The sequence below is a fragment of the Streptomyces sp. NPDC051172 genome, assembly GCF_040682555.1.
Lineage (GTDB): Bacteria > Actinomycetota > Actinomycetes > Streptomycetales > Streptomycetaceae > Streptomyces.
Genome location: NZ_JBFBBE010000041.1, coordinates 1 through 56,480, shown reverse-complemented (window position 1 = coordinate 56,480; position 56,480 = coordinate 1). Strand labels below are relative to the sequence as shown.

Sequence of the window (56,480 nt, the reverse complement as noted above, 5' to 3'; positions counted from 1 at the left end):
AGGCGTGCCGCATGCCGAGCGTGTAGGCGGTGACGCCGATGCCGACGCCGAAGGACTGCTTGCCGACGCTGTAGTGCTCGGGGGCGACGATCCCGGCCAGCGTGAACCAGCCGACGAGGTGCAGGGCGAGGACGAAGGCGGCCATCCCGCCGGTCCTGGTCCACTCCTCCCGTGTCATCGAGGTGCGGACACGGTGCCAGGCGGAGGCCTTGGCGGGGAGCGGCGGAGCGGTGTCGGGGGCGGCCGTCATACGGGGATGTCTTCCTTCGGGTGCACAGCGGCTGCGGTCTGCAGCCTTGTGCCATCCTCCTGTACTTGCAAATGATGTGCAGCAAAGGTCGTGACAGCTCTTCCCCATGGAAGAGGAAAGACGAACGTGCGGGGCCTGTGCTCAGGGAGTGGCGGTCGGCCCGTCCGGCCGGCTGCGGCGCTGCTCGACCATCTCGCGGCTCAGCGCCTCGGTTTCGGGTTCCGACAGCCGCTCGAAGCCTTCCTCGGTGATCACCGAAACGATGGGGAAGATACGGCGGTTGATGTCCGGGCCGCCGGTCGCGGAGTCGTCGTCGGCCGCGTCGTAGAGGGCCTGCAGGGCGGCCAGGGCCGCCTCCCGCCGGTCCATGCCCTTGCGGAACAGCTTCTTGAGCGCGCCCCGGGCGTACGGCGATCCGGAGCCCTCGGCGTGGAAGTCCGTCTTCTCGTACAGGCCGCCGACGACGTCGAAGCTGAAGATGCGCCCCTTCTCGCCGTCCGGGGCCGTCTCGTCGTAGCCGGTCAGCAGCGGTACGACGGCGAGGCCCTGCATCGCCTGGCCGAGGTTCTGCCGGATCATCCCGGCCAGGCGCCTCGCCTTGGCGTTGAGGGTCATCGGGATGCCCTCGATCTTCTCGAAGTGCGTCAGCTCGACCTGGTACAGCTTCACCATGTCCAGGGCGAGTCCGACGGAGCCGGCGAAGGCCACGGCGGTGTGGTCGTCCGCGGGGTGCACCTTCTCCAGGTCGCGCTGGGCGATGAGGTTGCCCATCGTGGCGCGGCGGTCGCCGGCGATCAGCACGCCGTCGCGGTAGGCGAGGGCCAGCACGGTGGTGCCGTGCGGGAACCGGCCGGGCTCGGCGCGGACGCCGTCGGGGAAGGGCGGCCGGGTGGGCAGCAGTTCGGGGCGGTGGGCGGCAAGGAACTCGGTGAAGGACGCGGTTCCCGGAGTGAAGAACTCCTCTCCCAGCTGGCCGCCGGTGTCGCTCGCTGTCATGCCACTCCCCCTTCTCGTCGGCCGGACATCCGACTCCTACCTGAACCGTGGGCCCCGGAAACACCCGCCCCGCTCCCGCTCGGCCGGCCGGCGTTGACAACGCTCGTGATCAATACACCTGGCGCGGGCTGCGGTGCGGTGGCTGCTGTGGGGCCGGACGGGCCGGGAGTTGCGGGATCTCGCGGACGACGGGGCCGTCGTCGCGGAGGGTCACGGGGCTTTCGTGGTGGCGGATGGTCAGGGGCGGGCCGGACAGCAGGGTGTACGTGGCCTTGTCGGGGCCGACCTCCACGCGCAGGCGGCGGCCGAGGAGCTGGAGGGAGAAGGCCAGGCGGCTGAACTTCTCGGGCAGGCGCGGGGCGAAGCGCAGCGTGTCGCCGTCGCGGCGCAGTCCCCCGAAACCGGCCACCAGGGCCGTCCAGGTGCCGGCGAGAGACGCGATGTGCAACCCGTCGCGCGTGTTGTGCTGCAGGTCCGCCAGATCCATCAGCGCCGACTCGGCCGTGTAGGCGTAGGCGAGGTCCAGATGGCCGGCCTGGGCGGCGATCACGGCCTGGACGCTCGCCGACAGCGAGGAGTCCCGGACGGTGAGGGGCTCGTAGTAGGCGAAGTTGCGGGCTATCTGCTCGTCGTCGAAGTGGCTGCCGCAGGTGTACATCGCGAGCACCAGGTCGGCCTGTTTGACGACCTGTTTGCGGTAGAGGTCGAAATAGGGGAAGTGAAGCATCAGCGGGTACTGGTCCGGGCGGGTGCGGGTGAAGTCCCAGCGCTGGTAGCGGGTGAAGCCGGCGTGCTGCTCGTGCACGCCGAGTTCGTGGTTGTACGGGATGTGCATGGCCTCGGCGGCGTCCCGCCAGGCCGCGCTCTCCTCGTCGTCGACACCCAGCCGCGCGGCCCGCTCCGGGTGCCGCTTGCAGGCGTCCGCGGCCGCCAGCAGGTTCGCGCGCGCCATGAGGTTGGTGTACGTGTTGTCGTCGGCGACCGCGCTGTACTCGTCGGGGCCGGTGACGCCGTCGATGTGGAAGGCGCCCTCGTGGTCGTGATGGCCCAGCGAGCGCCACAGCCGGGCCGTCTCCACCAGCAGCTCTGTGCCGGCGTCCCGCTCGAACTGCTCGTCCCCGCTCGCCTCCGTGTACCGCACGACGGCGTCGGCGACGGCGGCGTTCACGTGGAAGGCGGCGGTGCCGGCCGGCCAGTACGCCGAGCCTTCCGACCCCTCGATGGTGCGCCACGGGAACGCGGCACCGTTCAGACCGAGCTGGGCCGCGCGCTCCCGGGCGGCGGGCAGGGTGCTGTGCCGCCAGCGCAGCGCCTCGGCCACGGCCTCGGGCGCGGTGTAGGTGAGCAGGGGCAGCACGAAGGCCTCGGTGTCCCAGAAAGCGTGGCCGTCGTAGCCGGAGCCGGTCAGGCCCTTGGCGGGGATCGCGCGCTGTTCGGCGCGGGCGCCGGCCTGCAGGACGTGGAAGAGGGCGAAGCGGACGGCCTGCTGGATCTCCTCGTCGCCGTCGACCTCGACGTCGGCGCGCGCCCAGAAGTCGTCGAGATACGCGCGCTGTTCGTCCGCGAGGGCCGCCCAGCCGCCGACCGCGGCAGCCGCGAGGGCCGCGTCGACCTGGTCGCCCATCGCCGGTTTGGAGCGGGTGGCCGACCAGCCGTGGGCGACGAGCTTCTCCACGCGCAGCCGCTCGCCCGGTTCGAGGACGGAGGTGACGGTGAGGCGGGCGACGTCCTCGTTGCTCTCGCTGCCGGTCGTGGTCGCGTCCGGGCCGCAGACGACGTGGTCGGCGCCCACGGCGACGCGCTGACCGGTACGCCGGGTGCGGTGCACGAGGCGGAGCCGGGTTCCCTCGGCGAAGGCCTCCTCCGCCTCCAGGGGCGACTGCAGGGCCATGGCCGCCCGTGGGTCGCCCTTGCGCTCGGGCAGTTGCTCATTGGCGACGAGCTCCGACTGGACGACCACACGCGTGCGCGTGCCCACGGCCTCCACCTCGTAGGCCACGGCGGCGATCGCCCGCTGGGTGAGGGAGACGAGCCGGGTCGAGCGCACCCGGATCGTGGTACCGGCCGGCGAGACCCATTCGCAGACCCGCTCCAGCACTCCCTTGCGCAGGTCGAGGGTGCGCTCGTGGGAGACGAGGCGGCCGTAGCGCAGGTCGAAGGGCTCGTCGTCGACCAGCAGACGCAGGACCTTGCCGTTGGTGACGTTGATGACGGTCTGCCCGGACTCCGGGTAGCCGTAGCCGGCCTCCGCGTAGGGCAGCGGGTGCAGTTCGTGGACACCGCCGAGGTAGGAGCCGGGCAGGCCGTGCGGTTCGCCCTCGTCGAGGTTGCCGCGCCAGCCGACGTGGCCGTTGGACAGCGCGAAGACGGACTCGCTCTGCGCCAGGACGTCGAGATTGAGCTCCGTCTCGCGCACGGCCCAGGGTTCGACGGTGTACGACCGGTGGGTGATCACGCCCGGCCTCCCAGTTCGGCGAGGTCCTTGACGACCACGTCCGCGCCGTGTGCGTACAGCGCGTCGGCCTGTCCCACCCGGTCGACGCCGACGACGTATCCGAAGTGGCCGGACCGGCCGGCGTCCATGCCGGCGAGGGCGTCCTCGAAGACGGCCGCTCGTGACGGCTCGATCCCGAGGTCATGGGCGGCCTCGAGGAAGGTGTCGGGACGCGGTTTGCCGGGCAGTTTGCGCTCGGCCGCCACGACACCGTCGATGCGGACCTCGAAGAGGTCCTCGGCGTGGATCGAGCGCAGCACGTCACGGGTGTTGGCGCTGGAGGAGACGATCGCGGTGCGCAGACCATGGGCTCGCACGGCCTCGATGTAGCGCAGGGTGCCGTCGTAGGCCTCGACGCCCTGGGTGCGGATCCTCTCCAGGAGCAGGACGTTCTTGCGGTTGCCGAGCCCGTGGACGGTCGCCTTGTCGGGCGGGTCGTCGGGGGATCCCTCGGGCAGTTCGATGCCCCGCGAGGAGAGAAAGGTGCGGACGCCGTCGGCGCGGGGGCGCCCGTCGACGTACTCGTCGTAGTCGGCTACGGCGTCGAAGGGTCGGAAGCCCTCGCCGTCACGGCCGCGCAGGAAGGCGTCGAAGGTCTCCTTCCAGGCGGCGGCGTGCACGACGGCCGTCCGGGTCACGACCCCGTCGAGGTCGAAGAGGCAGGCCTGGATGTCTTCGGGGAGACCGAGGGGAGGACCGAGCTGCGTCATACGGGTCCGGTTCCCCGTCCGGGGACATCCAGCTTGTGGCGCACGCCACATCGGTCAGTCGTGCGGGAACGAGTGGTGCTCTTGTGCGACCAGCCGGCGCCCACGCTCCTTGCGCAGGCCGAGCGTCAACCGCAGCCGGAGGGTGGGGTGTTCGGCCGGCTCCCCGGGTGTGCCGCAGCGCAGCAGCGCGTGCGCGCAGGCGGCGTCCTTGCCGGCCGTGACGTCCAGGAACTCGATGTCGAAGCAGGCGCCCTGGGCCTGCCGGGCGAAGAACGGCGGCCGGGTCGCGCGGTAGGCGGCGAGGCCGTGCAGGCCCTCGTGCGGCGGCGGGACGTCGTACATCACGATGTCCTCGGTGTGGTCCGCGAGGACGCCGTCGAGGTCGCCCCGGTGAACGGACTCGGCCCACTTCGTGATCAGTGCGCGGATCTGCGCCGCGTCGTCGGGCACGACACGCTCCCTGCCCGTACGGGCTGTGGCGGCCTGTAGGGACACGACTCCCCGTCCGGCCGGAAATCGTCGCCGCCGGCCGGGTGACACACTCTGCTGTGTGCCGCTGACTTTCGACGACCTCCTCACCCGTGCCCGAACCCTCGCCCGCCCCGGCCGGCGTGCGCTCCTGGGCATTTGTGGCAGCCCCGGCGCCGGCAAGACGACACTCGCCGAGAACCTCGTACGGGAGCTGAACGGCACCGGGGAGCCCTGGGTCGCGCACGTCCCCATGGACGGCTTCCACCTCGCCGACGTCGAGCTGGAGCGGCTGGGCCGCCGGGACCGCAAGGGAGCGCCGGACACCTTCGACGCGGCCGGGTATGCGGCGCTGCTGGGGCGCCTGCGCGAGAGCGAAGAAGGCGACGTGGTGTATGCGCCGGGGTTCGAGCGGGTGCTGGAGCAGCCCGTTGCGGGCGCCGTGCCGGTGCCGCCGACGGCCCGGCTGGTGGTGACCGAGGGCAACTACCTGCTGCTGGACACCGGGGCGTGGACGCGCGTGCGCAGCCGGCTCGACGAGGTGTGGTTCTGCGAACTGGACGAAGAAGAACGCCTCCGCCGGCTGATCGCCAGGCACCAGGAGTTCGGCAAGGGGCACGAGGAGGCGGTGGAGTGGGTGTTGCGCAGCGACCAGCGCAACGCGGAGCTGGTCGCCGCGACCCGCGACCGGGCGGACCTGGTGGTGCCGGTGGGCGAACTCGCCCTCAAGAGCTGACCGCGCGAAGGGTCAGCTGCGGCTCCCCCCGTTCGTCGTCGGCGCCGATCACCGCGGTGAAGGCGGAGGTTCCGATGCGCAGTGCCTCCCCGTCCCGTTCGACGGACACCGTGAGCGGCGCCGCGGAGCCGTACCGAACGGCGAACACATGCAGGTCGTCCGGTGCGCCCGGGACCGGACCCGCCTCCAGGGCGGTGGAGCTCACCAGGTGGCGCCAGCCCTCGTCGGGGTTGCCGTAGCCGCGCGGGTCGGCGGCGAGCGCGAACGCCGCCTGTTCCTGGGTGAGTTCCGCACGGGCGTCGAAGTGCTCCGCACCCTGCGCCTGCGGATGGGTGAGACGGAGCGTGCCCGCCGAGGCCACCGCGCCCTCGGCCGTCCGGCGCACCCGGTCCCCGTCGTCGGCCGCGTAGGGCAGGCCGGCGAGCAGATACGGCTCTCCGCGCAGGCGTTCCAAGGCGACCGTCGTCCACAGGCTCGTGCCGTCGGTGACGTACAGGGACCGCACGTGCCGCAGGACGTGGTCGCGGCCGACCACCGGCTTGGTGACCAATTTCGCCGCCAGGCCGTCGGTGCGCACGTCCCTGACCCGGACCTCGCCCATGGGACGGCAGAACACGAATCCGTCCAGCACCGGGCCGAAGCCGTGCTGGCGGTTCACGGCCGCCGGCAGGTAGTAGGTGCCGTCCGCCTCGACGACCGACGGGGTCATACGGTCGTCGAAGGCCACCGAGACGGTGCCCGCCCGGAGCTGGTGGCGGGCGGGCTCGGTCGAGGGTGTGCGGTGCCAGCGGGTGGGGTCCTGGATCTGCCAGACCAGCATCCAGGCGAAGTGCCCGTCGACGCCGCCGTCGGGCCCCGCCGCATGCCGCCCCCAGCGGGTGTCGCCCCGGTAGCGGCCCAGGTCGGAACCGATGCGACGGCTGAAGTAGCGCAGGCCGAGGACCGATTCGAAGCCGGAGTGCTGCTCGCTGTAGCGGGGGCCGCCGCTGTCGAAGCCGCCGCCGGTGAGGCGGGCGTCGATGTAGCGGGCGAGGCCGTCGCCGTCCTCGGCGAAGATCTCCTCGCCGCTGACCCGGTGGGCCTGGGCGAGGAAGGAGAGGGAGATCGGGCCGTAGTTGTTGTCGTAGGCGCCGCCGTGCTCGGGAGGCAGCAGGGCGCCCCGGTCGCGCACTCGGTGCGCGCGGATCTTCTCGGTGTAGAGGCCGATCGCCCGGCCGCGGACCGACTCGCCTTCCTGCGGTGGGAGATGGCGTGCCAGCATCAGGCCGCCGACCACGCAGCCGATGGCCTGGTTTCCGGCCTCCTGCGGGTTGAAGAAGGTCGCCTCGGTCAGCCAGCGCCAGTATCCCCGTGCCACGTCGAGCAGTTGAGTGCGCTGGTCGGCTTCGACCAGGCCGTCCGGTGCGTCGAGGATGTTGACCGCCTGGAGCAGCGCCCACACGGTGCTCGGCCAGTCGCCGATGGGGTGGGCACCCGCTTCCAGGACGTAACGGGCGTACGGGAAGCCGGAGTTGCGGATCCGCAGGTTCGGGTAGCCGGGGTTGTCCTCGGCGTAGACGCGCTCGTTCAGGTGGAAGGCGAGGCTGCGGTGCACGGCCTCCGGCAGCCTCGGGTCCTTGGTGCGATGCAGGGCGAGCACCAGCAGGGACGTCAGGCCGAGCGAGGTGTCGCCGATGTCGTCGACGCAGTCGGGGCGTTCGAGGTTGCCCTCGGGGGTGAGGCGCGCGAGGGCCTGCTCGGTGACGTCGGCGAGGACGGCGTCGTATGCCTCCGGGGTGTCCGGCAGGTCGTGCAGCGGGCCGAGCTGGCGTGGGAGGTGCAAGGAGATCAGCCCTTCATGCCTGAGATGTGGCGCGCAGTGTGAGGGTCAGTGTCTGCGGTCCGTGTCCGCCGAGGTAGACGCGGTTCCCGGTCGTCGCGTCGGTGCCGCCGACCACGGTGTAGTCCTGCCCCGGGTCGTAGCGCAGTACGTCGCTCCGGTCCGGTCCGGCGAGCGGTTCGCCCGTCTCGACGGCGGCCTCGACCCGGATCTCGTCGTCGCCGACGCGGTAGGTCAGCGGCCCGGTCGTCAGGCACCAGCGTCCGTCGCCGAGCGGTACGGCGCCCTGCGCCTCGCCGCCCGGCCGGAAGGTCAGTTCGAGGGCCCAGGGCACCGATGGGCCGCTGATGTCGATCCGCAGGTCGGCCCCGTCCTCCCGCAGCTCGACCTCGACTCGGGTCGTGTGGGAGACCTCGTCCTGAGGGCGGTCGGGGAAGGCCATCGCCGCGGAGAAGCGGCCGTCGTCCACCAGACGGTAGGCGCCGTCGTCGCGCCTGAGGTCCTTCGGGAGCGGCTGGTAGTAGGCGGTGGTGAGGGTCTGGGTGAGCCGGTACCGGTTGTCGGCGAGCTGTTCCATGTCGGCGGCGCGGAACGGACCCAGGTCGAAGAACACCCGCGACAGGCGGACCGCGTCGAGGACGACGGCACCGGCGAACAGGCGCAGGAAGGTGGGATTGCACGCGAGGCCCGAGCGGATGCGCCGGTGTTCGGGCACGTCGGAGCCGCCGTACACCACGGTGTGCGCGGTGGCCGAGGCATGTACGGCGAGGCGTGCGGTGGGGAGGTAGCGGTCGCGCGGGAGCTTCTCGGCGTCCGGAGCCGGCAGGGTGCGGCACAGATCCGGGGTGAGGAGGGTCTGGGCGAGCAGGTCGGGGTCGTTGATGCCGTCGGCGGCCGCCAGGCGGGCCGCGCGGGCGAAGTCGCCCCGGCCGGTGCGGATCGCGAGCAGCCTGTACTGCGGCAGGTAGGGCCACAGCGCGAACGACTGCCCCTGGTCCTGGCGGCGCGAGTGGACGGTTTCCACCGTGCCGTCCGGCCTGATCAGGTCCAGGGTCGCGGCGAGGTTGCGTTCGACGGCGTCCAGCAGGTCGGTACGCCCGAGCACCTCGGCCAGCAACAGCAGCGACGGGTTGGTGACGATGGACGCGTAGACGGCGCTGCGTTCCGAGTACAGGCCCTCGGCGTCGATGTCGACGCCCTCGGCGAGCCACTCCTCGACACGCGCGAGCAGCCGGTCGTCCGGGAACGACCGGTGCAGCCGGGCCAGCGCCGCGGTCAGCTCCCAGCGGTGGTTCGGGGTGTGCACCCCGCCGGTCAGGAGAGGGCCGGTGGCTGCGCCCGCGATCTCGGCAAGCGCCGTAGTGACATCAGCCAGTTCCGGCCCCGCGCCCGCGGCGAGGACGTACGCGTCACAGACGTCGTTGACGGTGAACGCGGAGTCCGGCGGTGACTGCACGTTGTCGCCGCCCGCAAAGAGGCCGGAGGCCGTCTGCAGGGACCGCAGGGCACGGAGGTGGATCAGCGCGGCGGCGACGGCCCGCTCGCTGCCGTGCAGGGCCGACTCCGGCGAGCGGTACGCCGCGACCAGGGTCTTCACCCGCCGGGCCAGGGCGCGGTGCGGCCCGATGAATTCCGCCGACGGGTCGGCTGCGAGCAGGGCGGCCGATCCGTCGGCGGCGACCGCCGCCGCGCGGACGAACTCGTGGTCGGGCGGGGTGGGCAAGGTCAGTCCTTCAGTCCGGCATTGATGTCGGCGCTCATGACGTAGCGCTGGAAGACCAGGAAGATCACGATCAGCGGGATCATGGAGATGACCGAGGCGCCGAGCAGGACCGACCAGTTGATGTTCTGCGCGCCGACGATGCTCTGGATGCCGATCTGCACGGTGAACTTGTTGGGATCGTTGAGCATCAGCAGGGGCCAGATGTAGTCGTTCCAGCGCCACTGGAAGGACAGGATGGCGAGGGTCAGCATGATGGGCCGGGAGAGCGGCACCATGATCCGCAGGAAGATCGACAGTTCGCGGGCGCCGTCGATGCGTGCCGCTTCCACGAGTTCGTCGGGAACCGTCAGGAAGAACTGGCGGAACATGAAGCATCCGGTCGCGGTGAGCACCGCCGGGAAGATGATGCCGGCGAACGAGTTGTAGAGGCCTAGGTTGCGGACCACCAGGAACTCCGGGGCGAGCATGACCTCGCCCGGCAGCATCGTGGTGGCCAGGATGCAGATGAAGAACGCCTTCAGCCACCTGTTGTCGTACTTGGCCAGCGCGTACCCGGTGCAGCAGCTCACCCCCACCGTGAGGATCGTCGTGATCACACACACGATGGTCGTGTTGATGAAGAACTGGGAGAAGTTGGCACTGCGCCACGCCGTCAGGTACCCGGACAGGGTGGGGTGGTGCGGAACCAGCGTCAGCGGATAGGAGAACAGGTCGCTGGCCGGCTTGAGGGAGCTGAGGATGAACCACAGCACCGGCAGCCCGTAGAGGCACGCGAGGATCCACAGCAGGGTCGTCGCGGACACCGCCTGCCGGATCCCACCGCTCGCCGCGCCGCGGGTCCGCTTCCTGGAAACCGTCCGTCCGGGACCGGCGTCGACCTTGCGAGGCATGTCTGTGGTTGTCATCGGTTCTCCACCCGCCGGTTGACGATCAGCTGGATGATCGCGACGGCCATCAGGATGAGCATGAGCACGAACGACGCGGCGCTCGCATAGCCGATCTGGCCCCGTTGGAAGCCGGTCTGGTAGATGTACTGGACAAGCAGGTTGTTCGAGGTTCCGGGTCCGCCGTTGTTCAGGGAGACGAACACCGGGTATTCCTTCATCGCGTTGATCGTGTTGAGCAGGATGACGATGAAGGAGGTCGGCGCGATGCTCGGCAGCGTGATGCTCAGGAACTGGCGCCATGGTCCGGCGCCGTCGAGCGATGCCGCCTCGTAGTACGACACCGGTACGTTCTTGATCGCCGCGATGAACAGCAGCATCGTGAAACCCGTCCACATCCAGGACGCCGCCATCACCACCACGAACAGCGACAGGTCCGCGTCCGACTGCCATGGAACGGCGCTGCCGCCGAGCTTCTCGATGACGTAGTTGACCAGCCCGAAGTTCTCACCGAACAGCCACCGCCACAGCACACCCACGACGATGGGTGACAGCAGCCACGGGATGAAGAAGATGACGCGGGCGACCGACGAACCCTTGGCGTGCTTGTTCACCACCAGGTTGGCCGCGAGCAGCGAGAGCGCGAAGTTCAGCGGCACGAAGAGCACGGTGTACAGAAGCGTCCGGGTCAGCGCGTCGTAGAACGTGGAGTCCCCGAACAGGTTGTGGTAGTTGTCCAGTCCGATGAACTGGAACGCGCCCACACCGGTGTAGTTCGTGAAGGAGTAGACGAGCCCGATCACCGCCGGCCAGACGAAGAACAGCGCGAAGAGCACGACATTGGCCGCGATGAGGGTGAGCGGCGCAAGGGTGTACTTACTGCGTCTCCTGGGAGGGCTCGCGGACACGACCGAGGCGCGTTTTGTCATCTTCCTGACTCCGTGCTGGTGAATGGGTTGCGGTGGGTTCACGCGATGAGCCCGGCATCGTGTGGGCGTGCAGGGCCGGGAGGCGCTGTCGAGACACCGCCTCCCGGCCCTGTGGCCTACGATCCGCCGCCGACCTGCTGGTTGTAGCCGGCCACGATGTTCTCCAGGGCCTTGTCGGACGACTGCTGGCCGTTGACCGCCTTGCCGAGTTCCGTCTTGGTCGGGTCGGTGGTGATGCTCTTGCCCTTCAGCGCCCACTCCGTCTGCGCACCGTTGAAGTAGCCGGAGATCGGGGCGTAGAGCGGGATCTCCTCGTTGTACAGCTTGAACGCCGACTGCGCCGCGTCGGACTTGAAGGGGTAGTTCGGGGTCAGCCCGCTCTCGACGGGGAGGAACCCGGAGCTCTCGACCAGTTCGGTGTACTGCTTCGGGTCGTACACCCAGGTCATGAACTTCTTCGCGGCGGTGGCCGCGGCGCCGTTGTTGTTGAAGCCCACCATCAGGCCGCCGGCATTGACGTCGCTGGCCTGCACCGGCTGGGCGGGGGTCGGGACGCTCGCCCAGTCGAACTTCTTGATGCTGTCCGCGAACGCGGCGACCTGCCACACGCCGGACCAGTAGGCGACCACGTCACCGCTCTGGAACATCGCGGACGGGTCGGCGCCGCTGGTCCACACCGACTTCGGCATGGTCTTGTCGTCGTTCCATCCGACGAAGGTGTTCACGGCCTTCTTGGTCGCTGCGTCCACCGAGAACTTGCCGGAGGAATCCGCGTGGACGTACTTGCCGCCCATCTCGTACACCATGGCGCGCAGCCGCGACGGCGACTGGTCGAAGGTCAGGGAGTACTTGGCGCCGGTCTTCTCCCGGACCTTGTTCGCGGCCGCGATGAAGTCGGTCCAGGTCCAGGTCTTCGAGGGCGAGGCCGGGTAGGAGACGCCGGCCTTCTTGAAGAGCGTCTTGTTGATGTACAGGCCGGACGCGGTGACGTCCGAGGGGATGGCCAGCACCTTGCCGGAGGAGTCCTTCGCCAGGAAGTTGGCGTTGATGTTGTAGCTCTTGTTGCCGGCGATGGAGCTCAGGTCGATCAGCTTGTTCGACCAGATGGGGTCCAGCGCCGGTACGGCCGCCACGTCGGGCAGAGCATTCGCCTGCGCGGAGTTGTGCAGCTTCGTCGTGTAGCCGTCGTAGGGGATGTTGACGAGCTTGACGTCGACGCCGGCTTCCTCCTTGTACTGCGCCACCAGCTTCTTCCAGCCCGCGTCCTGCCCCGGAACCGTGGAGATCCAGAACGTCAGCGACTTGGAGTTCCCGCCCGAGCCGGACCCCGACCCGCCGCAGGCGGTGAGCAGAAGGGCACCTGCCGTGGCCACGGCAGCGAGGGGAACCACACGACGTATGCCGCCGCGGCCGAGTCGGCGGGAGCGCCGCACACCCACACTGGTCATTTTCTTCCCTTTTCGTCGTACTGGACGGAGCACGGCGCCAGCCGAGGCGGCACGGGTGCATTTTGCAGGAAATTTCGCTTTCCGGGGGCACGGCCTCGCCCGGCCGCGTCGCCTGGAGCGGGTGGAGTCCCCGGCCATGAGGGCCGTCGTCGCACAAGCACGCCCTCGTGCGACTGCCGTACTTCGCGTACGGGCGGGAGGCTCACCCGGAGTCGGCATCCCGGCCGACTTAGAAAGCGCTTGTCCGGACATTGGCACGTCGAGTCGGAGGCCGTCAATCCTTAGCCCCCGCGGCCTCGGTCACGGTTTGGACTCCTCGCGAAACCGCGAGCCGGGCGGCGCCCACGACGGTGCCGAGATCACCGACCGTGCTGCTGACGACTTCGGTGGGCCAGCTGAGCCGGGCGAGTTCCGCCCGCACACCGGGCAGTACCTGCGGGTCTGCGCCGGTGCTGCCGCCCAGGACGATCAGCCCCGGGTCCAGTACGGCGGTCACGGCGGCGGCGAGACGGCCCACGTCGGTGGCGTGGCGGCCGATCACGGCGCGGGCCGCCACCCTGCCCTCCCCCGCCAGGGCGAAGAGCTGCTCGGCGGTGCGCGGGCAGGGCCCGTCCTCGTCCTGCCAGGCCTCGGCCGCCCGGCGCAGCAGCGAGCGCGCGCCGATGTACTCCTCCAGGGCCTCGTGGCGCGGCTCGCGGCCGTCGTCCCAGGGGTAGGGCAGCCGGGCCAGCTCACCGGCGGCGCCGTTGGCTCCGCGCAGCACCTGGCCGCCGACCACGATGCCGAGGCCGATTCCGACGCCGATCCGCAGATAGCCGAAGGTGTGCCGGCCGCGCGCGGCGCCCTCGTGCAGTTCGGCGAGCGCGGCGCAGTTGACGTTGTTCTCGAGGTGGACGGGAACGCCGGGCGGCAGGGCGACGGCCATGGCGTCGAAGACGGGGCCCGCCTTGGCCGTGGCGGGGCGCATGCGGGCGCCCTCCTTCTCGCGTGCGGTGACGTCGCCGACGGCGACGACGACGGTGCGCAGCGGGGCGCCGGCAGGCAGCGCGACGAGTGCCTCGCGCACCACGTCGGCGGCCTCGTCGCGGGTGCCTGTGGCCTGGGCGAGCAGGGTGCCGTCCAGGGCGCAGCCACGCACCCGGGTCAGGGCGGGGCCGAGGTCGACGGCGAGCACGGCGCCGGCGGCGGGTCCGAGACCGTAGACGGCGGCGGAACGGCCCGTGCCGCCGGACGCGGTGCCGGAGTGGGCGGCCAGCTGCGCGCTCTCCAGCTCCGCGACGGCGGAGGACACGGTGGGTTTGGACAGGCCCGCCAGGCTGGCGAGCTGCGGCCGGGTCGCGCTGCCCGCCTCGGCGAGCACGGCGAATACCGCGCTCGCGCTCTCGGTCAGACGGGGGGCTTCCGCCACGTCGTGTATCACAGTTCTCCCACGGGTCACGGGCCGCTCAGTGGTCGAGTGCGCGATGCCTCTTGACGCACTGTACTTCGTTAGTTAACTTCCTAACGAACTTCACGGTACTCGCCTGCCGTGTCCGTCTGAAGCCCGTCCCGGGGCTTCCCTAGTTCACCAACTCCCGTAATCTCAGGCACGGTTCGCCCACCGAGCTCTCCGCTGGGTGTGCCGCAAAAGACCGGTCGGTCGTCTGCGGCACCGTCGTGGCCGGTCGCGCAGTTCCCCGCGCCCCTTCCGGGCGCTCCCGGACCGCGTCGTCCAGCGCAATGACGAAAGAGGTTCCGTGCAGGACTCCACGCCCCTCGTGGTCGGCATCGACGTGGGCGGCACCAAGACACATCTGCGTGCCTACGCCGATACGGAGCTCGTCGCCGACCATGTCCGGACGAGCAGCGGCTGGCGGCCGCACGACCCTGTGGCCGCCGCCGGCTGGCTGGCGGCGCTGGCCGCCGACGCGCTGCCGCCGGGCGCCCGCCCGGCGGCCGTCGCCGTGGGCGGCCATGCCTGTGAGACTCCGCGCCAGTGCGCCGGGATACGTACCGCCCTGCAACAACACTTCGACGCGCCCGCGCTGGTCGTGGGCGACGCCGAACTGCTCGTGCCCGCCGCGGGACTGCACAAGGGCGTCGGCCTGGTCGCCGGCACCGGTTCCGTCGCGGTGGGCCGGCTCGCCGACGGGACCTCGGTCCAGGTCGGCGGCTGGGGTGCGGTGCTCGGCGACGAGGGCGGCGCGGCCGGTCTCGTCCGCGAGGCCGCACGGGCCACATGGGCGGCGCACGACCGCGGGGAAAAACCCGACGAACTCGCCCGGGGTCTCCTCGCATCCTTCGACGTCTCCGAAGTACCGGCGCTCGGCGCGGCGTTGGAGAGCGCCTCGGACGTCTCCGCCCAGTGGGGCCGACATGCGCCGGTCGTGTTCACGGCCGCCGAGGCAGGTTCGCCGATCGCCCGCGCGGTGATCACCGAGGCCGGCCGTTCGCTGGCCGCGCTCGTGGAACGGCTCGCCGCGCGCGGGGTCGTGGTGGACGACGTGGTGGTCGCGGGCAGCACCGTCCTCGCCCAGGCCTCCCTGTACGGCGCGTTCGCGACAGCGCTCGCGAGGTCCGTGCCGGGAGCACGTCCGCAGCCGCTGCGCGCACCGCCGGTGGAGGGTGCGGTGGCCATGGCCCGTTCGATCCTGTGAACCGGTCGGCCCGCGTTCACGCACACGACACGTCACGGCCGCCGGGCTCTCGCCGACGGGACAGGACCCGGCCGTAGATCTTCGCTCAAAGCTTCACGGGACGCCCCGGATTCGCACATCTCATGCGCCCCGCGGGACATCTCTGATCGCACGATCTCCTCCTGGCCGCAGGGCCGCAGAACTGAAGAGAGGCACACGCATGCCGTCACCTGCCGGGCACCGCTCCTCGTCGAACGCCGGTCGACCGACCGTCAACAGGCGGGGGTTCCTCAAGACCTCCCTGGGCGCCTCGGCCGGTGTGCTGGCCGCGCCCACCTTCGTGACGTGGCTGGGCGCCGCCGACGCCAAGGCCGCCACGACGCCCGCGGCCTTCGTCGACGACTACAGGACCAATCTCCCGACGAACCTCACGCCCGAGACCAACGCGGTCGTCCGTGTGCTCGGCGGGTTCGCACAGATATGGAAGACCGGCGGCGCCTGGAACACCGGCACGCCCCTGCGGCCCGAGATACTGCGCGCCAACATGAGCTACTGCGCCCGCATCACCGCCGCGCGCACGGACGCGCAGGCGAAGGAGGCGTTCCTCTACGACCGCCAGCACCAGAGCTACGCGATGATCGCGGGCCTCGGTCCGCTGTCCGACCTGTACAAGGCGGGCGCCAAGGCCGTCACGTCGATCACCAGCGCGCCGGACGGCACACCGCCCGCCAAGATCGACGACGCGGTGCCCGCGGACGCCCCGGCCGGCTCCGCGCTCGGCGCCGGCTCGCACGACTCCGCGCTCGGCAAGGTGGCCGAACTGGTCGACACCCTGCGGGGCAACTGGGCCTCGGGCAACCCGTCCAAGTACGCCTACCTGTACCCGCGGCCGTGGCGCATGAACGAGGACAGCGAGGTCGTCGACACAGGGAAGACGGACGCCCTCGGCTTCCCCGTCTACGACTCGAAGGTGGTCGTCGCCCCGCAGCTGCTGCGCCAGCGCAACACCTCCCCGGCGGACGACGGCGGCTTCCCCAGCGGCCACACCAACGCCTTCCACCTGGCGGGCCTCGCCTACGCGTACGCCGTACCGGAGCGTTTCCAGGAGCTGGTGACGCGGGCGTTCGAGCTCGGCCACACCCGGATCATGGCGGGCATGCACTCCCCCGTCGACGTCATGGGCGGCCGCATCATGGCCACCGCGCTGGCCGCCGCCACCCTCGCCGACCCGGCGAACACCGCCCTCAAGGCCGCGGCCCGCGCCCAGGCCCTCGCCTACTTCGAGGCGCAGACCGGCACCACGGCCGACACCCTGTACGCGTACGCACACTCGGACGACACCGACCCGTACGCGGACCGGGACGCCAACGCCCGTGCGGTCCGGCGCCGGCTGACGTACGTGCTGACCCGTCACGGCCGCAGCGAACCGCTGACCGTTCCGAAGGGCGCGGAGGTGCTGCTGGAGACGCGGCTGCCGTATCTGGACGCCGACCAGCGGCGCGAGGTGCTGCGCACGACCGCGCTGCCCTCCGGGTATGTGCTGCTGGACGGCTTCGAGCAGTGGGGGCGGCTGAACCTGTTCGCCGCGGCCGACGGTTACGGCGCCTTCGACTCCGACGTGACCGTCACGCTCGACGCGGCGGCGGGCGGCTTCGGCGCGGCCGACAGCTGGCGCAACGACATCTGCGGCGACGGCGGCCTGACCAAGCGGGGCAGCGGCACACTCACCCTGACCGGCCACAACAAGTACACGGGCGGCACCGTGGTGAAGGACGGCGTACTGGCCACCGCCTCGTCCCACGCGCTGGGCCACGGCGAGGTCCGGGTGTCGGGCGGCACGCTGCGGCTGCAGCGGCCCGTGCAGGTGCACGGTGGGTACGCGCAGGAGTCGGGTGCGCTGGAGCTGACGCTGCGCTCGGGTCACGAGCCCGCTCTCAAGGTCACGCGCCGCGCCGTCCTGGGCACGGGGAGCGTTCTGACACTGCACCTCGACGCCGACAAGCCGCCGGCCGCGGGTGGCACGGTGCGGGTCCTGTCCGCTGCAAGGCTGCGTGGCCAGTTCGACCGCATCGAGCTGAACTCCGACCGGCTGCGGGCCGTACCCGTCTACACGACGGAAGGTCTGTCGGTACGACTCCTGAAGCGGTAACGCCCGGGAGGCGGGAGCTGATGCGACAGTAGGGCCCATGGGATGGGCCCGGATCGCTCCCGCCCCCTCGCGGTCCGTGTCACCGCGGGGCGGATGATGGCGCACGAACAGCACTCGGTCCTCGAACCGGGCACACACGACGACGAGGAACAGCCGCCGCCGGCGACGGCGCCCGAGCGGTCGCCCCGCCCGCGCAGGCGGTGGCTGCTGCCGCTCCTCGTCGTCGTGCTGCTGGCCCAGATGGCCGCGGCGATGGTCACCACCGCCGTCCAGCAGACCCCGACGATCGACGAGCCCGTCTACGTCGCCACGGCGGCCGACTACCTGCACGAGCACCGGGTGCGTCTCAACCCCGAACACCCGCCGCTCGGCAAGCTGGTCATCGCGGTCGGGGTGGCGATCGCCGGTCCGCACCTCGACACCTCGTACAAGGGAGATCAGGGGCAGTTCGGGCGGCATCTGCTGTACGAGTCCGGCAACGATCCATGGCGGCTGATGTTCTGGGCGCGCCTGCCGATGATCGTGCTGACGCTGCTGTTCGGGTTCGTCGTGTTCGCCTTCGCCCGTGAACTCGCGGGCGCCGCGGCCGGGTTGGCGGCGCTCGCCCTGTACGTCTTCTCCCCCGATGTGATCGCACACGGCTCGCTGGCAACGCTCGACGTGCCCGCGGCCGGGTGCGTGCTGACGTCGGCGTGGCTGCTGTGGCGGGCGCGCAGGCGGCCCCGGCTGTACGTCCCACTGGCCGGAGTGGCGCTCGGGGCGGGGCTGGCGACCAAGATGAGCGTGCTCCCGGCGGTTCCGGTGCTGTTGGCGCTGGCCGCTTGGTCGGTGTGGCGGGCGGGGCTCGAGAACCGCCGCAAGAGGGCGGCTCTCGGTGCCGGCGTGGCGGCGGTGGCCGCCGTGGCCGTCGTATGGGTGTCGTATCTGGTGGTCGACCCAAGGCTGCGGTGGACGCCGGAGCGGCCCGTGCCCGCAGTGCACGGGTTGAAGGGGCTGCTCGTGCGGCTGCTGCCGTTGCCGGCGTCGTACCGGGACGGGATGCGGATTCAGTTCGGTCTGGAGGACTACCCGTGGCAGGGCTTCCTGTTCGGGCATCTGTACACCGGGTCCCGCTGGTACTACCTGCCGGCCGCGCTGCTGGTGAAGACGCCGCTCGGCATGCTCGTCCTGTGGGTGGCCGGGGCGGCGGTGCTGCTGGCGGTGCGGCGGCTGCGGCCCGCGGCGCCGTACGTGCTGGTGCCCGCCGGGGTGCTGCTGGCCGCGGCCATGACCGGGTCGCGGGACTTCGGGACCCGGTACGCGATTTTCGTGCCGATGTTCCTGGCGGTGGCCGCCGGCTGTGTGCTCGCCGTGCGGTGGCGGTGGGCGCCCCTCGTGACGGCAGCGCTGGTGCTGTTCGTCGCGGTCAGCTCGCTGCTGACGTATCCGTACTATCTGCCGTACTCCAACGAGGCGTTCGGCGGTCCCGCCAAGACCCGTCTGCGGCTGCACGACTCCAACGTGGACTGGGGCCAGGACCTGGGCCGGCTCGCCGACCGGCTGCACGAGCGGTACCGGGGCGAGCGGATCTGGCTGGTGTACAAGGGCAGCGGAGTGCCTTCGTACTACGGCATCGACGCGTCCGATCCGCGCCAGGTGCCCCCGCGTCAGGTGCACGGGCTGCTGGTCGTGTCGGACTCCGCGGTGGCCAAGGCGCGGGGCCGGTTGGCCGCTTTGATCCGCAGCAGTCGGCCGGTCGACGACGTCGGGCATTCGATCACGGTCTATCGGCGGTGACGGCGGCGCCGGATGCCCTCGTACAAGCCCTGGTCACGACGGTGTGTGGGCTATGTTGAAGCACTGTGGGAGACAAAGGAGGCGCACCGGTGTCATCGCCGCAGCAGGCACGCGCACAGGCGTCCGCGATCACCTCGGGCAAGACGGCTCCGGAAGCCGAGGCGGCCCCGGCCTCCCAGCTCAGAACACTCTTCGACCGGCCCCGGCTCTCCCCCGGCCAGCGGCGCATCGCCCAGTACCTCATCGAGCACATCACCGAGGCGGCCTTCCTGTCGATCACCGACCTCGCCGAGCGCGTCGGCGTGAGTCAGCCCTCGGTGACGCGGTTCGCCGCGGCGGTCGGCTTCAGCGGCTACCCCGCGCTGCGCGAGAAGCTCCAGTCGATCGCCCTCGGCACCCTGGCCGGCGGCCCCGCCGCGACCGAGGAGAACGGCAGCAACGAGCTGCAGGCCGCGGTCGACGCCGAGATCGAGAACCTGGAGAACCTGCGGCGCGACTTCGCCGACCCCGACCAGCTGATCGACCTCGGCCGCAAGCTGTCGGCGTCCACGCCCCTGACCGTCCTGGGACTGCGCATCTCGGTCTCGCTGGCCGAGTACTTCGCCTACGCCGCGCGCCGTATCCACCCGGACGTGCGGCTGGTGACGTGGGGCGGCAGCGTCGCCTACGACGCGCTGTTGCAGTCGCGTGAGGCGGGCGGCACCTGGGTGCTGGCCTTCTCGATGCCCCGGCACGCCCAGGAGACGCTCACGGCCGTCCGGGTCGCGCGCAGCGCCGGGCTGAAGGTCGCCCTGGTCACGGACCTGGCACTGGGGCTCGTGGCCGACGAGGCGGACGTCGTCTTCGCCACCGGCACCGGCTCCCGCCTGGTCTTCGACTCCTACGCGGCGCCCGGCGTGATCGCCGCCGCGCTGCTGCAGGCCATGACCGACGCCGATCCCGAGCGCACCCAGGCGCGGCTCGAGGAGTACGAGCAGATCTCCGAGCAGCACCAGTTCTTCCTGCGCGACTGATCCGGCGCCCGCGACCGATCCGGTGTTACAGCCGAATTACAAAGGGACCTTTCACAACATACTGCGCATGAATGTTTTCATGCTTCTTGCAAACCGGACGGCATATATAAATACTTCTCACGGATCGCGCACCGGCCCACTCCGGACACGTTCCGCACCCCTGTCCCACCCGCATCAGCCCGGAGAAAGCCGACGGTCCGCCCATGCGCCTGCACCATCCGCCGCGCCGGCGCCGTCTGCTCTCCCGGGCTCCTGCACGGACACCCGAAGCCGCCGTCTCCTACCCGCGTCGGCGCCCAGGGTGTTCGGTCGGGCCTCGCCTCCGCGAGCGCCCTTGGCGGCCCCGGTCATCCCCTAGACCGGGGCCGCCCGCCCACGTCGGACCACCCCCACACGACGCCGCACACCCGGAAGCGATGATCATGCAACTGACGACCACGCGCATCAGCCCGGACTGGCCGTGCCAGGTCAAGACGCCCGGCTCCTACGACTGGGAGCGCTCGGCAGCCAAGTGGCTGCGCGAACTGGTGCCGGCCCGCTACGGCAGCTACCCGGCCCTGATGCGCCACCCCGTGCTGCTGGCCCGCCATGCGCAGATCCAGGTCCAGCACGAGATCCGCGTCGCGCGCACCGCACTGCAGACCGCACGCGCCGATCTGCCCGCGCTGGGCCTGCCCGAGTCTGTCATCGAGCACACGATCAAGCTGTATGCGGCGGAGGTACTGCAGCTGCAGCACATCGCGCGCAGCGTCCGGGCGGTCACCCAGGCCCTGATCGACTCCGGACGCTGACGGCGGCGGCCGGGCCTGAACGGCATGATTCGCGCCACGCGTGGCACCCGTGGTGAGCATGAGCACCACGCAGTTGCGCAGGCGCGAACCGGTCACCACGGTGCTGACCTGGCAGGTGCGTCCCGGCCGGGAAACGGAGTTCGAGAAGTGGACCCGCGGGATCACCCGTTGCGCCAGTCGGTTCCCCGGCAACGAAGGCGTCTCCTGGCTGCGTCCCGAGGGTGGCCCCCGGTATCACGCGGTGCTGCGCTGGTCCGATCCGCAGCGGCTGGCGCAGTGGCTGGAGTCCGCTGAACGGGCCGAGTGGCATGCGCGGCTCGAGGGGATCGCCACGGAGGTGGGCGAGGAGCGGCAGTCGACCACCGGGATGGAGACCTGGTTCAGCCTGCCGGGCACCACGGCACAGTCCCCGCCCCGCTGGAAGATGGTGCTGACCACGTTCCTCGGCGCCTATCCGTTCACCCTGCTCATCCAGTGGCTGGTGACGCCCCGCACCACGGCCTGGCCCCTGCCGCTCAGGGCGGCTGTGTTCCCCTGCGTGCTACTGCCGCTGCTGACCTATCTGATCATGCCGCTGCTCAGCCGGTTGTTCCGGTTGTGGCTGTACCCGCCGCCGGACGACTGACGGGCCGGGCGGACCCGGCGTCCACTTCGACACGTCGGCTCTTCTCCTTTCGAGTGAAGCCAGGGCCGGATGGACCACGATCGAACCCGCCCTGTTGTGCGATGCTCGACGCGTGACGAGTAAGCCCGCCACTCCGGCGGAGTCCAGCACCGCGGCCGACACCGTCGCGCTGGCCCAGGTCGTCGCCAGGCAGCGCGCCGAGATGGACCGACTGCGCCATCTGGCGGCCATGTCGGCTGTCCTGGAGCAGGCCAAGGGTGTGGTCATGGCACTGACCGGCTACTCCCCCGGCGCCGCGGAGAAGGAGCTGCAGCGACGGGCCGCAGCCGCCGGCCGTACCGTGCTGGAGGAGTGCTGGATCACCCTCGGCAGCCTGCCGCCGCCGGGCGGTGCCGCCCCCGTCCCGGAGCCCGCCGTCCTGACCGAGTCCGCCGTGCCGCCCTCGCGGGACGCGTCCGCGAACTGGGGTTCCGCGGCGCTCGGCGCTCTCGGCAGGGAGCTCGTCCGTGTCACCACACCGCAGGACCTCGCCTCCTGCCTGCTGGAGCGGCTCGCCCCCGAGGTGGGCGCCGACGCGGTCATGATCTATGCGCGACGGGCCGCCGGAGGTCTCGAACTGGTAGGCCACGCCGGCATCGACGCCACCCTCGCCGCCCAGTGACAGCAGATCCCACCGCTGAACCGGGTCCCCGCCCTCGATGCCCTGCGGGCGGGCGAGCCGCGCTGGCTGGAGGACGCCGCCGCGGACCGCAGACGTTACGTGCTGATCGGGGACCCGTCCGACCGCTGGCGTTCCCGCGCCTGGCTGCCCGTGCCCACCGGTGCCTCACCGAGTGTCTGCATCGGGATCCTGCGCACCCGCAGCAGGCCGTTCAGTGCGAGCGAGCGGGCTCATCTGCAGGCCGCCGCCCGGCTGTGCGCCGGGCGTCTGCGGGACTTCTCCACCGGTCCGCAGGCCGCCGTCGACGCCACCGAAACCGTGCAGGCCATGCAGGCCGTCTTCGAAGCGCTGCCCGGCCCTGCCATGCTGCTCACCCCGCTGCCCGGCGTCTCGGGCGTGATCGACGACTACCGCATCGACGCCGCCACCGCGCAGGCCGGCGACGTGGTCGGCGGCGCCGGGCCCGAGCTGGTCGGCCGGCGGTTCCGGGAGGCCTGTCCGGCCCTGGCGGGCGAGCCGCTGTGGCAGGGGCTGCGCAGCGCGCTGGCCACCGGAAAGCCGTACGAGAGCGCGCCGTTCGCACACCAGGAGGTCGTGGACGGTGTCGCGGAGCTGTCCACCTACACGGTGCGGGCGGCCCGGCTGGGCGACGGCCTCATCGTGACGTGGGTGCGGCACGGCTCCTCGGACCGCCAGGAACAGCGCCTCGCGGACGTGCAGCGGCTGGGGAGCCTCGGCTGGGCGAGCTGGAGCCTGGTCACGCAGGAGGCCATCTGGTCCTCGCGGGTCTTCGAGCTCCTCGGCCGCGCCCCCTGCGAAGGTCCCGTCGGCCTCACCGACCTGCCCGGCCTGGCCCTGCCCGAGGACGCGCCCGCGCTGGCCCGTGCCATCGGCGAACTCCTGGGCACCGGCCGCCCCTTCGACGTCCCGTTCCGCATCAGGACGGCGGACGGGCTACGGCATCTGCGGGCCGTCGCCGAGGCCGTGCCGGACGCCGCCGGCAGGCCCGTCGAGGTGCACGGCGTCGTGCAGGACCTCACCGCGCAGCGCAGCGCGGAGCTCGCCCTCGTCGAGAGCGAGCGGGCCGTCCTCACCCAGCACGACGTGCTGCGCGCCGAGCGGACACTGGCCGGCCGGCTGCAGCACGCCCTGCTCCCTCTGCCCACCCGGCCCGTGCGCCTGGCGGGGCTGCGCGTCGAAGTCGCCTATCTGCCCGCCCAGTCGGGCACCCACGTCGGCGGCGACTGGTTCAGCGCCATCGAACTGCCCGACGGGGACGCCCTCTTCGTCGTCGGCGACGTGGCCGGCCACGGCATCGACGCGGTCGCGACGATGGCCCAGCTCCGCTTCACCGCCAAGGGCATGGTCATCACCGGGTCCTCGCTGACAGGAGCGCTCGCCCGACTCAACGCGCTGCTGCTGCACTCCCGCGGGCCCCACAGCACCGCGACCATGGTCCTCGCCCGCTACGCCCCCGCCGAGCGCCGGCTGATCTGGGCGCAGGCCGGCCACCCGCCACCCCTGCTGCTGCGCGACGGCCAGGCGCACTTTCTCGACCGCCCCAGCGGCATCCTGCTCGGCGCGAGCACGACGCCGGACTTCGCGGAGGCGGAGTTGCCCCTCGCACCCGGCGACCGCGTCCTCCTGTACACGGACGGACTGGTCGAGCGGCCCGCGGAGGACCTCGACCGAGGCCTGAAACGGCTCTCCGAGGCCGTCCTCAGCCACGAGCCCGGCTCCTTGGTGCCCATGCTCGCCGCCATGCTGGAGGGTGAGCGGCGGGACGACGTCTGTGTGCTCGACATCCGGGTGCCGGCGGATCCGCAGTAGTCGGCGGGGCCCCGCGATGTCAGCCGTTGCCCGGGGCCGTCCGGGACTCCAGCGCGGCCCGGGTGTCGTTGCCGTAGACGCCGGTCTCGTCGCCCCGGATGCCGTACCAGAGCTGGAAGCGGGCCACCGCGGCCTTGAGGGTGGCGTCGTAGGTGCCGCCGGTGGATCCGCCCGCGTAGACGTCCGGGATGCGCAGCAGGCGTTCCTGAAGATCGGTCACGGCGGGGCCGCTGTCGCCCTCGCGCAGGGTGCCCGCGCCGTCGGGGTCCGACGCGGCGGAGGCGGAGGCGGAGGCGGTCGCGGTCGCGGTCGGCTCGGCGGACGCGGTGGGGCGGGGTTCCTGTACTGCGGCGGCATCGTTCCTGTCGTGCAGCAGCAGGGCGCCCGCGAAGCCGACGAGGGCGGCCGCGGCGACGGCGATCGTGACGGCGGCGCGGCGCAGTCCCGGCCCGAATCCGAGACGGCCGCCGCCGCGCGGTGCGCTGCCGTGCCCGGTGCGCACGGGCGGGAGTTCCTGTGTCTCGCCCTCGTCCCACGACTGCGGGTCCGGCACGGCGACGGGCTCGAGATCGCCGGTGCCCTGCTCCATCTCCTTGAACAGCTCCGCCAAAGCGTCGGTGCGGCGCGGGCGCAGGACCCGGATGGGCTCCAGCGGCAAACGGTCCTGCGGTGACCCGGATGCGGGCGGTATGGGCACTGCGCTCTCCTTCCGTCCCCGTTGCGGGGCCTTCGCCGTGCCCCGGGAATGGATACGCGCCCCGCGCCGCGAGAGTTCAGCAGCCCCGCACGAGGACACTCGGTTCCCTTCGGCAGCGCACTGAGTGCCATCCGTGCCGTCCGGATGCTACGTTCCCGTTCATGAAGACGGAGCCGACGGCCACGCGGCCACCCATGCGGGACGCCCTGGTCGCGGCGGCCTTCCACCTGTTCCTCGAGCGGGGATACGAGCAGACCACGGTGGACGACATCGTGGCGCTCGCCGGCGTCGGACGGCGGTCGTTCTTCCGCTACTTCCCCTCCAAGGAGGACGTGGTCTTCCCCGACCACGAGCGGTGCCTGGCCGAGATGACGGCGTTCCTCGCCGACAGCGGCGACGAGGACGAACCGGTGCAGCGGGTCTGTGACGCGGTGCGGATCGTGCTGCGCATGTACACCGAGAACCCGACCTTCTCCGTGCAGCGCTACCGCCTGACCAAGAAGGTGCCGGGACTGCGCGCGTACGAACTCTCGGTGGTGTGGCGCTACGAGCGCGCCTTCGCCGACCATCTGCGCGGCCGCCTCGCGGGCCGCCCGGACGGGACGCTGCAGGCCGACGTGATCGCGGCGGCGGTGGCGGCGGCGCACAACAACGCGCTGCGCTCCTGGCTGCGCTCGGACGGGCAGGGGGACGCGAGCGCCGCTCTCGACCACGCGCTGGGGTACGTACAGCAGGCCTTCGCCACTCCCCCGGCGCACGACGACGAGGAACCCGAGGACGTGGTGGTGGTCGTCTCCCGGCGTGGCGCACCGTTGTGGCGGGTGGTCCAGGAGATCGAGAGCGCTCTGGAACAGGACTGACCGGAGCCGCACATTGAGGGTACGCAGTGTCTTTACGTATGACACTCAGTGCCATACATTGATGGCGTGCACGGTGGCACGGCGACCGGGCACGTGCGTGCACGGTTGACCCGCGCACGCGGGATTCCGGGCCGAGCGCAGGGAGTTGACCAGCGTGTACCACCACTCAGGAAACGTTGCTCGTCAGGCGGCCGGCTCCGCGGCAGGCGTGCTCGATCCCCAGGCGCCCGATGCGGACACCATCCTCTTCCAGCGCTGCACCTGGTGCGGCACCGCCATGTACCACCGACTGCTGTGTCCGGTCTGCCAGGGTGGCGACCTGCGCACGGAGCGCAGCGAGGGCGTGGGCACGGTCCGCCATGCCACGATCGTGCACCGCAACACCCCCGCCGCGCGCAATGTGTCGCTCGTGGAGATGGCCGAGGGCTTCGTCGTGCGCGGCAGGGTCATGGGCCCGCTGATCGGCATCCACAGCGGTGACCGGGTGCGGCTGTCGACGGCCAAGGACCCGGTCCGCGGCGAGCCGGTCTTCCAGCTGGTCGACGAGCCCTACCGCGCCTGGTCCTGACGCCCCCTCAGTTCTGCCACACCCCGGGGACCAGGTCCCGCACGGCCACGGGCCGTCCCGTCTCGAAGCACCGGTTGGCCGCGAGCCCCACGGCCAGAGCGAGGGCTCCGTCGCGCTGGGTGGCGGTGGGATGCGCCGCCGCCGCGCCCTGATCCGGCGCACCAGGGCCCAGCGGTCCGAAGAGCGCGTCGAGCATACGGGGATCTCCCCCGCCGTGGGCCTCCTGGGCGGCGTCGAGCGGCACCTCGACCGGCGGCCGCCACAGCGGGCGCCAGGTGAGCCGTGCCCCACCCGCGTGCTCGGCGGCCGTGTCTCCGTGCAGCGCGCCGCTGTTTGAGGCGACCGGGGTGCTGGGGTGCGCCCAGCGGCTCTCCTCGACCTCCAGCTCCAGGCGGCCGGCGCTGCCGTTGAACATGACGCGGTAGCCCTCCCACGGGGAGTAGGCGGTGAGGTGGTAGGTCATCGTCGCCCCGCGCGCGTAACGGACGAGAACCGCCATGTCGTCCTCGATGGTGACCGGTCCGCCGAAGACGTTGCGGTCACGGAGGTAACCGTCGTCCCCCTCTGCCTCCAGATACAGGGCGCGCAGGGTGTCGTTGCCGGCCAGGTCCAGCGCGAAGGGGTCGTCGTCGGCCTCGGCGGCCCCGTGGGCGCGGTCGTAGTCCCGGCGCAGTCCGTGGCGTTCGCCCGCCTCCGGGCCGTAGAAGCCGAGCCGGCCGTAGCCGAAGACCTCGTGCGGCTCGTCGGCGAGCCACCAGTTGACCAGGTCGAAGTGGTGGCTCGACTTGTGCACCATCAGACCGCCGCTGCGGTGCTTCTCGCGGTGCCAGCGGCGGAAGTAGTCGGCGCCGTGCCGTACGTCGAGGACCCACTCGAAGTGCACGGACAGGATCTCGCCGATCGCGCCGTCGGCGAGCAGCGCCCGCACCTTCTCGTGCACCGGGTTGAAGCGGTAGTTGAAGGCGACGGTGAGGGTGTTGCCGGTCTCCCGCACAGCGTCGAGGATGCGCGCGCAGCGGTCCGCGTCGACGGTCATCGGCTTCTCGGTGACGACACGGCAGCCCGCCTGCAGCGCCGGCACGATGTAGTGGTCGTGTGCGGCGTCGACGGTGGTGACGACGACCTCGTCGATGGCCTCCTTGGCGAGCATGTCGGTGAAGCGGTCCGGTTCCCACTCGGTGGCTGCGGGTTCCCCGGCGGCGGTCAGCGCCCGGTTGTGGAAGGCCATCCGGGTCGGGCTCGGGTCGCACAGGGCTGCCACGCGGTGGTCGGGGCGGGCGGCGAGTCCCCGCACGAAGGTCTGGGCGCGGTGGCCGGTGCCGACGACGGCGGCGCGCAACGGTGTTCGGCTCATTGGGGGGTCCTGTCCCGCAGGCCCGGCGCCCATGCCTGGTCACCGGGGCCGGCCTGATGTCCCCTGTCTCAGGTCAAGTACCTCTACCTGGGGGCGGACGTGCCCAAGGGGAAGCTGAGTGCGCAGGCGTCCCTGCCGACGGTCAAGGACCGGGTGACGAAGCCGGCCGAGTCCGTGCGCTTCCAGCTGCCGAACGACAACGGTGATCCGCAGCCCGGCGGTCCGGCGCCGACCGGCACGGTGCTGGACGGCTCGTAGATCACGGTTCGCCCTCGTGACGGCCGTGTGGTCCTCCAGGGGACCACACGGCCGTACGCGTCTCAGGGCTTCAGCGTCACGCGGATGCCGACGGTGCCCTTCAGTCCCCGGCGCAGCCGGCTGCCCAGCAGGGTGAGGCGGCCGACGATGGCGTACTTGCGGGCGATGAGCCCGCGGTAGCGGGCCACGGTCGCCTCGTCGCCGATCTCCGCGGTGGCCGGGAGCTGCGCGCCGGTGGGGTTGCCGCGCAGGTCGCAGGGGCCGACGAGGATGTCGCCGCGAGCACGGATCCGCTTCACCTTCCAGGAGTCGGCCGCCGTCCACACCCCGAGCGTGTCACCGTCCCGCACCACCCACACCGGGGTGGCGACCGGCGTACCGTTCTTGCGGTAGCTGGTGACCAGCACGTACTTCCCCGCCCCGAGCCGCTCCAGCGCCGTGTCGTCCATACCGAAAAGTCTAAGCAGGGTGCGCAAGGTCAGCTGCCGGTTCGGGAGCGCCAGGACAGCTCACCCGAGGAGCTGGAGAAACCGGCGCGCGAAAAGATACGCATCCCCCGGCCACCGCGCGGACAGATAAGTGCCGTCCTGCACGACAAAGGCGTAGGTGTCGTCGTCCGCAGCACCGCGCCGAGTCAGCACCCGAGGGCCACGCTCGAACTGGGCAGCCGGCTCGGCGAGAGCAGAGCGCACCTCGTCCTCCACATATGCCGGGTACGTGCGGTAGTACCGCCCGAGCCGCCACGCAGTGGCCAGGTAGGCGGTGCGCTCCATGTACTTGGGCAGACACGTCGTGCGACGGTCGGCGAGGACACTGCGTCCCGTACCGGGATCCTGGGTACGGGCCAGCACGAGCACCCCGTGACAGATCGCACCGACCGGCCGCTCCAGCGTCCAGAACCGGGCGACCTGCTCTTGCAGCGAGGCCGAGCCGAGGTACTGCCGCATGCCGGGCGCGTGTCCGCCCGGCAGCAGCAGTCCGTCGTACTCGGTGACGTTCACGTCGGCCCAGGCGGCCGTGGCGGTGAACTCCGGTGCCGCGGTGAGCTGTTCGTAGAACCGCTTGGGTTCGCCCTCCGCGCCGAGCTGCCCGAAGAGGACGCCCGTGAGCAGCCGTGGATCGGCCGCGGGCCGGGTCCCGGCGCGCTCGGTGGCGAAGACGACCTCGTGCCCGGCGTCGGTGAGCAGGCGCCAGGGCACGGCGACCTCGGTGACGTCGAAGTCCTGGTCGGGGAGGGGGATCAGCACGCGCATGGGGCCATCATGCAGAGGTGTCACGTGTCCATGACACCCCCACCGGATGTTGGTTCAGGCAAGTGCCGCCGCCATCCGCCGGACACCCTCCGTGATCACCTCGGGCGAGGTCGCCAGGTTCAGGCGTACGTGCCCCCTCCCGCCGGTGCCGAAGGGGATCCCCGAGTTCAGGGCCACCCTCCCCCGTTCCAGGAACGCCTGCGCCGGATCCTCACCGAGGCCGAGGCCACGGCAGTCGAGCCAGGCCAGGTAGGTGGCCTCGCCCGGACGGTAGGAGAGGGCGGGGAGGTGTTCGGCGAGCAGGTCGGTGAGCAGGCGCCGGTTGTCGTCGAGGCCGGTGAGCAGCGCGTCCAGCCAGGCGGTGCCCTCGGTCAGGGCGGCCGTGTGGGCGATGACGCCCACGTGGCTGGGGCCGTGTCCGACCTCCTCGGGCAGACGGGCGAGGTCGGCGGCGGCCGCGGGTCCGGCGATCGCCAGCGCGGCCTTCAGTCCTGCCAGGTTCCACGCCTTCGACGCGGACATGAGGGACAGGCCGCTCTCCCCGCCGGGAACGCTCAGGTACGGCACGAAGTCGGCGCCCGAGAAGGTCAGCGGGGCGTGGATCTCGTCGGCGACCACGCGGACGCCGTACCGGTCGGCGAGGGCGGCCACGGCGGCCAGCTCCCCGGCGGTGTGCACGGTGCCGGTCGGGTTGTGCGGGCTGCACAGCAGGTAGGCGGCCCGGCGTCCGCCGGCGACCGCCTGCCGGAAGGCCTCTTCCAGGGCGTCGAAGTCGATGCGCAGATCAACCCCGAGGGGAGCCTCCCGCACCTGCCGGTCCATGTGCTCGATGAACTGGTAGAAGGGCGGATACACGGGCGAGTTGACGACCACCGGGTCCCCGTGCCCGGTGACCAGCTTGAGCATCTCGACGGCGCCGAGCATGACGTCGGGCACGATCGCGGTGCGCTCCACGGCGAGGCCGTCCCATCCCCAGCGCTTCTCGGCGAACCCGGCGAGGGCCTCGGCGTAGGCGGTGCCCGCCGGGTAGCCGGTGTCCCCGAGCGCGAGCGCCTCGGTGACCGCGCGGACGACGGGTTCGGCGAGGGGCACGTCCATCTCGGCCACCCACAGCGGCAGCACGTCGGCCGGGTAGGTGCGCCATTTCATGCTCGTACGACATCGCAGGCTCTCGAGTGAGAGTGCGCGCAGAGGGTTCGGTTCACCGGACGCGGCATGTGGGGTGCTGGTCATGGGGCACAAGATAGGGGCTGCGGTCCGGCCTGGCACGACCCGAAAGCGCCTGCGCAGAAAAGATCCGCACCGCGCTCTCGGCAGATATCAATATGGCCGTCTAGATTGCCGTTTGACGTCGTACACAGCGCACCATCAGGCACTCCAGGAGCGGAGCCCGTGACGGAGAACCCGGCAGCCACCGAAGATCCCGCCGCGGCGCTGCGCAGCCGCATCGACACGCTGCGCCCGCACACGGCCCGGATCTGGAACTACTGGCTGGGCGGCGACTACTACGAGGGCGACCGCATCGCCGGCGACCGCATCCGCGAACTCCATCCGGCCATCGGCGAGTACGCCCGCGCGGACCGCCTCTTCCTGGGCCGTGCCGTAGGTCATCTGATGGCGGAGGCGGGGATCCGGCAGTTCCTCGACATAGGCACCGGCCTGCCCACCTCCGACAACACCCACGAGGTCGCCCAGCGTCTCGCCCCCGATGCGCGGATCGTCTACGTCGACAACGACCCGGTCGTCCTGGCACACGCCCGCGCCCTGCTCACCAGCTCGCCCGAGGGCCGCACGGACCATCTGGACGAGGACCTGCGCAATGTCGACTCGATCCTGGAGAGCGCCGCCGACACCCTGGACTTCACCCGGCCGGTGGCGCTGATGCTGCTCGGGGTGGTCATCTTCATCGGCGACGACGAGGACCCGTACGGCATGGTGCGGCGGCTCATGGACGCGCTGCCCTCCGGCAGCCATCTCGTCCTGTCCCACACCATCACGGGCCCCGAGCTGTCGGAGGTCGACGAGGCGGTCCGGTTCTGGAACGAGCACGGCGTCCCGGCGCTGACCCAGCGCACCCCCGAGGCCGTGGCCCGTTTCTTCGACGGTCTGGAGCTTCTGGAGCCGGGCGTGGTCTCCTGCTCGCGCTGGCGGCCCGAGCCGACGGACCCGGATGAACCGCAGGAAGTGGCCCTGTACGGCGGGGTGGGCCGCAAGCGGTGAGAAGATCGCCCGCGCGCTGAACGCGACCGTCCCCGGCCACGTATGGAGGGAGGGCGCTCAACGACCGGAGGGCCTCGCGGTGTTCGCGCCGCGCGTTCGGGTTCGGGAGCCATGCATGAGGCACGCACGACGACGGATCGTCCGGCGAGTGACGCGACTGGCGGCCGTCGGCGGACTCCTCCTGGGAGGAGCGATGGTGACGCAGGCCGCCATGGCGAGCTCGACTCCCGGTACCTCAGCCCTCCCGTTCAAGGCCTCGGGGACCTCGGACAACCCCGGCGCCGCGCTCGTGTCCAAGCTCGGCACCTCCCGTACGGCGGGCACCTGGATCGGCGCGGACGGCCGTCCGGTCGTCGCGGTGACCGACGGCGCGGCGGCGGCCGAGGTCAAGCGGGCGGGCGCCGAGGCCAAGATGGTGTCGCACAGCATGAACGAGCTCAAGGCGGCGACGTCGACGCTGCGTGCGGCCCCCCGGGTCGCGGGCACGGCGTGGGTCATGGACTACCGGACGAACCAGGTGGTGGTGCAGGCCGACAGCACCGTCTCGTCGACGGACTGGTCGAAGATGACCAAGGTCGCGGGAGGCATCGGCAGTTACGTCCGCATGGAGCGCACCCAGGGCACCTTCACCACCCGTCTCAACGGGGCGTCGCCCATCCTGTCCACCGGCGGGCGCTGCTCGGCGGGCTTCAACGTGACCAACGGGCAGAGCGACTTCATTCTCACCGCCGGGCACTGCGGGCCGACCGGGTCCGTCTGGTTCGCGGACAACCAGGGCAACCAGCAGCTGGGCAAGACCGTGCAGCAGAACTTTCCCGGCAGCGACTTCTCGCTGGTCCAGTACGCGAACGGCGCGGCGGGAGCCGGGGCCGACATCGTGGCCATCGGCAACGGCAACGGGGTGCGCATCACGGGGGTGGGCGATCCGGCCGTAGGGGAACGTGTCTTCCGCAGCGGCAGCACAAGCGGTCTGCACGACGGCGAGGTCAAGGGGCTCGACGCCACGGTCAACTACCCGGAGGGCACCGTCACCGGCCTCATCGAGACGAATGTGTGCGCCGAACCCGGAGACAGCGGCGGCCCGTTGTTCTCCGAGGGCATTGCGCTGGGCGTGACCTCGGGCGGCAGCGGTGACTGCACGTCGGGCGGTACGACGTTCTTCCAGCCGGTGACCAAGGCGATGCAGGCGCTCGGCGTGCAGCTGATCGTGTCGAAGCAGGCCGCCGCGGGGCAGGGCTCCTCGCCCTCCTCCGCGCCCTCGCCCGCGGCCACGCACAGCGCGATCGCACCCAACGCGGCCTCACCCGGGTCCTCGACTCCCGTGACGGGCATCGCGGACGGTTCGACGCTGCTGACCCGGCTCACGGACCCCAAGAACATCGGTCCCGGAATGCTGGTGATCGGAGGCAGCCTGCTCGCCCTGGTGGCCACCCGCTGGATCCGCGCCGAACAGGACCGCAAGGCGTACCGGCGCTACTACTCGGCCACGTGGGGGTGAGAGCCTGTGTCATGTCCCCGGCCGGGCCGGCCGGGGACATGACACAGGCTCTGACGGTTCAGCCGAGGGTCAGCAGGACCGTGGCGGCCGCGGCGCCCAGCAGTCCGGCCGTCTGCCGTCGGGTGACGCGTTCGTGCAGCAGGGCCAGGCCGAGGACGACGGGAAGTGCCGGGTAGAGGGAGGCGAGGACCACGACGACGGCGAGCAGCTGCCGCTGGGCGGCCAGCAGATAGAGGATCAGCCCGAGGGCGGCACCGGCGCCGACGAGGAGGGCCTGTGCGGTGAGGCGTCCCGGCAGCCGCAGCCGGTGCCGGGTCGCGGTGGGCAGCAGCAGGAGCACGGCAGCGACGCGGCCCGCGGCCACCGGCCACAGTCCGGCGGAGGGGCCGGCCAGGCCGAGTGCCACGTACTGCACGGCGACGCCTGCGCTCGCCAGCAGGCCGTCGCCCATCTGCCCGTCCGAGCCCCGGCCGCCGGCTCCCCCGCCGGCGACGAGCCAGAGCGCGGGGACGGTCACCGCGATGCCCGTCCAGGCCAGGGCGCCGGGGCGGTCGCCGAGGGCGAGCACCCCGCACAGCACGGACAGGGCGACGCCGGTCACCGCGCTGACGGGGACGACGACACTCATAGCGCCGCGGCTCAGTCCGCGGTTGAGGAAGTGCATGGCGGTGCCACTGCCGATGCCGGACAGGGCTCCCCAGAGCAGGTCGATGGGATGGACGGCGCCGGCCGGCACCAGGAGGGCGGCGATGCCCGCAAGGAGCAGGCCGCCCAGCTGACCGAAGAAGGTGATCGAGGTGAAGGGAGCGCGGCGGGACAGCAGTCCGCCGGCGAAGTCGACGATGCCGTAGCAGACGGCCGAGGCCAGTGCGAGGAGAGGTCCCATCCGATGTGGGGTGCCCCGGTCCGGGGCTGCGATGCGCGGTGGCGGGCCTCAGCAGGTGGTGCTCAGGCCGCCCGCGCCGGCTGCGGGGCGGCGGCGGCCCACTCCAGGACGAGGCGCTGGTACTCCTCGCGCTGCTCGCCGCTCAGTGTCCCGCCCGACCGGCGCCACAGGGCCCGGATCTCCTCGTTGACCTCGGCTGCCGAGCGCTCGGAGACGGGTTCAACAGTGGTGGACATGGTGTGAAGCATACGGCTCCGGAGGTGAAGGCGCTGTGAGTAAGGCGACATCAAGCGGGCATATCGGACGTGTTGCTGATCACGTCCATCTGACCCCGTGAGCCGCCGAGTTCAGGCTTCCGCCGCCCCCAGCACCAGCACCTGGATCGCCAGGACGGCCGCTCCGCGGGCCCAGTCGTGGAAGTCGGACACCTTGGTCTCCAGGGGGACCGGGCCGGCCATCGGATGCCGGTGGGCGGCGATCGTCTGTCGCACTGTGTCTCCGGCCACATCCATCAGGCCGACACCTTCGCCCGCCAGAAGGATCTTCTGCGGCATGACGAAGTTGGCGATCTGGGCGACCAGCGTGCCGAGGGCGCGGGCCGCCTCGTCGATGACGCGGGCGGGCATGGGTTCACCGGCGGCGGCGAGGGCGAGGATCTCCTCGTAGGTCCGGTCGCGGCCGGTGGCGGCCCGGACCTGGTAGCGGATGTTGGAGGTGGTCAGCAGTGAGACGGCGCTGCCGCGTTCGCCGTCGGGGGTGAGCGGCCCGTGGGGGTTGATGATCCAGTGGCGGCCGAACCCGCGGTCCTCCTCCGCACAGGAGACCCGTTTGCCGCCCAGGACCAGCCCGTAGCCGATGCCGGCGCCGATGGTGAGGACGACGAAGCGCTCCAGGCCCCGCCCGGCGCCGAACCAGGTCTCGGCCTCGACGAGGGCGGCGACGTCGTTCTCGACGACGACGGGCAGCCCGGTGCGTTCCTCGACCAGCCCGGCCAGCGGAACGTCCCGCCAGCGCAGGAACGGCGACTCCCCCACCACGGCCCGGTCCTCGACCAAGCCGCCCACACCGATTCCGATCCCGGCCAGTCGCGGATGAATGCGGGCGAGCTCGTCCGTCATCTCGGCGAGCACGTCGGCGACTTCGGCCGGGTCGTGAGTGGTGAGCGGGCGGTCGTAGCGGGCGACGATGTCGCTGCGGAGGGTGGTCACGACGCCGTAGACCATGTCCTCGGTGATCTTGAAGCCGGCGAAGGAGCGGGACTCGGCGACGACGGCCAGTGGCTGCGAGGGGCGCCCCTGGCGCACCTCCGCCGGTGCTCCGGCCTCGGCGACCTCGATCAGCAGGCCCGACTCGATCAGCGGTTTGGTCAGCCGGGTGAGGCTGCCCGCGGAGAGGTCGAGTCGCCGGGCGAGTTCGGTACGCGACAGCGGGCCGTTCACGAGCACCTCGATCGCCACCGAGCGCTCACCGGGGCTCAGCGGAAGCCAGCTGTCGGCAACTGTGGTCATGAAGGTCAGACTCCCGCATGATTTCTTTCGCTATGGAAGCAATCAGGTCAAGATAGCGCACCCGTCCTTGCGTGAAAAAGATGCGGGCACGCCCCTTGACGCATTGATTCTTTCGCGCCAAAAGTAAATGGCCTGAGGACGAGCCGCCGCAGACGAGGGAGTCTCCCGATGACCATCGCCTCCAGCAGCCCTCCGTCGCCCTGCCCGCGGGCGCCGACCCGGCCAACGCGCAGTGTTACGGCATCGTCTTCCCCGCCACACCCGACGGCACGAAGGCTGCGGTTGCCGCCTACCGGAAGAAGGGCATCGACGCCACCGCGCTCATGGCCCCCGCCGTGCAGGACGTCCATGGCAGCGGCAAGTCCGCCGACAACCTCGACCGGACCAACGACCAGATCAATCTGATCCTCTCGCAGTGATCTCCCGACCAGTGGTCTCTCCACCAGTGATCTCTCCATCAGTGAAGGGCACGCCTCACATGACGTTCTCGCTCGGCATCGTCGGTGCCGGCCAGTTCTCCGGCCAGTTCGCCACCCTCTTCCAAGCCCATCCCGGGGTCAGCGACGTCTACGTCACCGACCTCCTTCCCGAACGGGCCGAACAGCTCGCCGCCGCCCAGCAGTTGGCGGGCACCTTCCCCTCGTACCAGGCGATGCTGGAGTCGGAGGCCGTCGACGCGGTCGCCATCTTCACCCAGCGCTGGACCCACGGGCCGCTGGTCCTGCAGGGCCTGGGCGCCGGCAAGCACGTGTACTCCGCGGTCCCGATGGCGATAGCCACCGAGGAGATCGGCGCCATCATCGACGCGGTCAAGGCGACCGGTCTGACGTACATGATGGGCGAGACCAGCCAGTACAACCCGGCGACCGTGCACGCCCGCAACCAGATCGCCGAGGGCGCCTTCGGACGGATCTTCTACGCCGAGGGCGACTACGTCCACGACATGGACCTGGGGTTCTACGAGGCCTACCAGTACAGCGGCGGCGAGAACTGGAAGCAGACCGCCAGCTATCCTCCGCTGCTCTACCCCACGCACTCGGTGGGCGGGGTGCTCGGCGCCTGGCAGACGCACACGGTGAGCGTGTCGGCGATCGGAGTGGTCGACGAGCGCGGCGACGGCGTCTTCGACAAGGACGTCAGCCAGTTCGGCAACGACTTCTCCAACGCGACCGCGCTCTTCGAGGTGGCCGGCGGCGGGTCCTTCCGTACGAACGAGTTCCGGCGGGTCGGCTATCCCTCGCACATCCGGGAGTCGCGTTTCCGCTTCTTCGGGACCGAGGCGAGCATGGAGCAGCTCGCCACGGTGGCCCTGTGGCAGGACAAGAAGGGCGTGAAGGACATCAGTGAGCTGCTGGAGCCCAAGCCCACCCTGTCTCCTGACGACCCGTCACTCCAGCACATCGCGCCGGATCTGCGGGCCGCCTTCACCTCGGGTTCGGCGCCGGTGCACGACCGGGCGCGGCTGCCGCGGGAGTTCGACAACCTGCACAACGGGCACGAGGGCAGCCACCACTTCCTGGTCGACGACTTCGTGACCGCGGTGAACACGCGGTCGCTGCCGTCGGTGAACGCGTGGGTGGCCGCCCGCTACACCCTGCCGGGCATCGTCGCGCACGAGTCGGCGCGGCAGGGCGGGGTCAGGCTGGAGATCCCGGATTTCGGTGACGCCCCGCAGTAGGCGGGATGCCGGGGCCGGGTGCCTGCTCAGGTGCCCGGCTTGCGGCCGTAGACGAAGACGTCGTCGCCGCTCTTCAGCAGGTCCCAGTACTTCTTGGCCGTGGTGGGGGTCATGTTGACGCAGCCGTGCGAGCCCGGCGGGTTCCACATACTGAGGTTGACCGAGTGGAAGGCCTGGCCGCCGTCGAAGAACTGGCTGTAGGGCATGGGCACGTTGTAGATGTTCGAGACGTGGTTCTTGTCCCGCCAGTAGATCTTCTTCAGGCCGGTGCGGGTCTCGTAGCCGTCGCGGCCGGTGCGGACCGGGACGGGGCCGTAGACGAGCCTGCTGCCGTCCTGGATCCAGCTGAGCTGGAGGGTGAGGTTCACGCAGGCTGTGCGCCCCTTGTTGGTCGGGCAGGCGCCGTCCCGGTCGGGGTTGGTGCCGACGGCCTTCTGCTTGTTCATGAGGTCCATCACGCCCCAGGTGACGGACCCGGCGTAGCCGATGTTCGGGGTGATGCCGTGCTTGGTCTGGAAAGCCTTGATGGCCTTGCAGTCGGTGGCGGACTGCTTGCCGTCGACGGTCAGGCCGAGGAACTTCTCGACCTGCTTCTGGTAGGGCCCGGTCTGTGTGGTGCAGCTGGTGGCCGCCTGCGCGGGCGCCGTCCCCAGCGCGAGTGCGAGCGGTGCCACCAGTCCGGTGATCCCGAGTGCGACGGCACCCCGTCTGCGTATGTCCCCCATGGCCTGCCTTGCCTTTCGTCCGGGTGGGTCGGTCGGATCTGCGATCTCTGCCAGCTAGACCGGCGTCCGGCGCGATCGGTTGCAAGGCCTCCTCACGATGCGACGAAACGGTGACATTCGCAGTGCCCCAGGTCACAGCGTGATGCACACCCCAGCGGCGGCTGCCTACGCCCCTTGTTTCTCGCCTGCCCCGCAAGTCTCAGAGGTCCCGGTTCTGTCGTGTCGTCCGGAGGAATCCTGTGTTCACCGCGGTGACGCCGCCGTCGACCGTGAGCGAGGTGCCGGTGATCCAGGACGCCTCGCGGGAGGCGAGGAAGGCGACGGCGGCGGCGATGTCGTCCGGCTCCCCGACCCTGCCGAGCGGGTACAGCGGACGCAAGGCCTCGAGCTCGTCCTCGCGGCCCTCCCACGCCGAGGTGCGCACCGTGCCCGGCACCACGAGGTTGACGCGGACGCCCCGCGCGGCGGCGTGCACGGCCGTGGTGCGCGTGAGGGAGACCAGAGCGGCCTTGGCCGCGCTGTAGGCGTGGTTGCCGAAGTCCTGAAGGCCGTTGACGGAACCGATGTTGACGACGGCGCCGCGGCCGGAAGCGGCCAGATGCGGGAGGGCTGCGCGGCAGCAGCGGTAGGTTCCGGACAGGGTGATGTCGAGATCGCGGTCCCACGCCTCGTCCGGGCCGTCCTCGAACAGCGGGGTGTCGGGGGTGCAGCTCGCCGCGCTGTTGACCAGGACGTCCAGCGAGCCGAAGGCGCCCACGGCATGCGCGACGGCCGCCTCCACCGAGGACCGGTCGGCCACGTCACACCCCAACGCCTCGGTGACCAGGCCCTGTTCACTCAGCACTGCCGCGGTCCTGGCCGCCTCGCATGCGTCCACGTCGGTCAGCAGCACCCGCGCCCCTTCGCCGGCCAGCCGCCGGGCGACGGCGGCTCCGATGCCGCGGGCGGCGCCGGTGACGAGAACTCCGTACCCCTCGAAGCGCTTCGTGTCAGCCATGGGCCGAACCTACTCCCGGGGCGATCAAGAGGGCAGATAACGTGCGGCCATGTCCGCGTTCATACAGCAACTTCCCGCGCTCATCGGTGTGGTGATCGGCGCATTCGGTTCCTATCTGGCGGTCCTGCGGGGCGACCAGGTGAGGTTCCGACGCGAACAGGCGGCACGATGGGAGGAGAGACGCCTGGCGGTGTACTCCGACTACGCGCGGTCGGTGAAGCAGACGGTCACGGTGACCTACCGGGTCGCTTCCGAACTCGGCAACGGGAAGCACCCTGATCCCCTCACCCCGGAAGAGGCCAAGCCGCTGCTGGCCGCGGCGAACGCCGGACGAGACCCTGCGGGTGAGGCGCTGCTCATGCTGGGCAGCCCCGGGGTGGTGGCGAAGTCACGGGCCTGGGTCGTGACGGTGATGGAGATGGAACGGTTCGTGCGTGAGGGCACCAGGGATCCGGAGGCGTGGCGGGCGCTGCTGGATCAGCAGCGCGCCGGACGGACGGCCTACTACGCGGCGGTGCGGGAGGACCTCGGCCTTCCGCCGGGCCATTCGGCGCGCTGGCCCGTCCGCGCCGGGGACCCCGTGCCTCCTCAGCGGTAGCCGGTCGGGTCCGCCGGCTTCCCCGCGTCCTGGACCTCGACGATGTACCGCCAGGCGTCCGGACGGCTGCCGTCGAGGTCCGTGAAGCCGTACTCCCGGGCGAGTGAGCCGCTGGAGACGGACGCGCCGTTCCACCGGGCCACGTCGGGGTCGGCGGCGAGGGCGGCGACGGCGCGGCCCACGTAGCGCGGGGTCTCGGAGATGGCGAAGTGGGGGACGCTTTCGAGGGCGTCGCGCCAGTTGTCCTCGCGGACGCCGAACTGGTCGAGCATGATCTCCGAGCGCAGCCAGCCGGGCGTCAGCGCGAGGGCCGTCGCCCCGCGCGGTCCGAGTTCATGGGCCAGGGCGAAGGCCATGCGCAGCACGGACGCCTTGGCGAGGTCGTAGAAGAAGGAGACGCGGTAGGTGTCGCGGTTGTACTCGGCGGTTCCGTCGGTGACCTCGACGACCAGGCCGCCGGGGTGGCGCAGCAGGAGCGGCAGGGCGTGGTGGCTGGTGATCGCGTGGGTCTCGACGGCGAGCCGGAGCAGCCGGAGTCCGTCGTCGAGGTCGTGCTCCCAGAGGGGCCTGTCCCAGGCGAAGAGGTTCTCGCCGCCCCAGATGTCGTTGACGAGGACGTCGAGGCGGCCCTGTTCGTCCGCGATGCGGTCCACGAGGGTGCGGACCTGCGCCGGGTCGAGGTGGTCGGTCGGTACGGCGATGCCCTGGCCGCCCGCCTCGGTGACGAGGTCTGCGGTGTCCTCGATGGTCTCGGGGCGGCCGTACTCCGAGCGCTGCGCACGGGTGGTGCGTCCGGTGACGTAGACCGTGGCGCCGGTCGCGCCGAGTTCCACGGCGATGCCTCGCCCGGCTCCACGTGTCGCCCCGGCGACCAGCGCGACCTTGCCCTTCAGCGGCTGTGACATGTCCGGCCTCCCGTTGAACGCGTTTGTCGCCTTCACACTGCCGGGTAAGCCGGACATCCTCTGTCGTCTTTATGCCGAGTATTGCGTCGTCCTCAGGACGCGCGTCACCTCGGCTGCACGACCGTCAGCGCCCACTGGATCGTCTGCTTCGAGGCATGGATGCCCACGCCGAAGGATCCCGACTGGACGACGCCCTGGTCCAAGGTCACCGAGCCGACGCCGGCGGACCTGGCCGGACAGCGGACGGAGAACTCTGCCACCTGCGTGTCCAGCGACTGCATCGTCACTTTCACGTGGCCGCCACCTTTGCAGGCCACGGTCAGGACGGTCCGCCGGTACTGGGTCGCCCCGGCCGACACGGCGCCACCGTCGCCCGTCTGCCCCGTCACCCACAGCAGGCCGTCCTCCCCGGGATCCGGCAACAGCACGTCGTCCGCCGCGGCGGATCCGGTTCCGGCCGCGATCGCCCCTAAGGCCACCAGCGCCGTCAGAGCCAGTTGGGTACGTCTCACGCTTACTCCCTGATGATCGGTTACGGAGTCGTCAGTCTGCGTCGGTGGACGGCCGCGAGGCATGAGTACGCGTACTCATCCGGCAGGGCGCGGTTCCGCCGACCAGGGGTTCTCCGGCCCGATGGGTTTCGGCCCGGGTGGCCGCGATCCGGCCTCAGTGGCCGCGGGCGATCCACTCCTCCAGGTGGGGCGCTTCGGCTCCGATGGTGGTCGGATCGCCGTGGCCGGTGAGGACCTTGGTCTCCGAAGGGAGGGTGAGCAGGCGGTCGCGGATGGAGTCGATGATCGTCGGGAAGTGGGAGTAGGAGCGGCCGGTCGCTCCGGGGCCGCCCCGGAAGAGGGTGTCGCCGGTGAAGACCGCGGCCAGGGCGGGGTCGTAGAGGCAGACGGCGCCCGGCGCATGGCCGGGCGTGTGGATCACGGTGAGGTCGGCCCCTGCCGCCTCGATGACCTGGCCGTCGGCCAGGTGGGCGTCGGGGTCGCGGTCGGGGTGGGTGAGCTTCCACAGCGGCAGGTCGTCGGGGTGCAGCCAGATGGTCGCGCCGGTGCGGTCGGCGAGCGCAGGCGCGGCGTCGATGTGGTCGTTGTGGGCGTGGGTGCACACGATGGCCGCCAGGCGGCGGTCCCCGACGGCCTCGGCGATGGCGTCGGCGTCGTGGGCCGCGTCGATGACGACGACCTCGTGGTCGTCGCCGACGATCCACACGTTGTTGTCGACCTCCCAGGTTCCGCCGTCGAGGCTGAAGGTGCCGGAGGTGACGAGCCGTTCGATGCGTGCGGCCATCACAGCACCACCACCGAACGCAGCACGTCACCGTGGTGCATCCGCTCGAACGCCTTCTCCACGTCGGTGATTTGGATGGTCTCGCTGACGAACTTGTCCAACGGCAGCCGGCCCTGCAGATGCAGGTCGATCAGCATCGGGAAGTCGCGGGAGGGCAGGCAGTCGCCGTACCAGGACGACTTCAGCGATCCGCCGCGCCCGAACACGTCCAGGAGGGGCAGTTCGAGCTTCATCTCGGGGGTGGGCACTCCGACGAGGACGACCGTGCCGGCGAGGTCGCGGGCGTAGAAGGCCTGCTGGTACGTCTCCGGGCGGCCGACCGCCTCGATGACGACATCGGCGCCGAAGCCGCCGGTCAGCTCGCGGATCGCCTTCACCGGATCGCTCTCCTTGGAGTTGACGGTGTGCGTGGCGCCCATCTCCCGAGCCTTGGTCAGCTTGCGGTCGTCCAGGTCCACCGCGATGATCTTCGCGGCACCCGCCAGGTTCGACCCCGCGATCGCCGCGTCACCCACGCCACCGCAGCCGATGACCGCCACGCTGTCGCCACGGCCGACGTTGCCGGTGTTGATCGCCGCGCCGATGCCCGCCATCACACCGCAGCCCAGCAGCCCGGCCACCTGCGGCGTCACGCTCGCATCCACCTTCGTGCACTGCCCGGCCGCGACCAGCGTCTTCTCCGCGAACGCGCCGATGCCCAGCGCCGGGGACAGCTCGGTGCCGTCGGTGAGAGTCATCTTCTGCTCGGCGTTGTGGGTGTTGAAGCAGTACCAGGGCCGTCCCCGCAGACAGGCCCGGCAATTCCCGCACACGGCACGCCAGTTGAGGATCACGAAGTCGCCGGGCGCGACGTCCGTGACGCCCGCGCCGACCGACTCCACCACACCGGCCGCCTCATGACCGAGCAGGAAGGGGAAGTCGTCGCTGATACCGCCCTGCTTGTAGTGCAGATCGGTATGACACACCCCGCACGCCTGGATCCGTACGACCGCCTCCCCCGGGCCGGGGTCCGGCACGACGATCGTCTCCACCCGCGCCGGCTCGCCCTTGCCCGGTGCGATCACGCCGCGTACTTCCTGCGCCATGGCGTTGAAACCTTTCGTCGGCGGATGTCCGTGCTTCCGACCCTACGGGTGACTGATCAGTAACGGCGCCGGAGCCCGCCGCGTCCGTGCCGTCCACGTCCGGGAGCGGCCGCGCCTCGGAGGCGGGCGCCCACGTAACCTGAATGCTCCGCACGACTCCCGAGGAGCACCGTGAGCATCGCCGAGCCCGAGCCCCGACCGCCCGCCTGGCGGCTGCTCCTCGCCTATGTACGACCGCACCGGTGGGCCCTGCTGACGGGCGCACTGTTGTCGCTGGTCACGGGGGCCACCGGGCTGCTGCTGCCGCTGGTGGCCAAGGGGCTGATCGACGACCTGTCGCACGACCGGGCCATCACCGGCGCGCTGCTCGCCATGTCGGGGCTGGTGGTCACCAACGCCGCGGTCGGCGCGCTCGGTTCATACGTGCTGCGGCGGACCGCGGAGTCGGTGGTGCTCGGTGCGCGGCGCGCCCTGTCCTCGTATCTGCTGCGGCTGCGGATCACCGCGGTGGACCGCAGCGAGCCGGGTGACCTGATGGCCCGCATCACTTCCGACACCACGCTGCTGCGCGAGGTCACCACCGATTCGCTGGTCGGCCTGGGCACGGGCGGGCTCACGCTCGTCGCGACGGTGGTGATGATGGGGCTGGTGGACCCGGTGCTGCTCGGCGTCACCCTGTGCGTGATCCTCGGGGGGGGCACGGTGCTCGGCGTGATCGTGCCGCGCATCAACCGGGCCAGCCGGCAGGCGCAGGACGCGGTCGGCGTGATGGGGGCCTCGCTGGAGCGGATTCTCGGCGCGCTGCGCACGGTGAAGGCGTCGGGCGCCGAGGACCGGGAGGAGCGGACCCTGCACGAGGCCGCCGAGGAGTCGTGGCGGCAGAGCGTGCGCGCGGCCAAGTGGTCGGCGGCGGCGGGCAACACGGCCGGTCTCGCGATGCAGATCGCCTTCATCACGGTGCTCGCGGTGGGCGGGGCGCGGGTGGCGACCGGAGCCATCCAGGTGGGCACTCTGGTCGCGTTCCTGCTGTACGTCTTCTATCTGATGTCGCCGATCCAGCAGGTGGTCGGTGCGATCACGCAGTACCAGACGGGCGCCGCCGCCCTCGCCCGCATCCAGGAGGCGCTGAGCCTGCCCTCCGAACCGGCGGCCCGGCCTGCGCCGTTGCCCACCCCGGGCGACGAGCCGGCCGCGGTTGCCTTCGACGAGGTCCGCTTCCGGTACGCCGATGACCTGCCGTACGTCCATCACGGGGTGACGTTCTCCGTGCCGGCCCGTGGCATGACGGCGTTCGTCGGCCCGTCCGGCGCAGGCAAGACCACGGTGTTCTCGCTCATCGAGCGGTTCTACGATCCCGAGTCCGGGACCATCACCCTGGACGGAATCGCCCTGCGGAACTGGGAGTTGCCCAGGCTCCGGTCGGCGATCGGCTATGTGGAGCAGGACGCTCCCGTGCTGTCGGGTTCACTGCGGGACAATCTGCTGCTGGGCAATCCGGATGCGGACGACGACGCGGTGACGCGGGTATTGAAGACGACCCGGCTGGACGGCCTGGTCGCCCGGCTGCCCGGCGGCCTCGACACGCTGGTGGGACACCGCGGCACCAAGCTGTCGGGCGGCGAACGGCAGCGGGTCGCCATCGCCCGCGCACTCCTGCGGCGGCCCCGGCTGCTGCTGCTCGACGAGGCGACCTCGCAGTTGGATGCGGTCAATGAGGCGGCGCTGCGGGATACGGTCGACGATGTCGCCCGGACAACTACCGTTCTTGTTGTTGCGCACCGGCTGTCCACCGTGACCATGGCTGAGCGGATCGTGGTGATGGATGCGGGGCGGGTGCGGGCGGTTGGGACCCATCGGGAACTGGTTGCGGCGGATCCGCTCTACGCGGAGTTGGCGGCTACGCAGTTTCTTGCCACCGCGGATTGAGTGCGTCTTCGTTCAACTGCGGCGTAGTCGCGGCTGGTCGCGCCCACGCGGCGGAGCCGCAGATCCAACACAGCCCCGCGCCCCTTGAGGGGCGCTCCCCCGGCCGTTTCCTTCTCAGTTCTGGAGTCTGCGCAGGCGCTCCGCGTCGGCTGTGCGGGGGCAGGTCACACATGCCTCAGCGGGCTTGATCGCATAAAACATGCAGCAGCCGGTGCGGGTGCGGGTTGGGTGCCGACGGCCGTCGTCGGCCGTCAGGAGACGGAAGTCGGCGCCGCCCGGGTACGGGGGCACGGCGAAAGGCAGTACTTCGGTGGCGGCCCGTACGGCGGCGTCCTCCTGGCCGAGCATGCGGCCGAGGTACCAGATGCCGGACACGAGGTCGTCGGCGACCAGGCCCCAGAGGGAACGCGCGCCGCGTCGTGCGACAGGGCCGATCGCGGACAGCAGCGGACGCATGTGGTCGGCCGTCGACATGCGCAACGCGGCTCGCAGGGGCTCTTCCTGAGGAGCCGTCAGTGCGCCGGGAAGTGAGGCGAGGGGGTCGCCGGGCAGACAGACGAGTTCGGTGCCGGGGGTGATCTCGTACGCGCCCGCGGTGAGGTCGAGGCGCAGGTCCTCGGGGCGGATGCGGGGTACGCGCCGTTCGAGGTACCAGGTCCCGCCCAGCAGGACGCCGAGGGTCCAGGCGTAGTCGTGCAGGGCGCGTGAGGCGGCGACGTCGCGGCGCGCGGCGATGCCGTACCGGGCGTGGACACGGGCCGCCTCGGCGTCGACGAAGGCGTCGAGCACGCCGCGGTCCGACGCCAATTCGGCTGCTGTGACAGAGGCTTGCGGCTCGTCGCCCGGCTCGATGACCCGTACGTCCAGCGATTCGCAGATGTCGGCGAGTCTGCGGTAGGCGCCGCCGAGGGCATGCGTGACGGCGCCGGCGGGCGGGGTTTTCAGAGCCACGGACATGGGCGCTCCAGCACAGGAAGTTCAAAGAGAACCAGGAAGGCAAGGCTCACCTTACTTCACGCTGGGCGGGGGTGATCAGCGGGGCATTCACCACTCCCGATCACGGAACCCGCACGTCAGGGTCATCTCACGGCCGATTGAAAAGTAAAGGAAGGCTAGCCTAAGCTCACGGCTTGTGACTGCGACCCAACGGGGCGCACCTGTCGGTGTGCCCCTCCATGCCCTCAGACACCTCCCCGTGTTCCTCGCCGGACTGGGCGCGCTGGTGCTCTGCACCGCGTTGAGCCTGGTGCTCGGCGCCCGGTCGGTGCCCCTGTCCACGGTGACCGACGCACTCTTCGGCCACGCCCAGGGCCGGGAGGCGCTCGTGGTCACCGGGCTGCGGCTGCCGCGCACCGCCATCGGTCTCGCGGTGGGGGCCGCGCTCGGGGTCGCCGGGGCCGTCGCGCAGGGCATCACCCGCAATCCGCTCGCGTCGCCGACCACCCTCGGCATCAACGCGGGCGCCGGTTTCGCGGTCGTCGTCGCGATCTTCGCGCTGAAGCTCAACGACCCTGTGCAGTATGTGTGGTTCGCGTTCGCCGGGGCCGCGGGCGCCGCCCTGTTCGCCCAGGCGCTGGCCCGCCGCGCCGGGGACATCGATCCCGTACGGCTCGCCCTCGGCGGCACGGTGCTCCAACTGGTGCTGCTGTCCTGGACGTCGGCGGTGATGCTGATGAACCAGCGCACCCTCGACGAGGCCCGCTTCTGGCTGGCCGGATCCCTGTCCGGCAGGCCCCTCGACGTGCTGTGGCCGGTGCTGCCGACCCTGCTGCTCGGCCTGACGGTCGCCCTCGCCGTGTCTCCCGCGCTCAACGCCCTGGCCTTGGGCGACGATTCGGCCCAGGCTCTCGGGGTGCCGGTGGCCCGGATCCGGCTGGCGGGCGGCATCGCGGTGGTCCTGCTCGCCGGATCGGCGGTCGCCATGGCCGGGCCGGTCGCCTTCATCGGCCTCGCCGCGCCCCATCTCGTACGTCCCCTGCTGGGCTCCGACCACCGGCTGGTGGTGCCCGGCTGTCTGATCGCAGGACCGCTGCTGCTGCTCGCGGCCGATGTCCTCGGCCGGATGGTGATCCGCCCCTCGGAGCTGGAGGTCGGCATCGTCACGGCGTTCCTGGGCGCGCCCCTGCTGGCGCTGCTGGCCCGGAAGGTGGCCCGATGACCGCCACCGTCGTTGCGGCCGCCCGTCCGCGGTCCGCCTCCCGGGCCCGGGTGCGCCGCCGTGTGCTGGTGTTCGCCGCCGGCGGTCTCCTCGTACTGTTCGTGCTGCTCACCGTCTCCCTGACGACCGGCGAGATGCCCATGCCCGCGGGCAGGGCGCTTCGGGCGCTGGTCGGGCTCGGGGACTCCGGGGACGTACTGGTGGTGCAGCAGTTCCGGGCGCCCAGGGCGGTGGCGGCGATCGTCGCCGGTGCCGGTCTGGGAGCAGCCGGCTGCGTGCTGCAGCGGCTGTTCCGCAACCCCCTGGCGTCTCCCGATGTCATGGGCGTGACAGGCGGGGCCTCGCTGGGTGCGGTCGCGCTGATCGCTGCCGGGGCCTCGCAGACGCTCATCCCGGTCGGCGCACTGGGCGGCGGCCTCCTCGCGGCGCTGCTGCTGGGCGTGTTCGCCTGGCGGTCCGGGCTCGCCGTCACCCGGCTGGTGCTCACCGGGCTCGCCGTGCAGGCGGGGCTGGCCGCCGCCGTGAACCTGATGATCGTGCGCTTCCCGGCCGAGCTCGCCGGTTCGGCGCTGCAGTGGACCACCGGCTCGGTGTACGGACGGACGTGGACGGAGGTGTGGGGGGCGGCCGGCGCCATGGTGCTCGCGCTCGCCGCCGCCCTGGTACTGCACCGCCGGCTGGCCGTGCTCGACCTCGGGGACGAATCGGCGGGCGCGCTGGGTCTTGGGACGTCCGCCGCCCGGCTCCAACTTCTCTTCGTCGCCGTGGCGTTGGCGTCGCTTGCGGCCGCGCTCGCCGGTCCGGTGACCTTCGTCGCGCTCGCCGTGCCGCACCTCGTGCGCCTGGTCACCGGTCCGCCGACGGCCGCGTCCCTGGGGCTGGCCGGTCTCACCGGCGCGGTGCTGCTGCTCGCCTCCGACCTGGTGGTGCAGCACCTGTTGCCGATCGAGGGCCTGCCGGTCGGGGCGGTCACCGCCACCCTGGGCGCGCCCTGGCTGCTGGTGCTGATGTTCCGGCAGAGCTCACCCGTCCCAAGGAGCCACGCATGACCAACCACTTGCAGACCCAGGGCATCGATCTGCGCTACGGCGACCGGCTCGTCGTCGGCGGGCTCGATCTGACGCTGCCGGGCGGAGCCGTCACCGCGATCGTGGGGCCCAACGCCTGTGGGAAGTCGACCCTGTTGCGGGGGCTGAGCCGGCTGCTCGCCCCGTCCGCGGGCACTGTCACGCTGGACGGCGCGGACATCCACCGTATGCCGGCGCGGACGCTCGCCCGCCGGATGGGCCTGCTGCCCCAGCAGCCGGTCACCCCCGAGGGGATCACCGTCGAGGCGCTCGTACGGCTGGGCCGGTATCCGCACCAGCGGCTGCTGAGCCCCTGGTCGGCGGCGGACCAGCGGGCGGTGGACGAGGCCATGGAACGCACCGGCACCACATCCCTGCGCGACCAGCCCGTCGACCGGCTCTCCGGCGGCCAGCGCCAACGCGCCTGGATCGCGCTGGCGTTGGCGCAGGACACCGAGCTGCTGCTGCTCGACGAGCCGACCACCTTCCTCGACCTGCGGCACCAGCTCGACGTCCTCGACCTGGTCGCCGCCCTGCACGCCGAGGCCGGCCGCACCGTGGTGATGGTGCTGCACGACCTCGGACAGGCCGCCCGCTACGCGGACCACATGGTGGTCCTCAAGGAGGGCCGCCTCGCCGCCGCCGGCGCCCCGGCCGACGTCCTCGACGCGGATCTCGTCAGATCCGTGTTCGACGTGGACTGCCGGGTGATCCCCGACCCGGAGACCGGCACCCCGCTGGTCGTCCCGAAAAGCGGCGCGGCCCGGCAACCGGCCGCCTCCGCCTGACCCACCACCGCACTCCCCTACCAGAAAGACCCACCCCCCATGTTCAAGTGCTCTCCCCTGCGCGGATTCGGCCGGCTGGTCGCCGTGCTGCTCTCCGTCGTGCTCGGTACGGCCGTACTGGCCGCCTGCGGCAGCGAGAAGACCGATACGGCCGACACGGCGAAGGCCTCCGGCGCGGCATCGGCCGGCTTCCCGCGCACCCTCAAGACCGTGATGGGCGACGTCAAGATCCCCTCGCAGCCGAAGCGGGTCGTGGTGCTCGACACCGGTGAACTGGACGACGTCACCCTGCTCGGCATCGACCCGGTCGGCGCGGTGGCCCCGCACTTCAAGAGCGAGGGCGGCTTCCCGACGTATCTGAAGGGCGAGCTGAGCGGCACCGCCGACGTCGGCCCGCTCCTCGAGCCCAACCTGGAGAAGATCGCCTCCCTGAAGCCCGATCTGATCCTGTCGTCGAAGGTCCGGCACGAGAAGGTCTACGACAAGCTCAGCGCCATCGCCCCGACCGTCTTCACGGAGACCACCGGCGGGGTCTGGAAGCAGAACCTCAAGGTGCACGCCGAGGCGCTCGGACTGGAGAAGGAGGCCGCCGCGAAGCTCAAGGAGTACGAGACGCAGGCCAGGGCGCTGGGTGAGGTCATCAGGAAGAAGGACGGCGGCACCATGCCGACCGCGTCCGTGGTCCGCTTCATCGCCGGTCCGACCCGCCTTTACCAGACCAACTCCTACAGCGGTGTCGTGCTGAACGACATCGGCTTCAAGCGGCCCAAGTCCCAGGTGTCGAACGATCCCGCCGTCACCATGAAGGACGTCAGCCCGGAGGAGATAGACCAGGCCGACGCCGACCTGATCTTCGTCACCACCGCCGACACCCCCGACAAGACCCAGCAGAAGCAGGTCACCTCCAACCCGGTCTGGAAGTCCCTGTCGGCCGTCAAGGACGGCAAGGTCTTCACCGTCCCGGACGAGACGTGGATGTCCGGCATCGGCGTCCAGGCCGCGGAGCAGATGCTGAAGGACGTGGCGAAGGCCACCGGCGTGGAGCTCCCGAAGAAGTAACTCCCGCTCTTTCGGGGCGGCCCGCAGCACCGCCGCGGCCCGCCCCCGCCCCCCCACCCGCCGGCGGAAGTTGTTCATCAGCCATGCGTCTGTACCTGCTTGCCCTCAATCCGACCGACTCCGTCTCCGAGGGCTTCCTGCCCGCCGCAGCCCGGCTGGGCCTGGACGTCACCGTCCTCACCGACCAGCCCGAGGCCCACCGCCGCGCCCACCCGGAGACCGAGGTCCTGGAGTGCGACGTCCGCGACCACCGGGCGGTCATCACCCGCATCTCGACGCACCACCGTCCCGACGCCGTCTTCACCAACAGCGACCACCTCCAGGCGCAGGCCGCCCTGGCCGCCGCCTATTTCGGCCTGCCCGCCAAGGACTGGCGGGCCGCGCTCGCCACCAAGGACAAGGCGGAGATGCGGCGCCGGCTCGCCACCGCCGGCGTGGACACCGTGTGGTCGGCCGAGCTCACCGAGCCGGTCGCGCCGGACGACGCCCCGTATCCGTGTGTGCTCAAGCCCCGCGAGGGCGTGGCCAGCGAGGACGTCGTCCTGGTCGACGACGCCGAGCAACTGACCACGCACGCCAAGGACATCCTTCAGCGCCGCCCCGGTGCCGTCCTGCTCGTCGAGGAGTACCTCCCCGGCGAGCTGTACACCCTGGAGACGCTCGGTGACGGGCACGTACGCCATGTGCTGGGCGGCTTCCACACCGAGCTGTCGCCCCCGCCGTACTTCATCGAGGAGCGCCTCACCTTCGTCCCGGCCCATCCCGAACCGGTCGTCGCGCAGGTTCTCGCCCAACTGGACGCGCTGGGCGTCGGGTTCGGCGCCTGTCACACGGAGTTCGTGGTGCACGCGGGCCGGGCCAGGATCATCGAGGTCAACTACCGTGCCATCGGCGACCAGTGCGATCTGCTGCTGGCCCGGCTGCTGGACATACCGCTCTTCGAGCTGATCCTCCGCACACACCTGGGCGGGCGTCTCCCCGCCGACCCGGGAGCCCGCCGTGACGGCGCCGCGCGCCTGGACTACCCCTGTGCCGACCGTGCCGGAACCCTGATCGAAGCCCCCGCAGCCCAGGAACTGATCCTCGACGGCGTCCACCTGACGTACCGTCCGCTGCGATCGGTGGGCGAGCGGCACGAGCTGTACCGCACCAACCGCGACTACCTCGGCGTCCTGCGGGCTGTCGGCACCGGCCAGGGGACGGTGGACCGGGTGTCGGCCGACTTCCTGGCCGCGCAGCGCTGGGAGATCCAGCCATGACCGCGCCGACGGTGACGGACACCTGCGAGGCGGAGCTCCTCACCCGCGTACTCAGCGCCCTGCTGCGGGAGGACGTGGTCGGGCTGCGCAGCCGCGGCACGCTCGTCCACCGGCCGGACGGCGACTGGCTGCGGCTGGCCACCACCGCGGACGCCCTGCTGCTGCCCGTCACCGAGGACGGCTACCAGTGCGAGCACCGGGCCCGGCTGCCCCTGCTCGCCCGCGAGTCGGACGGCACCGAGCTGACCTCGTACGAGACCGTGCTCGGTGCGCTGCGTGCGCTCGCCGAGCCCGTGGACCGCGACGGCTTCGACGCGTTCGCCGAGGAGTGCCGTCAGACGCTGGACACGATGCGGCTGCACGCGCGGACCCGGGACGAGGTCGACCAGCGGCTCACCGACCGGTACGGGCACGATCCGGCCCGCTGGACGGGTCCGGCGTACGACACCCTGGCAGCCCGCCACGACCATCCCGTCTACCCGACCGCGCGCGGCCGCACCGGTCTGTCGGAGGAGCAACTGCGGGCGTACGCACCGGAGTTCCATCCCCGTTTCGCCCTGCGCTGGCTCACCGTGCCGCGTGAGACGGTGGCCCTGAGCGGCCCGCTCCCGCAGCTGTGGCCTTCACCGGCGCGGCTCGGTCTGCCCGAGGTGGAGCAGACCCATCTGGCCCTGCCCGTCCACCCGTTGACCGTGGGCGCGCCGCTCGACGAGGCACTGCGGGCCACCGGCCTCGCCGGCCGTGCGCTGCTCGCCGAGCAGGCTCACCTGGAAGTCCTGCCGACCCTCTCGATGCGCACGGTCGCGGTGGCCGCGGATCCGTCCCTGCACCTCAAACTCCCCCTGGCCACGGCCACCTTGGGCCTGCGCAACAAGCGCTCCATCAAGCCCGGGACGCTCGTCGACGGCGCCGCGGGGCAGCGGCTGGTGGAGGCGGTGATCGCGCGCGAACCCCGTTTCCGGGACACGATCCTGCACGCCGACGAGACCACGTACGCGCACGCGGGCCACGAACTCCTTGCAGTCCTGTGCCGTCGCTTCCCGGCCGGTCTCAAGGACTCCGTCGTCGTTCCGCTGGCCGCGCTCCTCGCCGAGGCGCCCGGCGGGCGACTGGTCCTCGACCACCTGGCCGAACGCTTCTACGGCGGCGACCCACTGGCCCTGCTGGACGCCTGTCTCTCGCTGCTGTTCGACTGGCAGACCACCCTGTTCGGCTACGGCATCGCGCTGGAGTCGCACCAGCAGAACGTCTCGCTGGTGCTGGGGCCGGGCGGTGTGCGGTTGCTGTTCAAGGACAACGACGGGCCCCGCGTCAACGCGACCCGGCTGGCGGCCGTGCTGCCCGGGCCGTGGGGCTTCGACGATCCGCGGACCTTCACCGCCGGGGACGGGCCTGTCGCCGACGTGTTCGCCACCATCACCGTCCATCTGTGCGCCGGGGCCTACGCATTCGGGCTCGCCCAGCACCGGGACGCGCTGCTGGCGCTCGTCCGCGAACGGCTCGCGCAGGCCGTCGACCGGCTCGGCGGTGACGCGGGCGCCGTCCTGCGGGCGCATGTCCTCGATGCGCCGCGGCTGCCGGTCAAGGCCATGGTCACGGCCGGCACGCTGCTCAGCAAGGAGCGCTCGGGCGCCGCGGACGTCAACAAGCACTACACGAGCGGCCCCAACTACCTGCTGGCCCACGGGGGTTCCGCATGAGCACCGAGACCCTGCGGATGCCGGGTACGGCATTCACCCGCGGGCATGTGCACGCGGTCGCGGGCTGCTACTTCGTGGCGTCCTTCGCCGCGCTCGGGCTGCCGCCGTATCTCACCGAGATCCTCCCGGAGCTGGGTGACCGCCATGCCCGCTGGGCGGGGGTGCTGTACGTCGTCCCGACCGTGTTCGGGGCGCTGGGCGCCCCGCTGTGGGGACGGCTCGCCGACCGCTACGGCCGTAAACGGCTGCTGCTGCGAGCCCAGTTGGGGCTCGCCGTGGCCTTCCTGCTCGCGGGCTGGGCGGACTCCCTGGCCACGTTCACGGTGGCGCTGGTGCTGCAGGGCATTCTGGGCGGCACGTTCGCCGCGTCCAACGGGTACCTGGGTGCCGCCCTGAAGGGGCCCGCCCTGTCCAGGGCACTCACCTTGATGCAGGGCAGCGCGCGGGCCGCGCTGGTCGTGGCCCCGATCGTGGTCGGCTCGCTGTCGGGCCGGCTGTCACCGCACCGCCAGTACGCCCTTCTCGCCATACTGCCGTTGGCCGCCGCCCTGCTGCTGGCGGCGCTGCCCGAACCGGAGCCTGCCGCAGAGGAGTCGGAGAACGCCCCCGAGACGACTGCCGTGCACGAGCCGCCGGTGATCTCGCTCAAGGCCCTGTACGCCCTTGAGTTCGCCTTCGTCTTCTCCACGGTCATCTCCTTCCCCTACCTGATCGCCCTCGTCGACGACCGCCTGCCGGGCACCTCGCCGACGCTGTCCGGTGTGCTGTTCGCCCTCCCCCACCTGTGCTACCTGGTCTCGGCGCTGGCCGTGCACTCCGCCTTCCAAGGCCGCCCTCGCACCGGTATCGCACTCGGCTTCGCCTGCATCGCGCTCGGGCTCGCCGGGCACGGGGTCGCCGGCTCCCTGCCCGCCCTGATCGCCGTACGGCTGCTGCTGGGCGCGGGCCTCACCCTCGGCCTGGTGTGCCTGTCGGTGCTGGCCGCCGACTGCGCCAAAGGCCGCGCTCCGGGTGGGATGTTCGGCTCGCTGGAGTTCTTCTCCAAGGCCGGCGCGGTCGCCGCCGGCCTGGCCGCGGCGGCGGGCAGCGCCCGCTTCGGCCCGGCCGCACCCGTACTGACCGGCAGCGCGGCCGCCGCCGTCACCGTACTGGCCACTCTCCTCCCCCCGCTGACCCCCCGCACCCGCAGGAGCCGCTGATGCCCTCACTGATCCGTCCGCAGACCTCGTCCGGGGGGACCGCGGTCTCGCTCTGCCCGCCCGCCACTGCCGCCGCGCCCGCAGGGCTTCCCTCCGCCGACGACGCCGTGGCCCACACGCTCCTCAACTGCCTGCTGCGCGAGGTGTCGGGCCCCGAGCACCAGTCGGTCGTCGCCGACGGCGGGCTGCTGCTGCGGCTGCCCCGCCGCGGAGTGCTGCTGCGGGTCGCGCTGCGCCGCACCTCTCTGCTGGGCGCGCACCGCTTCACCGGCCCCGTGAGCGAACAGGGCGAGGACGGCTGGTCGGAGGTGGACTGGCGGCGCCTGGCCGAGTACACGCACGACGAGCTGTCGCTGCGCACCGGCGTACGCAACGAGGAGTTCCTGGAGCAGATCGCCTCCAGCCACGACGCCATCACCACCGCGCTCGCCGCCGGGCGCCCCGCCCGCCTCCCGGACGACCGGCTCTCCGCGTACCTGGCCTCCGAGCAGTCCCTGCTGTTCGGGCATCGCTTCCACCCCACGCCCAAGGCCCGCACCGGCGACCCGCGCGCCTGGTCCGCGTACGCCCCCGAGGTCGGCGCCTCCTTCCCGCTGCGGCACCTCGCCGTCCGCGCCCACCTGATCGCCGAGGAGTCCGCGGACCCGTCGGCGACCGCGCCGCTGGACGGTCTGCGCACGGACGTACCCGAGGGCTACCGGCTGCTGCCCGTCCACCCCTGGCAGTACGAGACCCTCCAGGCCCACCCCGCCCTGCGCGCTGCCCTCGAACGCGGCGACATCCTCGACCTGGGCCCGGGCGGGCAGCCCTTCGCGGCCACCGCGTCGGTGCGCACCCTGTACGACGGGGAGACCTTCCTCAAGTTCAGCCTGAACGTCCGGATCACCAACTGCCTGCGCAAGAACAGCAGTTACGAGCTGTCCGGCGCGGTCGCCCTGACCCGCGTGCTCACCGAGGCACTCGCCGACCTGGCCGAGCGCTTCCCCGGCAGCGCCGTGCTGCGCGAGCCGGCCTACCGCACGCTGGCGCTGCCCGGCCCGGACGGCACCCCCGACCGCGACCTGTTCGAGGGCTTCGGCGTCATCGTCCGCGAGGGCCTGCCGCGCCGTCTCGCCCCCGGCACGGTCCCCCTCCTGGCCGCTGCGGTCGCCGACGAGTACCCGACGGGCGCCGCCCACATCTCCCGCCTCCTCGGCGGAGCGGACGTACGCACGACGCTCGCCTGGTGGTCGTCGTATCTGGACCTGCTCGTCCCGCCCGTCCTCGCCGCGTACTTCGACCACGGCCTGGTCCTGGAACCCCACTTGCAGAACGTCCTGGTGTGCGTCGGCGGCGACGGCATGCCCGCGCAGGTCCTCTTCCGCGACCTGGAGGGCACCAAGCTGGTCCCCGAACACCACGCCGAGACGCTGGCGGGGCTGCGGCCCGACGTCGCGGGCCCGATGACGTACGACGCGCAGCGCGGCTGGGACCGGGTCGTGTACTGCCTGCTCGTCAACCACATTGCCGAGCTGCTCGCCGCCCTCGCCGACCTGCACCCGCAGGCGGAGGCGGCCCTGTGGGCCCGGGTGCGCGCCACGCTGCAGGCCTACGCCGACCGCCACGGCTGCCCGCCGAGACTCGCCGCCCTTCTCGCCGGAGTACCGCTGCCCGCCAAGGCCAATCTGCTGACCCGCTGGGAGCGCAAGGCGGACCGGGACGCCGGGTATGTCCGGCTGCCGTCCCCGCTCGCCGAGGACATCCTGCGCGACACGACCGGGAGCACCCGATGACCGACCCGACGCCCGCGGTCCACGACCGCGTCCTGTCTCTGCCCGCGACCGAACTGCCCGCGTACGTCTACGACTTGGCGGCGCTGCGCACCCATGCCGCCGCGGTGCGGGCCGCACTGCCGGAGCGGGTCGAGATGTACTACGCCGCCAAGGCCAACCCGGAGCCGGAGATCCTCGGCGCGCTCGGCCCGTACGTCGACGGCTACGAGGTCTCCTCGGGCGGTGAACTCGCCCACGTCGCCAAGGCGATGCCGGAGCGGCCGCTCGCCTTCGGCGGTCCCGGCAAGACACCGGACGAGGTGCGGGCCGCACTGGAGCTCGGCGTCGAGCGTTTCCATGTGGAGAGCGAGTACGAGCTGCGCATGCTGGCCGAGCTGGCGCGGACATGCGCGCCGGGGCGACGGGTGGCGGTGCTGGTCCGCGTCAATCTTCCGGTCGCGGACGGGTGGCTGGCGGGCAGCTCACTGGCGATGGGGGGCCGTCCGACGCCGTTCGGCCTGGACCCGGCACAGGCCGTCGACGTCGTCCGCGCGCTCGCCGACGGGACGTATCCCCACCTCGAACTACGGGGTGTTCACGCGCACCTGGCCAGTGGCCTGGAGGCGGCGGAACAGCTGGCGGTGGCCGAGTCCGTGGTGTCCTGGGCGAGGGGCCTCGGTGTTCCGCTCACCGAGGTCGACGTCGGCGGCGGCATGGCCGTCGACTACACCGCTCCGGAGCGCCGCTTCGACTGGACCGCGTACGGCGGCGGGCTCGCCCGTCTTGTCGAGGCGCACCCGGACCTGACCCTGCGCATCGAGCCGGGGCGGGCGCTGACGGCGTACTGCGGCTGGTACGCCACCGAGGTGCTGGACGTGAAGGCCAGCCACGGCGAGGAGTTCGCGGTGGTCCGCGGCGGCACCCATCATCTGCGGACCCCGGCGACGAAGGGGCACGACCAGCCCTGTTCCGTGCTGAAGGTGGACGCCTGGCCGCACCCGTGGCCACGCTCCGCCGTCGAAGGCGAGCAGGTCACTGTGGCCGGGCAGCTGTGCACCCCGAAGGACGTCCTGGCCCGCCAGGTGCCCGCGCCGGGGCTCAGGGCCGGCGACCGGGTGGTGTTCGCGCTCGCGGGGGCCTACGCGTGGAACATCTCGCACCACGACTTCCTGATGCATCCCCGGCCCGGTTTCCACTTCCTCCGCCCTTCGACCGCCGGGTTGTGATCAGGCCACCCGCGCAGCGAAAGGGCCGCCCTGAGAGGGCGGCC

General features: G+C 71.4%; 50 protein-coding genes and 2 pseudogenes (1 of these 52 running past the window's edge). 26 read left to right on the top strand and 26 right to left on the bottom strand.

Annotated features, from left to right (window positions below; all coding sequences use genetic code 11):
* The 5 genes from AB0N07_RS24520 to AB0N07_RS24500 all read right to left on the bottom strand — a co-directional run.
* Positions 1-250 carry the 5' end (the start) of a HoxN/HupN/NixA family nickel/cobalt transporter gene (locus tag AB0N07_RS24520; protein WP_365838414.1) on the bottom strand. The gene continues 899 nt to the left of window position 1, outside the view, so 250 of the gene's 1,149 nt are visible here — the first part of the coding sequence; its start codon is at positions 248-250; the stop codon falls past the left edge of the window.
* A 141-nt stretch (positions 251-391) separates the two neighbouring features.
* A complete protein-coding gene (prcB, locus tag AB0N07_RS24515; protein WP_365838412.1) occupies positions 392-1,246 on the bottom strand; it encodes a proteasome subunit beta in 855 nt (284 codons plus the stop codon).
* Positions 1,247-1,355: 109 nt separating this feature from the next.
* A complete protein-coding gene (locus AB0N07_RS24510; RefSeq protein ID WP_365838410.1) occupies positions 1,356-3,701 on the bottom strand; it encodes a glycosyl hydrolase family 65 protein in 2,346 nt (781 codons plus the stop codon).
* Positions 3,698-4,450, bottom strand: coding sequence for a beta-phosphoglucomutase family hydrolase (locus AB0N07_RS24505; RefSeq protein WP_365838408.1), 753 nt, complete (start codon positions 4,448-4,450; stop codon positions 3,698-3,700). Before AB0N07_RS24505 ends, AB0N07_RS24510 begins: the two co-directional genes overlap by 4 nt.
* 54 nt (positions 4,451-4,504) lie before the next feature.
* On the bottom strand, positions 4,505-4,900 hold the full coding sequence (locus tag AB0N07_RS24500) for a nuclear transport factor 2 family protein (RefSeq protein ID WP_365838406.1): 396 nt from the start codon (positions 4,898-4,900) through the stop codon (positions 4,505-4,507).
* A gap of 100 nt (positions 4,901-5,000) precedes the next feature.
* On the opposite strand from AB0N07_RS24500, the gene AB0N07_RS24495 reads away from it, so the two are divergent.
* Positions 5,001-5,654, top strand: a complete 654-nt coding sequence (locus AB0N07_RS24495) for a nucleoside/nucleotide kinase family protein (RefSeq protein WP_365838404.1) — start codon at positions 5,001-5,003, stop codon at positions 5,652-5,654.
* On the opposite strand, the gene AB0N07_RS24490 is transcribed toward AB0N07_RS24495, so the two are convergent.
* From AB0N07_RS24490 to AB0N07_RS24465, 6 genes are all read right to left on the bottom strand, one after another.
* Positions 5,644-7,476: a hypothetical protein gene (locus tag AB0N07_RS24490; RefSeq protein WP_365838402.1), complete on the bottom strand. Its 1,833-nt coding sequence runs from the start codon at positions 7,474-7,476 to the stop codon at positions 5,644-5,646. The two genes, AB0N07_RS24495 and AB0N07_RS24490, sit on opposite strands and share 11 nt — an antisense overlap.
* A 13-nt stretch (positions 7,477-7,489) precedes the next feature.
* Entirely contained in the window at positions 7,490-9,196 is a 1,707-nt protein-coding gene (locus AB0N07_RS24485) for a hypothetical protein (RefSeq protein ID WP_365838400.1), read from the bottom strand.
* Positions 9,197-9,198: 2 nt separating this feature from the next.
* Entirely contained in the window at positions 9,199-10,101 is a 903-nt protein-coding gene (locus tag AB0N07_RS24480) for a carbohydrate ABC transporter permease (protein ID WP_365838398.1), read from the bottom strand.
* Positions 10,098-11,009 (bottom strand): sugar ABC transporter permease, encoded by a 912-nt coding sequence (locus AB0N07_RS24475; protein ID WP_365838396.1) that lies wholly within the window; start codon positions 11,007-11,009, stop codon positions 10,098-10,100. The genes AB0N07_RS24480 and AB0N07_RS24475 overlap by 4 nt, the downstream gene beginning before the upstream one ends.
* Before the next feature lie 116 nt (positions 11,010-11,125).
* Complete coding sequence (locus AB0N07_RS24470; RefSeq protein ID WP_365838394.1) at positions 11,126-12,457, bottom strand: extracellular solute-binding protein; 1,332 nt, start codon at positions 12,455-12,457, stop codon at positions 11,126-11,128.
* Between the two features lie 274 nt (positions 12,458-12,731).
* A complete protein-coding gene (locus tag AB0N07_RS24465) occupies positions 12,732-13,865 on the bottom strand; it encodes an ROK family transcriptional regulator (RefSeq protein WP_365838392.1) in 1,134 nt (377 codons plus the stop codon).
* A gap of 328 nt (positions 13,866-14,193) precedes the next feature.
* Between AB0N07_RS24465 and AB0N07_RS24460 the strand changes: the two genes are divergently transcribed.
* The 7 genes and pseudogenes from AB0N07_RS24460 (at position 14,194) to AB0N07_RS24430 (ending at position 23,917) form a co-directional block, all read left to right on the top strand.
* Positions 14,194-15,093 (top strand): BadF/BadG/BcrA/BcrD ATPase family protein, encoded by a 900-nt coding sequence (locus AB0N07_RS24460; RefSeq protein ID WP_365838390.1) that lies wholly within the window; start codon positions 14,194-14,196, stop codon positions 15,091-15,093.
* 199 nt (positions 15,094-15,292) lie between these two features.
* Entirely contained in the window at positions 15,293-17,221 is a 1,929-nt protein-coding gene (locus AB0N07_RS24455; RefSeq protein WP_365838388.1) for a phosphatase PAP2 family protein, read from the top strand.
* Between the two features lie 42 nt (positions 17,222-17,263).
* Positions 17,264-18,997, top strand: a complete 1,734-nt coding sequence (locus AB0N07_RS24450; RefSeq protein ID WP_365838386.1) for a phospholipid carrier-dependent glycosyltransferase — start codon at positions 17,264-17,266, stop codon at positions 18,995-18,997.
* An 89-nt stretch (positions 18,998-19,086) separates the two neighbouring features.
* Complete coding sequence (locus AB0N07_RS24445) at positions 19,087-20,010, top strand: MurR/RpiR family transcriptional regulator (RefSeq protein ID WP_365838384.1); 924 nt, start codon at positions 19,087-19,089, stop codon at positions 20,008-20,010.
* Positions 20,011-20,426: 416 nt separating this feature from the next.
* On the top strand, positions 20,427-20,801 hold the full coding sequence (locus AB0N07_RS24440) for a hypothetical protein (protein WP_365838382.1): 375 nt from the start codon (positions 20,427-20,429) through the stop codon (positions 20,799-20,801).
* A gap of 58 nt (positions 20,802-20,859) precedes the next feature.
* The gene (locus AB0N07_RS24435) at positions 20,860-21,426 is read left to right on the top strand and encodes an antibiotic biosynthesis monooxygenase (protein WP_365838380.1); all 567 of its coding nucleotides are present in this window, start codon (positions 20,860-20,862) and stop codon (positions 21,424-21,426) included.
* Between the two features lie 202 nt (positions 21,427-21,628).
* A pseudogene (locus tag AB0N07_RS24430) lies at positions 21,629-23,917 on the top strand (SpoIIE family protein phosphatase).
* Positions 23,918-23,936: 19 nt separating this feature from the next.
* Here AB0N07_RS24430 and AB0N07_RS24425 read toward each other — a convergent pair.
* Complete coding sequence (locus AB0N07_RS24425; RefSeq protein ID WP_365838378.1) at positions 23,937-24,614, bottom strand: peptidoglycan-binding domain-containing protein; 678 nt, start codon at positions 24,612-24,614, stop codon at positions 23,937-23,939.
* A 194-nt stretch (positions 24,615-24,808) separates the two neighbouring features.
* Here AB0N07_RS24425 and AB0N07_RS24420 point away from each other — a divergent pair, with 194 nt between their 5' ends.
* Both AB0N07_RS24420 and AB0N07_RS24415 read left to right on the top strand, forming a co-directional pair.
* On the top strand, positions 24,809-25,474 hold the full coding sequence (locus AB0N07_RS24420) for a TetR family transcriptional regulator (RefSeq protein WP_365838463.1): 666 nt from the start codon (positions 24,809-24,811) through the stop codon (positions 25,472-25,474).
* 154 nt (positions 25,475-25,628) lie between these two features.
* Entirely contained in the window at positions 25,629-26,042 is a 414-nt protein-coding gene (locus AB0N07_RS24415) for a zinc ribbon domain-containing protein (protein ID WP_365838376.1), read from the top strand.
* Positions 26,043-26,049: 7 nt separating this feature from the next.
* Here AB0N07_RS24415 and AB0N07_RS24410 read toward each other — a convergent pair whose 3' ends face one another.
* Positions 26,050-27,396, bottom strand: coding sequence for a Gfo/Idh/MocA family oxidoreductase (locus AB0N07_RS24410; protein WP_365838374.1), 1,347 nt, complete (start codon positions 27,394-27,396; stop codon positions 26,050-26,052).
* Between the two features lie 99 nt (positions 27,397-27,495).
* On the opposite strand from AB0N07_RS24410, the gene AB0N07_RS24405 reads away from it, so the two are divergent.
* Entirely contained in the window at positions 27,496-27,654 is a 159-nt protein-coding gene (locus AB0N07_RS24405) for a hypothetical protein (protein ID WP_365838372.1), read from the top strand.
* A gap of 62 nt (positions 27,655-27,716) precedes the next feature.
* Here the strand turns inward: AB0N07_RS24405 and AB0N07_RS24400 are convergent, their stop codons facing one another.
* From AB0N07_RS24400 to AB0N07_RS24390, 3 genes are read right to left on the bottom strand one after another with little or no spacing between them, the layout of a single operon-like run.
* On the bottom strand, positions 27,717-28,103 hold the full coding sequence (locus AB0N07_RS24400) for a PPOX class F420-dependent oxidoreductase (RefSeq protein WP_365838370.1): 387 nt from the start codon (positions 28,101-28,103) through the stop codon (positions 27,717-27,719).
* A 60-nt stretch (positions 28,104-28,163) separates the two neighbouring features.
* Positions 28,164-28,907: a type 1 glutamine amidotransferase domain-containing protein gene (locus AB0N07_RS24395; RefSeq protein ID WP_365838368.1), complete on the bottom strand. Its 744-nt coding sequence runs from the start codon at positions 28,905-28,907 to the stop codon at positions 28,164-28,166.
* Between the two features lie 54 nt (positions 28,908-28,961).
* Positions 28,962-30,140 carry a MalY/PatB family protein gene (locus AB0N07_RS24390; RefSeq protein ID WP_365838366.1) on the bottom strand — a complete coding sequence of 393 codons (1,179 nt, stop codon included), beginning with the start codon at positions 30,138-30,140 and terminating at the stop codon, positions 28,962-28,964.
* A gap of 159 nt (positions 30,141-30,299) precedes the next feature.
* On the opposite strand from AB0N07_RS24390, the gene AB0N07_RS24385 reads away from it, so the two are divergent.
* Positions 30,300-31,127: an SAM-dependent methyltransferase gene (locus AB0N07_RS24385; RefSeq protein WP_365838364.1), complete on the top strand. Its 828-nt coding sequence runs from the start codon at positions 30,300-30,302 to the stop codon at positions 31,125-31,127.
* Positions 31,128-31,275: 148 nt separating this feature from the next.
* The gene (locus tag AB0N07_RS24380; protein WP_365838362.1) at positions 31,276-32,625 is read left to right on the top strand and encodes a S1 family peptidase; all 1,350 of its coding nucleotides are present in this window, start codon (positions 31,276-31,278) and stop codon (positions 32,623-32,625) included.
* Between the two features lie 58 nt (positions 32,626-32,683).
* On the opposite strand, the gene AB0N07_RS24375 is transcribed toward AB0N07_RS24380, so the two are convergent.
* The 3 genes from AB0N07_RS24375 to AB0N07_RS24365 form a co-directional block, all read right to left on the bottom strand.
* Positions 32,684-33,511, bottom strand: coding sequence for an EamA family transporter (locus tag AB0N07_RS24375; protein WP_365838360.1), 828 nt, complete (start codon positions 33,509-33,511; stop codon positions 32,684-32,686).
* 62 nt (positions 33,512-33,573) lie between these two features.
* Positions 33,574-33,759, bottom strand: a complete 186-nt coding sequence (locus AB0N07_RS24370) for a hypothetical protein (protein ID WP_030937893.1) — start codon at positions 33,757-33,759, stop codon at positions 33,574-33,576.
* A 99-nt stretch (positions 33,760-33,858) separates the two neighbouring features.
* Entirely contained in the window at positions 33,859-35,019 is a 1,161-nt protein-coding gene (locus AB0N07_RS24365; RefSeq protein WP_365838357.1) for an ROK family transcriptional regulator, read from the bottom strand.
* A gap of 236 nt (positions 35,020-35,255) precedes the next feature.
* Between AB0N07_RS24365 and AB0N07_RS24360 the strand changes: the two are divergent.
* Together AB0N07_RS24360 and AB0N07_RS24355 are read left to right on the top strand one after the other, a co-directional pair.
* Positions 35,256-35,438, top strand: a pseudogene (locus AB0N07_RS24360) (sugar ABC transporter substrate-binding protein); the annotation flags it as partial.
* A 59-nt stretch (positions 35,439-35,497) separates the two neighbouring features.
* The gene (locus AB0N07_RS24355) at positions 35,498-36,697 is read left to right on the top strand and encodes a Gfo/Idh/MocA family oxidoreductase (protein WP_365838355.1); all 1,200 of its coding nucleotides are present in this window, start codon (positions 35,498-35,500) and stop codon (positions 36,695-36,697) included.
* A gap of 26 nt (positions 36,698-36,723) precedes the next feature.
* Here AB0N07_RS24355 and AB0N07_RS24350 read toward each other — a convergent pair whose 3' ends face one another.
* Entirely contained in the window at positions 36,724-37,422 is a 699-nt protein-coding gene (locus AB0N07_RS24350; RefSeq protein WP_365838353.1) for a L,D-transpeptidase, read from the bottom strand.
* Between the two features lie 199 nt (positions 37,423-37,621).
* On the bottom strand, positions 37,622-38,419 hold the full coding sequence (locus AB0N07_RS24345) for an SDR family NAD(P)-dependent oxidoreductase (protein WP_365838351.1): 798 nt from the start codon (positions 38,417-38,419) through the stop codon (positions 37,622-37,624).
* Between the two features lie 49 nt (positions 38,420-38,468).
* Between AB0N07_RS24345 and AB0N07_RS24340 the strand changes: the two genes are divergently transcribed.
* Entirely contained in the window at positions 38,469-39,017 is a 549-nt protein-coding gene (locus AB0N07_RS24340; RefSeq protein WP_365838349.1) for a hypothetical protein, read from the top strand.
* On the opposite strand, the gene AB0N07_RS24335 is transcribed toward AB0N07_RS24340, so the two are convergent.
* From AB0N07_RS24335 to AB0N07_RS24320, 4 genes are all read right to left on the bottom strand, one after another.
* Positions 39,008-39,922 (bottom strand): SDR family oxidoreductase, encoded by a 915-nt coding sequence (locus AB0N07_RS24335; RefSeq protein WP_365838347.1) that lies wholly within the window; start codon positions 39,920-39,922, stop codon positions 39,008-39,010. The genes AB0N07_RS24340 and AB0N07_RS24335 overlap by 10 nt on opposite strands.
* Positions 39,923-40,026: 104 nt before the next feature.
* Positions 40,027-40,434, bottom strand: a complete 408-nt coding sequence (locus tag AB0N07_RS24330; RefSeq protein WP_365838345.1) for a hypothetical protein — start codon at positions 40,432-40,434, stop codon at positions 40,027-40,029.
* Positions 40,435-40,588: 154 nt separating this feature from the next.
* Entirely contained in the window at positions 40,589-41,218 is a 630-nt protein-coding gene (locus tag AB0N07_RS24325) for an MBL fold metallo-hydrolase (RefSeq protein ID WP_365838343.1), read from the bottom strand.
* On the bottom strand, positions 41,218-42,303 hold the full coding sequence (locus tag AB0N07_RS24320) for an S-(hydroxymethyl)mycothiol dehydrogenase (protein ID WP_365838341.1): 1,086 nt from the start codon (positions 42,301-42,303) through the stop codon (positions 41,218-41,220). The genes AB0N07_RS24325 and AB0N07_RS24320 overlap by 1 nt, the downstream gene beginning before the upstream one ends.
* Positions 42,304-42,474: 171 nt before the next feature.
* On the opposite strand from AB0N07_RS24320, the gene AB0N07_RS24315 reads away from it, so the two are divergent.
* Complete coding sequence (locus AB0N07_RS24315; RefSeq protein WP_365838339.1) at positions 42,475-44,229, top strand: ABC transporter ATP-binding protein; 1,755 nt, start codon at positions 42,475-42,477, stop codon at positions 44,227-44,229.
* 114 nt (positions 44,230-44,343) lie between these two features.
* Here the strand turns inward: AB0N07_RS24315 and AB0N07_RS24310 are convergent, their stop codons facing one another.
* On the bottom strand, positions 44,344-45,186 hold the full coding sequence (locus AB0N07_RS24310) for a (2Fe-2S)-binding protein (protein WP_365838337.1): 843 nt from the start codon (positions 45,184-45,186) through the stop codon (positions 44,344-44,346).
* 208 nt (positions 45,187-45,394) lie between these two features.
* On the opposite strand from AB0N07_RS24310, the gene AB0N07_RS24305 reads away from it, so the two are divergent.
* From AB0N07_RS24305 to AB0N07_RS24265, 9 genes are all read left to right on the top strand, one after another.
* Positions 45,395-46,387 (top strand): iron ABC transporter permease, encoded by a 993-nt coding sequence (locus tag AB0N07_RS24305; protein ID WP_365838461.1) that lies wholly within the window; start codon positions 45,395-45,397, stop codon positions 46,385-46,387.
* On the top strand, positions 46,384-47,436 hold the full coding sequence (locus AB0N07_RS24300) for an iron ABC transporter permease (protein ID WP_365838335.1): 1,053 nt from the start codon (positions 46,384-46,386) through the stop codon (positions 47,434-47,436). The genes AB0N07_RS24305 and AB0N07_RS24300 overlap by 4 nt, the downstream gene beginning before the upstream one ends.
* Positions 47,433-48,242, top strand: a complete 810-nt coding sequence (locus AB0N07_RS24295; RefSeq protein WP_365838333.1) for an ABC transporter ATP-binding protein — start codon at positions 47,433-47,435, stop codon at positions 48,240-48,242. The genes AB0N07_RS24300 and AB0N07_RS24295 overlap by 4 nt, the downstream gene beginning before the upstream one ends.
* Before the next feature lie 39 nt (positions 48,243-48,281).
* The gene (locus tag AB0N07_RS24290) at positions 48,282-49,301 is read left to right on the top strand and encodes an iron-siderophore ABC transporter substrate-binding protein (protein ID WP_365838331.1); all 1,020 of its coding nucleotides are present in this window, start codon (positions 48,282-48,284) and stop codon (positions 49,299-49,301) included.
* 83 nt (positions 49,302-49,384) lie between these two features.
* Positions 49,385-50,560, top strand: coding sequence for an ATP-grasp domain-containing protein (locus AB0N07_RS24285; protein WP_365838329.1), 1,176 nt, complete (start codon positions 49,385-49,387; stop codon positions 50,558-50,560).
* On the top strand, positions 50,557-52,260 hold the full coding sequence (locus tag AB0N07_RS24280) for an IucA/IucC family protein (RefSeq protein WP_365838327.1): 1,704 nt from the start codon (positions 50,557-50,559) through the stop codon (positions 52,258-52,260). Before AB0N07_RS24285 ends, AB0N07_RS24280 begins: the two co-directional genes overlap by 4 nt.
* Positions 52,257-53,459 carry an MFS transporter gene (locus AB0N07_RS24275; RefSeq protein WP_365838325.1) on the top strand — a complete coding sequence of 401 codons (1,203 nt, stop codon included), beginning with the start codon at positions 52,257-52,259 and terminating at the stop codon, positions 53,457-53,459. Before AB0N07_RS24280 ends, AB0N07_RS24275 begins: the two co-directional genes overlap by 4 nt.
* Positions 53,459-55,231, top strand: coding sequence for an IucA/IucC family protein (locus AB0N07_RS24270; RefSeq protein ID WP_365838323.1), 1,773 nt, complete (start codon positions 53,459-53,461; stop codon positions 55,229-55,231). The genes AB0N07_RS24275 and AB0N07_RS24270 overlap by 1 nt, the downstream gene beginning before the upstream one ends.
* Complete coding sequence (locus AB0N07_RS24265; protein ID WP_365838321.1) at positions 55,228-56,436, top strand: type III PLP-dependent enzyme; 1,209 nt, start codon at positions 55,228-55,230, stop codon at positions 56,434-56,436. Before AB0N07_RS24270 ends, AB0N07_RS24265 begins: the two co-directional genes overlap by 4 nt.
* Positions 56,437-56,480: the final 44 nt, after the last annotated feature.

What these genes read in the sequence shown, in the direction of transcription:
- AB0N07_RS24470 (WP_365838394.1), bottom strand. Translation starts at nt 12,457, where the DNA reads ATGACCAGTGTGGGTGTGCGGCGCTCCCGCCGACTCGGCCGCGGCGGC.
- AB0N07_RS24295 (WP_365838333.1), top strand. Translation starts at nt 47,433, where the DNA reads ATGACCAACCACTTGCAGACCCAGGGCATCGATCTGCGCTACGGCGAC.
- AB0N07_RS24410 (WP_365838374.1), bottom strand. Translation starts at nt 27,396, where the DNA reads ATGAGCCGAACACCGTTGCGCGCCGCCGTCGTCGGCACCGGCCACCGC.
- AB0N07_RS24440 (WP_365838382.1), top strand. Translation starts at nt 20,427, where the DNA reads ATGATCATGCAACTGACGACCACGCGCATCAGCCCGGACTGGCCGTGC.
- AB0N07_RS24335 (WP_365838347.1), bottom strand. Translation starts at nt 39,922, where the DNA reads ATGTCACAGCCGCTGAAGGGCAAGGTCGCGCTGGTCGCCGGGGCGACA.
- AB0N07_RS24270 (WP_365838323.1), top strand. Translation starts at nt 53,459, where the DNA reads ATGCCCTCACTGATCCGTCCGCAGACCTCGTCCGGGGGGACCGCGGTC.
- AB0N07_RS24505 (WP_365838408.1), bottom strand. Translation starts at nt 4,450, where the DNA reads ATGACGCAGCTCGGTCCTCCCCTCGGTCTCCCCGAAGACATCCAGGCC.
- AB0N07_RS24420 (WP_365838463.1), top strand. Translation starts at nt 24,809, where the DNA reads ATGCGGGACGCCCTGGTCGCGGCGGCCTTCCACCTGTTCCTCGAGCGG.
- AB0N07_RS24390 (WP_365838366.1), bottom strand. Translation starts at nt 30,140, where the DNA reads ATGACCAGCACCCCACATGCCGCGTCCGGTGAACCGAACCCTCTGCGC.
- AB0N07_RS24320 (WP_365838341.1), bottom strand. Translation starts at nt 42,303, where the DNA reads ATGGCGCAGGAAGTACGCGGCGTGATCGCACCGGGCAAGGGCGAGCCG.
- prcB (WP_365838412.1), bottom strand. Translation starts at nt 1,246, where the DNA reads ATGACAGCGAGCGACACCGGCGGCCAGCTGGGAGAGGAGTTCTTCACT.
- AB0N07_RS24280 (WP_365838327.1), top strand. Translation starts at nt 50,557, where the DNA reads ATGACCGCGCCGACGGTGACGGACACCTGCGAGGCGGAGCTCCTCACC.
- AB0N07_RS24450 (WP_365838386.1), top strand. Translation starts at nt 17,264, where the DNA reads ATGGGCCCGGATCGCTCCCGCCCCCTCGCGGTCCGTGTCACCGCGGGG.
- AB0N07_RS24345 (WP_365838351.1), bottom strand. Translation starts at nt 38,419, where the DNA reads ATGGCTGACACGAAGCGCTTCGAGGGGTACGGAGTTCTCGTCACCGGC.
- AB0N07_RS24475 (WP_365838396.1), bottom strand. Translation starts at nt 11,009, where the DNA reads ATGACAAAACGCGCCTCGGTCGTGTCCGCGAGCCCTCCCAGGAGACGC.
- AB0N07_RS24350 (WP_365838353.1), bottom strand. Translation starts at nt 37,422, where the DNA reads ATGGGGGACATACGCAGACGGGGTGCCGTCGCACTCGGGATCACCGGA.
- AB0N07_RS24480 (WP_365838398.1), bottom strand. Translation starts at nt 10,101, where the DNA reads ATGACAACCACAGACATGCCTCGCAAGGTCGACGCCGGTCCCGGACGG.
- AB0N07_RS24395 (WP_365838368.1), bottom strand. Translation starts at nt 28,907, where the DNA reads ATGCGCGTGCTGATCCCCCTCCCCGACCAGGACTTCGACGTCACCGAG.
- AB0N07_RS24455 (WP_365838388.1), top strand. Translation starts at nt 15,293, where the DNA reads ATGCCGTCACCTGCCGGGCACCGCTCCTCGTCGAACGCCGGTCGACCG.
- AB0N07_RS24375 (WP_365838360.1), bottom strand. Translation starts at nt 33,511, where the DNA reads ATGGGACCTCTCCTCGCACTGGCCTCGGCCGTCTGCTACGGCATCGTC.
- AB0N07_RS24265 (WP_365838321.1), top strand. Translation starts at nt 55,228, where the DNA reads ATGACCGACCCGACGCCCGCGGTCCACGACCGCGTCCTGTCTCTGCCC.
- AB0N07_RS24355 (WP_365838355.1), top strand. Translation starts at nt 35,498, where the DNA reads ATGACGTTCTCGCTCGGCATCGTCGGTGCCGGCCAGTTCTCCGGCCAG.
- AB0N07_RS24435 (WP_365838380.1), top strand. Translation starts at nt 20,860, where the DNA reads ATGAGCACCACGCAGTTGCGCAGGCGCGAACCGGTCACCACGGTGCTG.
- AB0N07_RS24400 (WP_365838370.1), bottom strand. Translation starts at nt 28,103, where the DNA reads ATGGACGACACGGCGCTGGAGCGGCTCGGGGCGGGGAAGTACGTGCTG.
- AB0N07_RS24310 (WP_365838337.1), bottom strand. Translation starts at nt 45,186, where the DNA reads ATGTCCGTGGCTCTGAAAACCCCGCCCGCCGGCGCCGTCACGCATGCC.
- AB0N07_RS24340 (WP_365838349.1), top strand. Translation starts at nt 38,469, where the DNA reads ATGTCCGCGTTCATACAGCAACTTCCCGCGCTCATCGGTGTGGTGATC.
- AB0N07_RS24275 (WP_365838325.1), top strand. Translation starts at nt 52,257, where the DNA reads ATGAGCACCGAGACCCTGCGGATGCCGGGTACGGCATTCACCCGCGGG.
- AB0N07_RS24370 (WP_030937893.1), bottom strand. Translation starts at nt 33,759, where the DNA reads ATGCTTCACACCATGTCCACCACTGTTGAACCCGTCTCCGAGCGCTCG.
- AB0N07_RS24290 (WP_365838331.1), top strand. Translation starts at nt 48,282, where the DNA reads ATGTTCAAGTGCTCTCCCCTGCGCGGATTCGGCCGGCTGGTCGCCGTG.
- AB0N07_RS24285 (WP_365838329.1), top strand. Translation starts at nt 49,385, where the DNA reads ATGCGTCTGTACCTGCTTGCCCTCAATCCGACCGACTCCGTCTCCGAG.
- AB0N07_RS24365 (WP_365838357.1), bottom strand. Translation starts at nt 35,019, where the DNA reads ATGACCACAGTTGCCGACAGCTGGCTTCCGCTGAGCCCCGGTGAGCGC.
- AB0N07_RS24300 (WP_365838335.1), top strand. Translation starts at nt 46,384, where the DNA reads ATGACCGCCACCGTCGTTGCGGCCGCCCGTCCGCGGTCCGCCTCCCGG.
- AB0N07_RS24325 (WP_365838343.1), bottom strand. Translation starts at nt 41,218, where the DNA reads ATGGCCGCACGCATCGAACGGCTCGTCACCTCCGGCACCTTCAGCCTC.